Origin of the sequence: Bacteroides sp. OM08-11, assembly GCF_003438665.1 — a bacterium.
Classification (GTDB): domain Bacteria; phylum Bacteroidota; class Bacteroidia; order Bacteroidales; family Bacteroidaceae; genus Bacteroides; species Bacteroides cutis.
The window spans coordinates 1-57,671 of record NZ_QSTJ01000002.1 but is presented as its reverse complement, the minus strand read 5'-3'; the positions used below and the strand labels follow the sequence as shown (position 1 = coordinate 57,671).

46 protein-coding genes, 1 tRNA gene and 1 riboswitch (1 of these 48 running past the window's edge) are annotated in these 57,671 nt (G+C 39.2%); of the genes, 23 read left to right on the top strand and 24 right to left on the bottom strand.

Annotated features, from left to right (window positions below):
* The 5 genes from DXC10_RS04095 to DXC10_RS04075 form a co-directional block, all read left to right on the top strand.
* Positions 1-713, top strand: the 3' portion of a protein-coding gene (locus tag DXC10_RS04095; protein WP_101546159.1) for a SusD/RagB family nutrient-binding outer membrane lipoprotein. It extends 964 nt beyond the left edge of the window; 713 of the gene's 1,677 nt are visible here — the last part of the coding sequence; the start codon falls outside the window, past its left edge; the stop codon is at positions 711-713.
* A gap of 11 nt (positions 714-724) precedes the next feature.
* Positions 725-1,615, top strand: coding sequence for a hypothetical protein (locus tag DXC10_RS04090; protein WP_101546161.1), 891 nt, complete (start codon positions 725-727; stop codon positions 1,613-1,615).
* A gap of 717 nt (positions 1,616-2,332) precedes the next feature.
* Positions 2,333-5,347, top strand: a complete 3,015-nt coding sequence (locus DXC10_RS04085; protein WP_255419780.1) for a SusC/RagA family TonB-linked outer membrane protein — start codon at positions 2,333-2,335, stop codon at positions 5,345-5,347.
* A gap of 20 nt (positions 5,348-5,367) precedes the next feature.
* Positions 5,368-7,032: a RagB/SusD family nutrient uptake outer membrane protein gene (locus DXC10_RS04080; RefSeq protein WP_101546153.1), complete on the top strand. Its 1,665-nt coding sequence runs from the start codon at positions 5,368-5,370 to the stop codon at positions 7,030-7,032.
* A gap of 27 nt (positions 7,033-7,059) precedes the next feature.
* Positions 7,060-7,926 (top strand): hypothetical protein, encoded by an 867-nt coding sequence (locus DXC10_RS04075; protein WP_101546155.1) that lies wholly within the window; start codon positions 7,060-7,062, stop codon positions 7,924-7,926.
* 176 nt (positions 7,927-8,102) lie between these two features.
* Here the strand turns inward: DXC10_RS04075 and DXC10_RS04070 are convergent, their stop codons facing one another.
* Positions 8,103-9,344, bottom strand: coding sequence for an ATP-binding protein (locus tag DXC10_RS04070; RefSeq protein WP_101546157.1), 1,242 nt, complete (start codon positions 9,342-9,344; stop codon positions 8,103-8,105).
* Between the two features lie 475 nt (positions 9,345-9,819).
* Between DXC10_RS04070 and DXC10_RS04065 the strand changes: the two genes are divergently transcribed.
* From DXC10_RS04065 to DXC10_RS04050, 4 genes are read left to right on the top strand one after another with little or no spacing between them, the layout of a single operon-like run.
* A complete protein-coding gene (locus DXC10_RS04065) occupies positions 9,820-12,921 on the top strand; it encodes a SusC/RagA family TonB-linked outer membrane protein (RefSeq protein WP_255419779.1) in 3,102 nt (1,033 codons plus the stop codon).
* A gap of 19 nt (positions 12,922-12,940) precedes the next feature.
* Positions 12,941-14,524 (top strand): RagB/SusD family nutrient uptake outer membrane protein, encoded by a 1,584-nt coding sequence (locus DXC10_RS04060; protein ID WP_117737386.1) that lies wholly within the window; start codon positions 12,941-12,943, stop codon positions 14,522-14,524.
* Positions 14,525-14,536: 12 nt separating this feature from the next.
* Entirely contained in the window at positions 14,537-15,412 is an 876-nt protein-coding gene (locus DXC10_RS04055) for a putative zinc-binding metallopeptidase (protein ID WP_117737385.1), read from the top strand.
* A gap of 12 nt (positions 15,413-15,424) precedes the next feature.
* Positions 15,425-16,705 (top strand): DUF4302 domain-containing protein, encoded by a 1,281-nt coding sequence (locus DXC10_RS04050; protein WP_117737384.1) that lies wholly within the window; start codon positions 15,425-15,427, stop codon positions 16,703-16,705.
* Between the two features lie 76 nt (positions 16,706-16,781).
* On the opposite strand, the gene DXC10_RS04045 is transcribed toward DXC10_RS04050, so the two are convergent.
* The 5 genes from DXC10_RS04045 to DXC10_RS04025 all read right to left on the bottom strand — a co-directional run bounded on the left by DXC10_RS04045 (position 16,782) and on the right by DXC10_RS04025 (position 20,442).
* Entirely contained in the window at positions 16,782-17,429 is a 648-nt protein-coding gene (locus DXC10_RS04045) for a MarC family protein (RefSeq protein ID WP_101545936.1), read from the bottom strand.
* 57 nt (positions 17,430-17,486) lie between these two features.
* The gene (locus DXC10_RS04040) at positions 17,487-18,179 is read right to left on the bottom strand and encodes a YjjG family noncanonical pyrimidine nucleotidase (RefSeq protein ID WP_101545938.1); all 693 of its coding nucleotides are present in this window, start codon (positions 18,177-18,179) and stop codon (positions 17,487-17,489) included.
* A 91-nt stretch (positions 18,180-18,270) separates the two neighbouring features.
* Entirely contained in the window at positions 18,271-19,149 is an 879-nt protein-coding gene (locus tag DXC10_RS04035; RefSeq protein WP_101545940.1) for a hypothetical protein, read from the bottom strand.
* Between the two features lie 34 nt (positions 19,150-19,183).
* Positions 19,184-19,858, bottom strand: coding sequence for a 16S rRNA (cytidine(1402)-2'-O)-methyltransferase (gene rsmI, locus DXC10_RS04030; RefSeq protein ID WP_117737383.1), 675 nt, complete (start codon positions 19,856-19,858; stop codon positions 19,184-19,186).
* A gap of 14 nt (positions 19,859-19,872) precedes the next feature.
* On the bottom strand, positions 19,873-20,442 hold the full coding sequence (locus DXC10_RS04025) for a hypothetical protein (protein WP_117737382.1): 570 nt from the start codon (positions 20,440-20,442) through the stop codon (positions 19,873-19,875).
* Between the two features lie 206 nt (positions 20,443-20,648).
* Here DXC10_RS04025 and DXC10_RS04020 point away from each other — a divergent pair, with 206 nt between their 5' ends.
* From DXC10_RS04020 to DXC10_RS04000, 5 genes are all read left to right on the top strand, one after another.
* On the top strand, positions 20,649-21,239 hold the full coding sequence (locus tag DXC10_RS04020) for a hypothetical protein (RefSeq protein ID WP_101545946.1): 591 nt from the start codon (positions 20,649-20,651) through the stop codon (positions 21,237-21,239).
* Positions 21,240-21,321: 82 nt separating this feature from the next.
* Complete coding sequence (locus tag DXC10_RS04015; RefSeq protein ID WP_101545948.1) at positions 21,322-21,927, top strand: thymidine kinase; 606 nt, start codon at positions 21,322-21,324, stop codon at positions 21,925-21,927.
* Positions 21,928-21,946: 19 nt separating this feature from the next.
* Positions 21,947-23,077 (top strand): AI-2E family transporter, encoded by a 1,131-nt coding sequence (locus DXC10_RS04010; RefSeq protein WP_117737381.1) that lies wholly within the window; start codon positions 21,947-21,949, stop codon positions 23,075-23,077.
* A gap of 79 nt (positions 23,078-23,156) precedes the next feature.
* Positions 23,157-23,229 (top strand) — tRNA-Lys (locus DXC10_RS04005).
* 271 nt (positions 23,230-23,500) lie between these two features.
* Positions 23,501-24,709, top strand: coding sequence for a site-specific integrase (locus DXC10_RS04000; RefSeq protein WP_117737380.1), 1,209 nt, complete (start codon positions 23,501-23,503; stop codon positions 24,707-24,709).
* A 52-nt stretch (positions 24,710-24,761) separates the two neighbouring features.
* On the opposite strand, the gene DXC10_RS03995 is transcribed toward DXC10_RS04000, so the two are convergent.
* From DXC10_RS03995 to DXC10_RS03975, 5 genes are all read right to left on the bottom strand, one after another.
* On the bottom strand, positions 24,762-25,793 hold the full coding sequence (locus DXC10_RS03995) for a TIR domain-containing protein (RefSeq protein WP_117737379.1): 1,032 nt from the start codon (positions 25,791-25,793) through the stop codon (positions 24,762-24,764).
* A 463-nt stretch (positions 25,794-26,256) separates the two neighbouring features.
* Positions 26,257-27,099 (bottom strand): RteC domain-containing protein, encoded by an 843-nt coding sequence (locus tag DXC10_RS03990; RefSeq protein ID WP_032531712.1) that lies wholly within the window; start codon positions 27,097-27,099, stop codon positions 26,257-26,259.
* A 25-nt stretch (positions 27,100-27,124) separates the two neighbouring features.
* Complete coding sequence (locus DXC10_RS16690; protein WP_117737530.1) at positions 27,125-27,202, bottom strand: zinc ribbon domain-containing protein; 78 nt, start codon at positions 27,200-27,202, stop codon at positions 27,125-27,127.
* Between the two features lie 44 nt (positions 27,203-27,246).
* Positions 27,247-27,894, bottom strand: a complete 648-nt coding sequence (locus DXC10_RS03980) for an HAD family hydrolase (RefSeq protein ID WP_032531713.1) — start codon at positions 27,892-27,894, stop codon at positions 27,247-27,249.
* Positions 27,887-28,495: a sugar O-acetyltransferase gene (locus DXC10_RS03975; protein ID WP_117737378.1), complete on the bottom strand. Its 609-nt coding sequence runs from the start codon at positions 28,493-28,495 to the stop codon at positions 27,887-27,889. The genes DXC10_RS03980 and DXC10_RS03975 overlap by 8 nt, the downstream gene beginning before the upstream one ends.
* Before the next feature lie 127 nt (positions 28,496-28,622).
* On the opposite strand from DXC10_RS03975, the gene DXC10_RS03970 reads away from it, so the two are divergent.
* On the top strand, positions 28,623-29,462 hold the full coding sequence (locus DXC10_RS03970) for an AraC family transcriptional regulator (protein WP_025076653.1): 840 nt from the start codon (positions 28,623-28,625) through the stop codon (positions 29,460-29,462).
* Between the two features lie 471 nt (positions 29,463-29,933).
* Positions 29,934-30,872: a DMT family transporter gene (locus DXC10_RS03965; protein WP_117737529.1), complete on the top strand. Its 939-nt coding sequence runs from the start codon at positions 29,934-29,936 to the stop codon at positions 30,870-30,872.
* A 6-nt stretch (positions 30,873-30,878) separates the two neighbouring features.
* On the opposite strand, the gene DXC10_RS03960 is transcribed toward DXC10_RS03965, so the two are convergent.
* The 3 genes from DXC10_RS03960 to DXC10_RS03950 all read right to left on the bottom strand — a co-directional run bounded on the left by DXC10_RS03960 (position 30,879) and on the right by DXC10_RS03950 (position 33,396).
* On the bottom strand, positions 30,879-32,237 hold the full coding sequence (locus tag DXC10_RS03960; protein ID WP_117737377.1) for an MATE family efflux transporter: 1,359 nt from the start codon (positions 32,235-32,237) through the stop codon (positions 30,879-30,881).
* Positions 32,238-32,252: 15 nt separating this feature from the next.
* Positions 32,253-32,804 (bottom strand): NAD(P)H-dependent oxidoreductase, encoded by a 552-nt coding sequence (locus DXC10_RS03955; protein ID WP_117737376.1) that lies wholly within the window; start codon positions 32,802-32,804, stop codon positions 32,253-32,255.
* A gap of 223 nt (positions 32,805-33,027) precedes the next feature.
* Positions 33,028-33,396 carry a hypothetical protein gene (locus tag DXC10_RS03950; protein WP_117737375.1) on the bottom strand — a complete coding sequence of 123 codons (369 nt, stop codon included), beginning with the start codon at positions 33,394-33,396 and terminating at the stop codon, positions 33,028-33,030.
* A gap of 139 nt (positions 33,397-33,535) precedes the next feature.
* Here DXC10_RS03950 and DXC10_RS03945 point away from each other — a divergent pair, with 139 nt between their 5' ends.
* Positions 33,536-33,784: a hypothetical protein gene (locus tag DXC10_RS03945; protein ID WP_117737374.1), complete on the top strand. Its 249-nt coding sequence runs from the start codon at positions 33,536-33,538 to the stop codon at positions 33,782-33,784.
* 97 nt (positions 33,785-33,881) lie between these two features.
* On the opposite strand, the gene DXC10_RS03940 is transcribed toward DXC10_RS03945, so the two are convergent.
* A complete protein-coding gene (locus DXC10_RS03940) occupies positions 33,882-34,733 on the bottom strand; it encodes a mechanosensitive ion channel family protein (RefSeq protein ID WP_101545961.1) in 852 nt (283 codons plus the stop codon).
* Between the two features lie 122 nt (positions 34,734-34,855).
* Positions 34,856-34,951: riboswitch (TPP riboswitch) on the top strand.
* Between the two features lie 177 nt (positions 34,952-35,128).
* On the opposite strand from DXC10_RS03940, the gene DXC10_RS03935 reads away from it, so the two are divergent.
* From DXC10_RS03935 to DXC10_RS03925, 3 genes are all read left to right on the top strand, one after another.
* Positions 35,129-37,423 carry a TonB-dependent receptor gene (locus tag DXC10_RS03935; RefSeq protein ID WP_117737373.1) on the top strand — a complete coding sequence of 765 codons (2,295 nt, stop codon included), beginning with the start codon at positions 35,129-35,131 and terminating at the stop codon, positions 37,421-37,423.
* Between the two features lie 3 nt (positions 37,424-37,426).
* Positions 37,427-38,029, top strand: coding sequence for a nicotinamide riboside transporter PnuC (pnuC, locus tag DXC10_RS03930; RefSeq protein WP_101545966.1), 603 nt, complete (start codon positions 37,427-37,429; stop codon positions 38,027-38,029).
* A gap of 99 nt (positions 38,030-38,128) precedes the next feature.
* Positions 38,129-38,743 carry a thiamine diphosphokinase gene (locus DXC10_RS03925; RefSeq protein ID WP_101546081.1) on the top strand — a complete coding sequence of 205 codons (615 nt, stop codon included), beginning with the start codon at positions 38,129-38,131 and terminating at the stop codon, positions 38,741-38,743.
* Here DXC10_RS03925 and DXC10_RS03920 read toward each other — a convergent pair whose 3' ends face one another.
* Positions 38,744-39,655, bottom strand: a complete 912-nt coding sequence (locus DXC10_RS03920) for a DMT family transporter (RefSeq protein ID WP_117737372.1) — start codon at positions 39,653-39,655, stop codon at positions 38,744-38,746.
* 71 nt (positions 39,656-39,726) lie between these two features.
* Between DXC10_RS03920 and DXC10_RS03915 the strand changes: the two genes are divergently transcribed.
* Both DXC10_RS03915 and DXC10_RS03910 read left to right on the top strand, forming a co-directional pair.
* The gene (locus DXC10_RS03915; RefSeq protein WP_101545970.1) at positions 39,727-39,906 is read left to right on the top strand and encodes a hypothetical protein; all 180 of its coding nucleotides are present in this window, start codon (positions 39,727-39,729) and stop codon (positions 39,904-39,906) included.
* Entirely contained in the window at positions 39,891-40,199 is a 309-nt protein-coding gene (locus DXC10_RS03910) for a type II toxin-antitoxin system RelE/ParE family toxin (RefSeq protein ID WP_101545972.1), read from the top strand. Before DXC10_RS03915 ends, DXC10_RS03910 begins: the two co-directional genes overlap by 16 nt.
* Before the next feature lie 426 nt (positions 40,200-40,625).
* On the opposite strand, the gene thrC is transcribed toward DXC10_RS03910, so the two are convergent.
* Genes thrC through thrA form a run of 3 tightly spaced genes read right to left on the bottom strand, consistent with a single transcriptional unit; the run spans position 40,626 to position 45,625 of the window.
* On the bottom strand, positions 40,626-41,927 hold the full coding sequence (gene thrC, locus DXC10_RS03905; RefSeq protein ID WP_117737371.1) for a threonine synthase: 1,302 nt from the start codon (positions 41,925-41,927) through the stop codon (positions 40,626-40,628).
* On the bottom strand, positions 41,924-43,180 hold the full coding sequence (locus DXC10_RS03900) for a cofactor-independent phosphoglycerate mutase (RefSeq protein ID WP_117737370.1): 1,257 nt from the start codon (positions 43,178-43,180) through the stop codon (positions 41,924-41,926). Before DXC10_RS03900 ends, thrC begins: the two co-directional genes overlap by 4 nt.
* 12 nt (positions 43,181-43,192) lie before the next feature.
* Entirely contained in the window at positions 43,193-45,625 is a 2,433-nt protein-coding gene (gene thrA / locus DXC10_RS03895; protein WP_117737369.1) for a bifunctional aspartate kinase/homoserine dehydrogenase I, read from the bottom strand.
* A 561-nt stretch (positions 45,626-46,186) separates the two neighbouring features.
* On the opposite strand from thrA, the gene DXC10_RS03890 reads away from it, so the two are divergent.
* Entirely contained in the window at positions 46,187-47,227 is a 1,041-nt protein-coding gene (locus tag DXC10_RS03890; protein WP_117737368.1) for an asparaginase, read from the top strand.
* Positions 47,228-47,249: 22 nt separating this feature from the next.
* On the opposite strand, the gene DXC10_RS03885 is transcribed toward DXC10_RS03890, so the two are convergent.
* The 5 genes from DXC10_RS03885 to DXC10_RS03865 form a co-directional block, all read right to left on the bottom strand.
* The gene (locus DXC10_RS03885; RefSeq protein WP_101545982.1) at positions 47,250-47,792 is read right to left on the bottom strand and encodes a carbonic anhydrase; all 543 of its coding nucleotides are present in this window, start codon (positions 47,790-47,792) and stop codon (positions 47,250-47,252) included.
* Between the two features lie 134 nt (positions 47,793-47,926).
* Entirely contained in the window at positions 47,927-50,782 is a 2,856-nt protein-coding gene (locus DXC10_RS03880; protein ID WP_117737367.1) for a M60 family metallopeptidase, read from the bottom strand.
* Positions 50,783-50,985: 203 nt separating this feature from the next.
* Positions 50,986-52,359 carry a BT_3987 domain-containing protein gene (locus DXC10_RS03875; RefSeq protein ID WP_117737366.1) on the bottom strand — a complete coding sequence of 458 codons (1,374 nt, stop codon included), beginning with the start codon at positions 52,357-52,359 and terminating at the stop codon, positions 50,986-50,988.
* A 50-nt stretch (positions 52,360-52,409) separates the two neighbouring features.
* Positions 52,410-54,317 carry a RagB/SusD family nutrient uptake outer membrane protein gene (locus tag DXC10_RS03870; protein ID WP_117737365.1) on the bottom strand — a complete coding sequence of 636 codons (1,908 nt, stop codon included), beginning with the start codon at positions 54,315-54,317 and terminating at the stop codon, positions 52,410-52,412.
* A 22-nt stretch (positions 54,318-54,339) separates the two neighbouring features.
* Positions 54,340-57,483: a TonB-dependent receptor gene (locus DXC10_RS03865; RefSeq protein ID WP_233519882.1), complete on the bottom strand. Its 3,144-nt coding sequence runs from the start codon at positions 57,481-57,483 to the stop codon at positions 54,340-54,342.
* Positions 57,484-57,671 lie beyond the last annotated feature (188 nt).

Below are 57,671 nucleotides of genomic sequence, written 5' to 3'. Positions count from 1 at the left end.
ATTATCGTAGTGGAGCATTTGTTTCAATATTCTTTGCATCAAACTCTTCTTCTTCCGGAAACGACCAACGTTCTACTTCCTCTTTTATTGGTATCTATCCTTGTGGTGGTAAATATGATAATGGGCAAGGAGGTAAATGCGACAAAAATGTCGGTACAGGTGTTGCTCCAGAAAAGATGTTACAAGCCTATTCGGTTCCTTTCTTATTAGCAGAACTTTATTTGACAGGTGAAACAAATGGAGATGCAAAAGTAGCGTTGGAGAATGGTATTAAATACTCTATCAAACATGTCAACTCTGTATCTCAAAATGCAGCAGCAGAAGGGAGTAATGTACCTTCTATTTCAGATGATGCTGTAACGGCATTTGTGGGTAAAATATTAGCAAAATATGATGCCGCTATTAATAATGAAGAGAAACTTCGCATTGTAATGACACAGAAGTGGATTGCCAATTTCTTTAATCCTGTAGAAGCATATAATGATATTCGTCGTACGGGATATCCTACTTTATTGAGTTCGGGTACTGATTATGCCCAGTCCCCTTATAAAAATAGTAAAACACCTGAATTAGGTCCCATAGATATTCCATTGAAAGGAATTAATGCATATCCCAGAGCAATGTGGTATCCAACAAGTGAAGTTACCCGTAACCCCAATATTACAAATAATGGTAGAAATTTAAGTAGCCCGATCGTATTTTGGGATAAATAATTTGTTAAACTATGAAATTAAATAGAAATATGAAATATGTACAATTATTCATAGCAACTGTCCTTATGGCATTGCTGACTGTTAGCTGTGATCAAGATCTTCCTTATCCGTTAGATGACGTGAAGAACGGTGTTGTTATTGATATTGCTCGGATCGAAGGAACAGACGGTATCCTTTCTGCCGGAAAGGTTGATGGAAATTATAAAGTTAAATTAACAATCCCAGCACAGCAAGGGGACTACTCCATGTTAGACTATGCACAATTATTATGTGTATTCACTGATGCGTCAGGCAAAACAACTTCAAAAGTTGTAATGGATAATATCAAAGAGTTTCCTAAAGAAATTACAATTGATTTTGCCGATGTTTATAAAAAATTGGGACTATCTGCGCCATCCTTAAATGAAACAGTATATTTTACAACTAATGCTGTGATGAAAGATGGTTATGTAGTATATGGTTGGAATGAATATTCCGGTTTTAACAACAAGGCTTTTACAGGATGGGAAGTAGATGGAAGACCCTATTCATATAATGTAAGATATGCAGTTGCCTGCCCATTAGTGTTAGATGATTTCACGGGAAATTTGGTAGTAACTGATAATACTGTATTCTATGAGGGTGCCAGTTATCCGGTTCAAGGAGTAAAGATATCTGATACAGAATTGGAAATTGTTAATTTCTTTGAGGATTCTAAGATACGAATAACTATTGATCCGACAGTTCATACGGTTACTGTCGCCAAACAAATATTGTATCCGACCTTTGGATCTTATACAAATTTCTATGTAGTAGGTTCGGGTACTATTGATGCATGTAATGGTATTATAAATTTTTCTGGAACGGTAGGTGTAGACCAAGGTACTTATGATAGTAATGCAAACTGGATTATTAAAAACTAAAAGTTAAAAATAATAGTTTGTCGATACGAAGAGGCTATCTCAAGGTTATTTTGAGTTTAGCCTCTTCTCTGTTTACACAGTTCCTTCATTATTTAATCATATTTTTACTACTTCTCAAAGGGCTTATCATATACACTATATTCACCTAATTACTCGTTTCTTATTTGTCTTTGATGAAGACAATGTTCGCTAAAACTTGTTTATTCAAACGACGTGATGAAATGAGAAGTACATTATCTCCGTTTGTGATAAATAGATTTATTTTTGTCATAACTTAATTTTTATACAAAAAATTATAATCTTGTCATAATACAGTATTAATAAAACTTTTATCCCATTCATATATTCTCAACCTTGAAATAGTCGCAATTGAGCTATCACACAATATTTACAATTTCCCTCTTACGTAATTTTGCACACTTAACTATCCATTTTCACTAATCATCTTTTTTCAATTAGTAATTTTCATTGATAAAAATATACCTGATTAAGTATCAAGTATATTTGTGATATGATAAAATAAATGGGAATATTATATAACTGTCTAATATTCTACATTATAACACAACAAATAGTATCTCAAGGGTAGAGCGGAATAATTTACACCTACCGTATAATGGTTTGTAGTGGATATGTAAATATAAATAACAAGTTCTTTCCATATTCATAATAAGTTAATAGCCAGCAATATACACACCTTACAGTTCTGCGAAGACTTTGCAGATTTCTTATATTGGTATGCAGACACAAGAGGTAGCGATAAAGCCTCATTTAAAAATTGTGATGAAATCTGATACAGAGGTACTTGATGAAGTAATGGTTGTAGCTTTTGGTACAGCTAAAAAATCCGCATTTACAGGTTCAGCGTCTGTAGTAAATACGGAGGAACTATCCAAACGTATCACAACAAATGTATCTGACGCTTTAGTTGGTTCGGTTGCAGGTTTACAGATCCGGGGTGGTTCAGGAGCACCAGGTTCGAATGATGGAAAAATTAATATCCGTGGCATTGCATCTATGTATGCTAGTACAGATCCTTTGATTATCGTTGACGGTGCCCCTTATACAGCTAATTTGTCTAATATTCCACAAAGTGATATAGAATCTATCTCTGTTTTGAAAGATGCTGCATCCGCTGCTCTTTATGGTGCTCGTGGTGCCGCTGGTGTAATTATTATCACTACTAAAAAGGGAAAGACACAAGATGCTGTGATCAATGTAGATATGAAATGGGGTGTAAACACACGTGCAGTACAGGAATACGATGTAATCAAAGATCCCGGAGAATATTATGAGGCATATTATTCACAATTATATAATTATTCATTCTATGGTCAAGGAATGAGTGCGTCGGCAGCAAATACATACGCTAACCAAAAAATGCTTGCTGATTTAAAATATAATGTATATACCATACCTGAAGGAGAGATGTTGATTGGGACAAATGGAAAACTAAACCCAAATGCAATTTTGGGACGTAAATATACCCACAATGGTATTGAATATTATATGCAGCCTGATGATTGGCAAGATTTGGCTTATAAAAGCGCTTTACGTCAAGAATATAATATAAGTGCAAATGGTGGAACTGACCGTGCATCTTATTATGCCAGTGTTGGTTATCTAAATGAAGATGGTATTATTGAAAATTCTAGTTATGATCGTGTCAGTGCACGTATCAAGGCAGATTATCAAGCAAAGAAGTGGTTAAAGTTAAGTGCTAACGTGGGATATATACATTCTAACCAGGAATCTAACCCAAACATGAGTGATCAAGCAAATAACTCAAACCCGATGTATTATACTGATTATATTGCTCCCATTTATCCTGCATTTGTCCGTGTAGTAGATGAAGCAGGTAATATAGTAATCAAAAAAGACCAATATGGACATGAAACTTACGACTTTGGTAATGGAGATTATGGAGGAGTAACCCGTCCTTTTTTAGCTCCAGGTAATCCGCTAGGGGCAAATCGATATAATCAAATTAAAACTATCGGTGATCAATTAAATGGAACTTTTATGGCCGATATTAATATTACCGATTTTTTGAAGGCCAATGTGACAAGTACAGTTATTTTAGGACAAAGTAATTATTCTAACTACCAAAATCCATTTACTGTTCCCAAAGCAGGTGTAAACGGTGAGATTAGAAAAGAATCTACTAACGGATTTAGAACTAATAATGTACAGTCTTTGACGTATTTTCAAGATTTTGGTGAACATAGTGTAAACGTAATGTTGGGACATGAGTATTATAAGGCTACTACCAAATTCCTCTCTGCTACAGCGCAAGGTGGTTTTTCTCCGGAAGTTCCGGAAATCAACGCTTTTTCCAAAAAAGCGGATGCTCAATCCTACACCACAGTATATAATGTAGAAGGCTATTTCGGTAATGCTCAATACAATTATGCAGAAAAATATTTTGCATCAGCCTCTTATCGTCGTGACGCTTCTTCCTATTTTGCAAAAGAACATCGTTGGGGTAATTTCTGGTCAGTTGGTGCTGCTTGGATTATTTCCAAAGAAAGCTTCATGTCAAATTATTCATCATGGATGGATATGTTGAAAATAAAAGTCTCTATTGGACAACAAGGTAATGACAATATTGGTAACTGGGCATATACGGATTTATATAGTTTATCTCCTGTGGATGATGCGACTATGTCTCCAACTTTCTATCGTATTGGTAATCCTGACATTACTTGGGAAACAACAACAAATATCAACCTCGGTGTTGAATTCAGTTTTTGGAAAGGACGTTTGACTGGTAATGTGGATTTCTACACCAAAAAGACTACCGATTTACTATTTTGGTTATCCGTTCCAGAATCAGCCGGATCTCGTGGTTATTATGGCAACTTGGGAGACATCCGTAATATGGGTGTGGAACTGTTGTTGACAGGTTCAATTATTCGTACCAGAGATATTGACTGGAGTATATCGGCAAACTTGTCACATAATCAAGCCAAAATACTCAGCTTACCGGAATCAAAAATCGCCGGTAATGGTGGTTTTGCAGAAACGAACAGTACAGACGTTGCACAGAACTGGTATGAGGTAGGAGGACCACTCTACAATGCTTTCTGCGTGGAATATGCAGGTGTAAATGAAAAAGGTGAAGCTACTTACTGGGTAGATGAAAATTTGAAAGGTGTTACCAGTAGACCTGGTAAAGAACATTCTTATACTACCACCGATCCTAACGAAGCCACTAAATATGCACAAGGTTCTATTCTGCCCAAGTTGTTTGGCGGATTCAGTACTTCATTACGTTTGTATGACTTTGACTTATCCGCATCGTTTGATTACCAATTGGGCGGTAAGATTGCCGATAATCATTATGCATCATTAATGGGTCCTAATGAAAGTGGTGCCAGTGCCGGTTCCAATATCCATAAAGACTACCTGAAAGCTTGGAGTCCTAACAATACATCCAGTGATATCCCACGTTGGCAATATGGAGATAGATATAGTGTATTTGGCAATTCAGATCGTTTCTTGACTAATGCCAGTTACTTGAATTTCCAATCCTTCACAGTAGGTTATACAGTTCCGAAAAAGCTTCTTAAGAATATAGCCAAAATACGTCTTTATGCTGCGGGCGAAAATCTTTGTTTCTGGTCGGCACGTAAGGGTTTCGATCCTCGTTTTTCATATGAAGGAAATAAAGATATATCCGCTTATTCTCCCGTACGTAATATTTCGGGAGGTATTCAATTAACATTCTAAACTAAAAGAGAGACTTATATATGAAAAAAATATTGATTTCATTTTTAACCGTTGCTTTCGGGCTTTCCGTAGTGACAAGTTGTATTGAAGAGGTTAATCCGCAATCGTCAACTGTTACAAAGGATCAGGCTGCCAACGCCCCTGGTTCCTATAATAATTTTGTGAGTGGTCTTACTTCCTCATTGGTAGGTAAATTTAAATTTGGCAGCGATAAACCTTTCGACTTCGGTTATCCTACGTTCTATCAGATGCGTGATGTTATGGGACAGGATGTTGTTCCGAGTTGGGATGGTCACTGGTATCAAACTTGGTATACCAGTGGTACAGCACTTGGTCCTCAATACTTATATTGCCAAGTTCCTTGGACTTATTATTATGGCTGGATAAAGAATTGTAATACAGTTCTTTCTCTTGCTGGTACCGAGCCCGATGCGGATAAAGCTACAGGTGCAGGAATTGCCTATGCTATGCGTGCAATGTTCTATATGGATTTAGCACGTATGTTTGCCCAAAATACTTATGCACTTGATAAGAATGCCGAAACTGTGCCTATCGTAACTGAGAGTACCGCTCTTTCAGATTTGGCTAATAATCCTCGTGCCACTAATGAGAAAATGTGGGGATTTATCCTGTCTGATCTTGATAATGCAGAAAAATATTTGGCAGATTATGAACGACCAGATAAATATACACCAGATCTTTCAGTAGTATATGGCTTAAAAGCTCGTGCTTATCAAGTGATGGAAGATTGGGTGAATGCGGAGAAATATGCAAAACTTGCACAAAAAGGATATACCCTTATGAATGAAGAAGATTATACCAGTCGTGAAACAGGTTTCAATACTCCTAATTCCTCATGGATGTTTGGATTAACATACAAAGCAAATGACGATAATATATTGTTGAATGACGGAGACAGTTCTTGGGGATCTTTCATGTGTCTTGAAGTAAATGGCTCAGAGTGTGGTTATGCCTCCAGTTATGGAAGTAAGCTCCTTATTGACCGTCATCTATATGAGACTATTCCTGCCGGTGATTTTCGTAAAAAGTGTTTTGTAGACTTTAAGATAGATGAATTGGGATCAAAAGCAGAACAGGTAGAGGCTTTGAAAGCTTATTCCGACTATCCGGAATGGGTTTATAATTCCGGTCATAAGGAAGGAACAGTGGTAGGTGGTCTTTCATTGAAATTCCGAGCCGCAGGAGGTTCAGAAGGACATTATAATCAGTATAAAGGTTTTCTTGTCGCTGTTCCTATAATGCGTGTTGAAGAGATGTATCTGATTGAGGCTGAGGCTGCCGGTATGCAGAATGAAGCTAACGGTATTGCTCTTTTGACTCAATTTGCCAAGACACGTGATGCATCCTATGAATATGGTAAACACAATGAAGCATACGGTAATCAATCTACTTCTGCTTTCCAAAACGAAATATGGTGGCAACGTCGTATAGAATTTTGGGGAGAAGGATTGGCTACTTTTGACATTAAACGTCTCAATAAAGGAATTATTCGCAGTTATCCTAATACTAACCATTTGGAAACACGCCGTTGGAATACCACGGAGCCTCCCGTATGGATGGACTTTTGTATCGTTCAGAGTGAGACTAACTATAACTTGGCATGTACAAACAATCCTACACCTATACCTCCTACATCGGATTCAGAGGAGATTACTTCCTGGTAATTGGATTAATAATTTAAAAATAAGAATATGAAAAAATATATTTACAGTTTGTTTATGGTACTTTTCACTACCACAACCATGATCTCATGTATAGAAGATGAAGGAACGGAGGTGGGGAACGACCCCAATCCAGTGATTACCCTCTATCAATATAATGCCGGTAAACCTAACAATCCTGACAATGATGTAATGCTTCGTTTTGCCACTAACAATAAAGTGTCTGAGGTCTATTATTTAGCAGAAAAAACGGAAGATAAAGATGCTTATATAAAAAACAACGGTGAAGACGCTTATCTAAACTACGTAGTAGAAAAAGGTACAAAACTTACAGATGTCTCAGGTACATCTAATGTTGATATCGTGATAACAGGTCTTTATGGAGAGTATACCATTACCGCTGTAGCAATTGGTGGAAATATGAAAGCGTCAGCAAAAACGGTTTTTACAGGACTTGATTGGACAGATGTTGTTAGCGGTACATACTATTATGCCGATTCATGGGTAGATGGTACTACTTCCGATAAAATAAGCGGTATGTCATCTAATCCAACTGTTTTACAAGTTTGTACTACTAATCCTACATTGTATCGCTTTAAAGACGTATTTGGTACAGGGGCTCACATGAAAATAAACTTGATAGATTATCAGGGTAAAGATGGAGGTGGAGAATACCAGTTCTTTAGAGTACCTCCAACGGAAACATCTTTTACTTTTGGACAGTATGGAACAGTTAGTGTTCGTGATATTGGTTATTGGCAAGGTAAGGATGATTTTGTAACAGCTGGAGGTTATGAAAGTGGTATGTATGAAAATTATAATTGTTTTATTTTTATTCAATATTATGTATCAGCGGGTAGCATTGGATATGGTTATGATGCATTTATTGCAGATTAATTAAAATATTCAGAGTGAAACTCATATAAGAAAAGGAGGTTGTGCCAAAAATGTTTTAACACAACCTCCTTTTTGATGTTCATCCCATATAACTGCATACTTTTATTTACAAACATCAAGACCACTCGAAATCTTTGAAACGAAATTCAATAAAGATGTAGAAATTGTAAAATTACTTATAGTAATAACCATTTCCAGATGGGATAAATATTGATTTTATGCCCTTCCACTTCTAGCTCACCATTCTCATCTTCTGTAAGAATTGTACCTTCCTTCAAATGGTAGGTTTGTAAAGCGGATAACAATCCGTTAATTTCCCGTTGTTTTGTTTGCGGGTCAGTCAGTGAACGTGTAACTTGAAATGCATGTGTAATATTGATACCTTGACGTACTATGAAATCACACTCTATACCATTGTCATGATAGTATATTTCCTGATTTTTACGTTTTAATTGTATATAAACAATATTTTCTAACAATTGACCGATATTATCGGTAGCGTTAAACCCTACTTTACCAATTATGGCATTATCAACAAAATATATTTTTTTAGGAGCGAGCATCTGTTTTTTTACAGACCAGTCGAACTTCATTGTCTGAAAAATTAAATATGTACTTTCAATATACTCAAGATAGTTCTTAACCGTTTCCGGATGCTTGATTCCAATCGTTTTAGCCAATGAATTGTAAGAAAATCGTTTAGCTGCATTACTCGCTAGAAAATAAACCAATTCAAGTAATTCTCTTTCACCATTCAGTTTATTACGGGTCACAACGTCTTTATAGATAATATTCTCATAAAGTGTAGAAAGATAAGATGTATTGGGATCCTGTATATAACGTGGAAATCCTCCAAGCCGTAAATATTCATCAAAACTCTTTTTTAACAGGCTTTTTCCTGCTGTTGTATAGAAATCTTTCTGTTCCGGATAGTTCCCTTTCATTTTCAGGAACTCTCCAAAAGAAAAGGGATAGAGTTCTATGGAACAATGGCGTCCGGTTAAATGTGTGCCAAGTTCTCTACTTAACATATTGGCATTGGAACCGGTAACAAATACTTTACAGCCATTATCGTATAAACGACGAACAAACCTTTCCCATCCCGGGATGTTTTGTATCTCGTCAAAATAAAAAGTTTTTTGTTCGCCGAACAATTCAATAAAAACTTCGTATAAAGATTGGAAGTCTTCAACTTTAAAATTGACAAGCCGATCGTCATCAAAGTTAAAATAATAATCCTGTTCCTTATGGCTATGGCGAATTTGTTGCAACAATACAGATTTTCCACATCTTCTTATCCCTGAGATAACCAATATTTCCGGTAATTTCAACAGATTATTATCAATATCTCTTTCTACCATATGAGAATATGAACGTTGTTGCTGATCAAAGATGATATGTTTCAGTAGGTCTTTCATATTTTTTATTATTTTCTATACTACAAAGATAACTCCTTTTCATTATTAACGAATACTTTTAACGGAAAGTTTTCATTGGCAATGAATAGAAAGTTCCAATCCTATCTGTTGTTAGTGAAAAAGGATATCGTTATCAGGATTAATTTTATACATTATATAAATCGTATTTATCTTTTATCATTCCTTTTTTTGAATAGAGTAATCTTATAATATCCGGTAAATTTTAGATATAAAAAATAGTAACCAATAATATATGGTATATTTTAGATATATACAATTACTTTAATTTACAAAATAAATATTTGCAAATCAAAGATATACTTGCTTTAATAGTACTTTTATAGTAGCTCAAGATTTAAAAGTATATTGGATATAGGTATTTCTGAATGTGGTTTTGATATAAAGAATAAGTTCTGTAAGAAGCATAATTTACTGTTTATTAGCAAATTATGCTTCTTACAGTTCTGCGAAGACTTTGCAGATTTCTTATATTGGTATGCAGACACAAGAGGTAGCGATAAAGCCTCATTTAAAGATCACAATGAAGGCTGACAACGAGGTTTTAGAAGAAGTTGTTGTTACAGGTATGCAACGTATGGACAAACGCCTATTTACAGGAGCAGCGACAAAACTGTCAGCTGATAATGTAAAGTTGGACGGTATTGCAGAAATCAGTCGTGCATTGGAAGGACGTGCTGCCGGTGTATCAGTTCAGAATGTGTCCGGAACATTTGGTACAGCTCCCAAAATCCGTGTACGTGGTGCTACTTCAATTTATGGTAGTTCAAAACCACTATGGGTAGTTGATGGTGTTATCATGGAGGATGTCACAGAAGTTGGTGCAGACGATTTATCCTCGGGTGATGCAGTAACATTGATCAGTTCTGCCATCGCAGGACTAAATGCCGATGATATTGAAAGTTTTCAAATTCTGAAAGATGGTTCTGCGACCTCTATCTATGGTGCGCGTGCAATGGCTGGTGTAATTGTAGTAACAACCAAAAAAGGTAAGGCAGGTAGTAACAAGATTAACTATACGGGTGAATTTTCAATGCGTTTAAAACCTAGTTATAGAAATTTTAACATTATGAATTCTCAAGAACAAATGGATGTATACAAAACCATGGCTAGTAATGGATACCTGAATTTTTCGGATGTCTATCGCGCTTCCAATAGTGGAGTCTACGGTAAACTGTATCATTTGACCAACGACTACTCTAATGGTGGATTTGCCTTAGCTAATACCATTGAAGCAAGAAATGCATACTTGCAACAAGCCGAATATAGAAACACTGATTGGTTTGATATTTTGTTCAATAATAGTATTTCACAGAATCATGCCATCAGTATGTCCAGTGGTACAGATAAAGCCTCTTATTATACATCCCTCAGTGCAATGTCCGATCCGGGATGGACCAAACAAAGTTCCGTACAACGCTATACAGCTAATATTAATGCACTATATAACATCTCCCGACAACTTTCTTTGAACTTAATAGGCAATACCTCCTATCGTAAGCAAAAAGCTCCCGGAACATTAAGTTCCAGTATAGATGTAGTTAGTGGTGAAGTCAGACGTGACTTTGATATCAATCCATACTCATACGCCTTAAACACATCACGTGCCCTTGATCCCAATGAATATTATGTTCGCAATTATGCTCCGTTCAATATTCTCCATGAATTAGAAAATAACAATATGGAATTAAGCGTCATTGACCTGAAGTTCCAAGGTGAATTGAAATGGAAACCATTTAAGAAAGTAGAATTATCAGCATTAGGGGCTTATAAGCACTCTTCTACCACTCAATCTCATAGTATCACTGATTATTCCAATCAAGCATGGGCTTATCGTGCAATGGATGATGCAACTATGAGAGATGCTAACCCATGGTTATATACAGACCCGGATGTTGTGAACTCGCTACCTCTATCAGTATTACCGGTAGGAGGTTTTTATAGAGAAACCAAGTATGGCATGAATAGTTACGATTTCCGTGGTACAATCAGTTACAACGATGTTTTCGCTGATGACCACGTTATCAACCTCTTTGGTGGCATGCAAGTGACCGCTACGGACAGAACAAAAACTTGGTTTAACGGCGTAGGTATGCAGTATGACATGGGTATGTTACCTTCTTATGAATATTTGTATTTTAAACAAGGAAAAGAAGAAAACACTCAATATTATACGGTTGAAGAGACCCATTCTCGCGAAGCCGCCTTCTTTGCAACAGGTACTTATTCATATAAAGGAAGATACACGGTAAATGGAACGGTACGTTATGAAGGATCCAATAAATTAGGTAAAAGCCGTTCTTCTCGTTGGTTACCGACATGGAATGTTTCAGGTGCATGGAATATGCACGAAGAGAACTTCTTTGAAGAACTAAAACCCGCTTTATCTAATTTGACACTTAGAGCATCTTACTCTCTTACAGCTGACCGTGGACCGGCCAACGTTACAAATTCACATGTAGTAATAGAGTCTTATAATCCTTATAGACCATTTGCCAGTGTTGGTGAATCCGGGTTAAGAATATCAGATTTAGAGAATAGCGAATTGACTTATGAAAAGAAACATGAATTAAATCTTGGTATCGACCTTGGTTTTCTGGATAATCGAATAAACCTAGTAGTTGACTGGTATAAACGAAACAATTACGATTTGATAGGCAAAATCAACACAATGGGTGTAGGAGGGCAAATATCCAAATATGCAAATGTTGCAAGTATGCGTTCACATGGTATTGAATTCACCCTTTCTACTCGTAATATTGTCACCAAAGATTTCAAATGGAATACTGATTTCATTTTCTCTCATGCGAAAAATACAGTTACAGAACTGGATTCACAGTCACGTGTAATTGATATGATTTCCGGTGCAGGATTTGCTCTGCAAGGATATCCGGTACGTTCTTTGTTCTCTATGGACTTCAAAGGCCTTAACGAAAATGGTGTACCTACTTTTATCAATGAAAAAGGCGAACTGACTACAAGTGATATTAATTTTCAGGATCGTATTAATAAAGATCATCTGATTTATGAAGGTCCCACTGATCCTACTATCACTGGAAGTTTTGGTAATATGTTTACTTACAAAGGTTTTAAGCTGAATGCTTTTATCACTTACTCGTTTGGTAATGTCGTTCGCCTGGACCCGGTATTCAGCAGTAAATATTCCGACTTGGATGCTATGCCTAAAGAATTCAAGAATCGTTGGACTGTTACCGGTGATGAGAACAGAACCAATGTTCCCGTTATTGCAGACCGACGTATGAATCAACAGGATACCAATCTAAAACGCGCCTATAACGCTTACAATTATTCTACTGTACGTACAGCAAAAGGAGATTTCATCAGAATGAAAGAGATTTCATTATCTTATGATTTCCCGAAAACATGGATTAGCCATTTAAAGTTGAATACACTCTCCTTAAAACTGCAAGCTACTAATTTATTCCTGATCTATTCTGATGACAAGCTAAACGGACAAGACCCCGAGTTTTTTAACACAGGTGGTGTCGCAGCTCCGGTACCTAAACAATTCACTTTAACAGTAAGAATTGGAATTTAATATTAAAAATCTTAGAAATATGAAAAAGATAAATATACTATATTCAGCAGCAGTAGCTGTCTTATTATTTTCATCATGCAGCGATTTTCTGGATACGATGCCGGATAATAGAGCAGAAATAAATACAGAATCTAAAATTACCTCCTTATTGGTTTCAGCCTATCCTAAAGCTTTTCCTGTCATGATGAACGAAATGGCATCGGACAATGCTATGGATAATGGTTCGCTGTACTCTGTAGAGTCTCAGTCTCAAGAAGATGCATACTTGTGGCAAGATATACTTACCGATACCGATGAAGATACTCCGCAAGGTCTTTGGGATGAATGCTATCTTGCCATAGCCTCGGCTAATCATGCTTTACAGGCAATTGAAGATATGGGAAATCCGACGAGCCTGGCCCCTCAAAGAGGAGAGGCTTTAATGTGCCGCGCTTATGCCCATTTTATTTTGGCAAATACATTTTGTGAAGCCTACAATTATGAAACAGCCGGGAAAAAACTAGGTATTCCGTATGCAACTACCCCTGAGAAAGAAGTCGCTCCTCATTATATCAGAGGTACGTTGGAAGAAACATACTCCAAAATAGCAGCTGACATTGAAGAAGGACTTCCATTAATTAACGACAACCTATATTCCGTACCTAAATATCATTTCAATAAGAAAGCTGCTAATGCCTTTGCTGCCCGGTTTTATCTGTTCTATTTGCAAGCTGACAAATCCAATTATGAAAAGGTGATTAGTTATGCAAATGCTGCACTGGGAACGACTCCTAGCAAAGTATTGCGAACTTATGAAGCAGACTTTGGAACTTTGTCCTCTCCTACTAATGTTGCTGACGCTTTTATCTCTGCCAAATCAACGGCCAATTTACTTATTACTACGATTAATAGTTCATGGCCTTATATTTATGGTCCTTATTTAATGTCACAGCGTTACGGGCAAGCCAAGGAAATTTGTGAGAATGAAAATCTCCGTGCTAAAGGTATTTGGGGGACAGAAAAAAACTTGGTGGCTGCCAATACCATTTGGAACCCGCAAGAGAAAATGCCTTTCCCGAAGTTGGGTATGTATTTTGAATACACCGATAAGGTTAATGGTATAGGATATCGACATGCAGTGATAGTACCTTTCACTACCAATGAGACTTTACTCTGCCGGGCAGAAGCATACATAATGAAAACGCAGCCTGACTATGCAAAGGCTGTAACTGATATAAATGATTGGTTGGTTTCCGTTTGCTATGCAGATGGTGTACCTACCGTTACGGAAGAGTTTATTAATGATTTCTATAAAGATATAGAATATATGCCTACTATCGTAGAAAGTGCAACACAGCGTACAGTCAAGAAACACTTGAACCCGATTATTCCTTTTGTTGACGGTAAACAAGAGAATTTCATTCATTGCATACTCCAACTGCGTAGAGTGGAAACAATTCACGAAGGCCTGCGCTGGCTGGATATTAAGCGCTATGGCATTGAAATCTCTCATAACATAGAAGGGCAAAGTCCTGATATATTAACCAAAGACGATCCTAGACGTGCATTCCAATTACCACAAGACGTAATTGATGCAGGTATGGATGCTAATCCCAGAAACTAAAAAACAAAGAATATGAAGAAGTTGAAATTATTTATATTACTCGTATTAGCTTTAGCTGCTGTTTCATGCAGTGAAGATAAACTGGACTCCAAAAGCATTTTTAATCCTACCACTCCGGAACGTAATGCTTTTGAAACGTGGATATTGGAAAACTACACCAAGTCGTACAATATTGACCTGAAATATAAGTTTGAAGACGTAGAGTCAGACTTAAAGTATAATGTTATACCGGCAGATTACGATAAATCCGTAGCGCTGGCTAAGTTAGTAAAGTTTTTATGGATTGACGTATATGAAGAGCTGGTTGGCAGGGAGTTTATAGCTACCTACTGTCCTAAGATAATGCACCTTATCGGTTCTCCTGAATATGAAAAGTCAGGTGGTTCCATGGTATTAGGAACCGCTGAAGGCGGATTGAAAATTACTCTTTTCAATGTTAACGGCTTAGACCCAAAAAATCCAGATGTTGAATCTTTAAATTATTGGTACTTCAAAACCATGCACCATGAGTTTGCGCATATCCTGCACCAGACTAAAAATTATTCAACTGATTTCAATACAATATCCGCAGGTAAATATACTGGTCCCGGCTGGATGAATATCACCAACCTGGAAGCCCAAAAGATGGGATTTGTATCCAACTATGCCAGTACTGAAACGCAAGAAGATTTCGTTGAGACGTTAGCTATATATGTTACATATACCGATAAACAATGGCAGGATATTTTAAAAGCAGCCGGCACCAGCGGTGCTGCCATTATTCTTCAGAAACTAGAAATGGTAAAAGAGTATTTGGCAGAATCATGGGGTATAGACATTGATAAATTACATGAAATTGTTCAGGAACGGGAACAGAATATTGATAAGTTAGATTTAGGAACTCTTTAAACAGAAGACAATATGAAAAAATATATTTATCTTTTCTTTTTTACATTCTCTCTTCTTTTTGTAGCATGTTCACCAGAAGCAGAAGATATTTTTGGTGAAAATGCAGCAAATAGAATAGAAGAAAGGTTGGCAGCGGACAAAGCCGTATTGGTTGGAGCCCAGAATGGTTGGCTAATGGAATACTATCCGGCCAGTGGACAGATTTACGGAGGTTATAATGTATTAGCCCTTTTCAATGAAGATGGCAAGGTAACCGTATCTGCCGATATTACAGGAGATGCTACTGCCCAAGCTACCAGTACTTATAGAATGAAGGAACAGGCAGGTCCCGTATTGACCTTCGATACATATAATAGTATTTTTCATATATTCTCCGATCCGAAAAATGATCTAGGAATAGGTACAGACGGAAAAGGTATGGAAGGCGACTATGAATTTACAATTATGGAAGCAACAGCCGAAAAGGTTGTATTGAAAGGGAAAAAAACCGGGAATAAAATTATTATGACTCCGTTTACCGGTGATTGGGATGAATATTTAACGAATATCGTTGATATGGAACAAAAGATATCCGTATTTCCCAAATTTGATTATACAGATGGAGATTTTAATGCTTCAGTTACGCAGTCATATCATACTTTTGCCATTACCTATCAGGAAGATGGAAATACAAAAGATATTACGGTTCCGTATATATTGACTGCCACGGGATTGAAATTTATGGAGCCATTGGAAATAAATGGTAAAAATGTAGAAACCTTAGAATTTCAAGATGTAGGTGACAACGGACAACTAGCATCAGGAAGTATAGTTTTAACTCCTAAGTTCCCATTAAATTATTATTTATTGAATGGTGATTGGTATTTTTCATTTAAAAATTTAGGAGCATTTGGACAGCCTTATTGGAATTACGTTAAAAAGAATGATTTAGAGCCTAATAACATGCACTTAGAGACAGCTCTGTTTACACCTTTCTCCGACACTGAAATAGCTTTTTATTGGATATGTGATGGTGCTCCTGGATATCTATTCTTTAAAACAGCAGCTATAGGTGACAATCAAGTTAAAATAACTTTTGCTGTAGGTGGAGGTGGAACAGGTGTAACATTCTACAATAATTATGATTGGAATTATATGATTTACCCATTTTCTAAAGGAACAACCGGACTGACATTTACTTTGACTGCCGATGATGAAAAGAATCCTTCTATCATAACAATGACAGACAATTCTAACAACAATAATGTAATCAAAATATTCAGAGATGAGATTTTAAATCCATTCGATAATTAAGATACTTTTTCTGTTTTAATTCTAACATTTACTTAAAAGGATATGCTCACTCACGGGCATATCCTTTTTTGTACAACTATCCCAAAGCCCCCTCCTTTATAATATCTATCAATATCGGCTTCATCCCACTTACAAAACATTCCACAGCAATCACCATCAGGATAAGTCCCATCAGACGCATCATTACATTATTGCCGGTTTCACCCAATAAGTTAACTAAGCGGGTGGATGCCCTTAATATCAGGAACGTAAGAAAATAGATAAGTGCTATCGTCCCTATCAATACCCCCTTCATTTCATAAGAATGTGCATCTTGCATCAGTACGATAGCATTGGCGATGGCTCCCGGACCACATAGCATGGGAATTCCTAATGGAGTAATTGATATATCATCTGCATAAGTCTTTATTTCTTCATCCTTCAACTTCATCGGAGTATAACGGGCTTGCAACATATCGAAGCCAATCTTAAAGATAATAACTCCACCAGCTATACGAAAGCCATTCGTTGATATACCAAAAAACTTAAACAAAAACTGACCTGCAAAGGTAAAAACCATAATTGTGATAAAAGATACCAACGTAGCGCGACTAACGATAGAACGACGTTCTTTTTCTGTCATCCCTTGTGTCATTGTCAAAAATACAGGCATTGTACCTAATGGATTAGTCAACGTGAAAAAAGAAGTGAAACATAGCAATGCAAAAGGGAAGATAGTTTCCATAGTAGTAATTTTATATGTTCATCATTGGAGACAAAAATACTACTAATCTACCAAATGTCACAATAAATTCATTAATTCTTTCAGATCGGCAATTTGATAAGTAGGAGTAAATGGGAGTTTCGTTATACCTGCTATATTATAAAAGACTTGATGCATACCTACTCTTGCCGCCCCAGTTATATCATTTTCCCAACTATCACCAATCATCAAAGAATCTCGCAATTCAGACTGAGTAGCTGAAAGGGCGAAATGGAATATCTCCGGCCAGGGTTTTAAAATACCAATATCATCAGAAAGAACTATTTTTTTGAAATACCGATCAATATTTGATGAACGCATTTTATGAAACTGCATTTCCTGAAAGCCATTAGAAAGGATATATAAGTTGTATTTGGGAGCAAGATATTCCAGCACTTCACGAGCGTGTGGCATCAGTTTACTTTTAGTTGGAATTGTAGAAAGCGCGTCTTTTTCATACGCTTTCGCTAAAATAGCATTTCCCGCTCCCACTCTTTCCAAAGGATAAAGATAGCGCTGACGATTTAATTCCTGTTTAGTAACTTGTCCATTGGCATACTCCTTCCAGAGTTCCAGGTTACGACGATTATATAATTCGTAATAGTGTTCAAACGAGTCGAAAAAACGGTCATACCCATACTTCTGATACATTTCCTCGTATGTATCACGAGCATTCAGAGAAAAGGCCCAAAGAGTGTCATCTAAATCAAAAAAAAGATTTTTATAAGGCATAAGGATAAAACTAAAAAACTGTTTCAAAAGCAGCTTGACCGACAAGTCCACTTTTGAAACAGTCTCCACATATTATATTACCATTTTCAAATTACTTCACCTGAATAACCAAATACTTGGATACGCTCCAGAATTCTTTAGGATTGGTAATCTTTAAAATAAGCTGGCTTTTATCATCTTTTTCCAAAGCATAGGAGCCTGCCGGATGGGTTGTCAGGATATCAGCATCTTTGGAATACAATTTGATTTCTTTTGTCGTACGAATATCTACCTGCGTAAAATAGTCCTTATTGACATCACCATCCTTCAGTACCTCACCCTTCTTGAAGAGACCTGAACCACTCAAAATCTTCTGATCTTTCAATTCCTTTTTTGTCCCAAATACAAACCAGGCTGTATTAAGCGCTTTATCCTGCTCTGCAACAGTCTTAGACTTTGCTTCATTCTCGGCAGTCAACTCATCCTTAGTAGCTGTCAAACCGGTAACAGCAGCATCCAATTCCTGGATGCGGATGTTCTTGGAAGCCAATTCTGCCTGTAGTTCCTCAATGCGTTGAGTCTTTGCCGTCAATTCTTGAGTCAAAGCTTCTACCGCCTTTTTCAATTGCGCAGAATTTGTTTTACTATTCTTCAACATAGATTGTAATTTAGCAATCTGCTCCTTATTTTCTTCCATCTGTTTACGGATAAATTCAATATCAGAAGCAATCTGTTGTTTTGCATTCAAAGAACCTTCTGCCACAGCACCACGTTGCAAATCCACACGGCTTTCTGCAGCATTGATTTGACGGAAACCTTCAGAAATATCATTGAATGTACCCATCATTTCATCCAATTCAGCATTACGCTGAGTCAATTCCATCAAAAGAGAATCATTTTCAGCTTTCAACTGGTCTTTACTTCCACCAGAGAAACTGTCACACGATGCCATTACGGCTGCGCATACAATTAAAACAGCTAACTTTTTCATACGTTTTTGTTTTACGTTTTGTTAATGAAGTTATTTAATCGTCTATTCCTTCTATTACAATCACTATTTCGCCACGCGGTTCATTGACAGTGAAATGCTCAATCAGTTCCGTAAGAGTACCTCGTACCGTTTCTTCATGTACCTTAGATATTTCACGAGAAACTGTTGCCTGACGTTCCGCACCAAAATACTCGGCAAACTGTGTTAATGTCTTAACCAGCCGATGAGGAGATTCATAAAATACCATAGTCCGGTGTTCTTCCGCTAATATTTTTAGCCGTGTCATACGACCTTTCTTCTGCGGTAGAAAACCCTCAAAACAAAATTTCTCATTCGGCAAACCTGATGCGACCAAAGCCGGAACAAAAGCCGTAGCACCTGGTAAACATTGCACTTCAATACCGTTACGAACACATTCGCGAACCACTAAAAAACCCGGATCTGAAATTCCCGGTGTGCCGGCATCGGAAATCAGTGCAACAGTTGCACCACCCTTTATTTTATTAACAACACTTTCCACCATTTTATGTTCATTAAATTTATGGTGAGATTGCATTGCATTCTTTATTTCAAAATGTTTCAATAGTATTCCTGAAGTACGTGTGTCTTCAGCCAAAATCAAATCTACTTCTTTCAAAATACGGATAGCACGAAATGTCATATCCTCCAGATTTCCTACCGGAGTAGGCACTACATAAAGTTTTCCCATACCTACTATCTATTTTAATTGAAATATTTCTTGAGAAGTTCTATAAAATCAGTCGTAGCTTCGTTCTCTTCATCCGGATGAACGGTTGAAATAAATATATCCAAAGCTTTCTCCAAAGAAGCAGCTTCACCTAATTGTTGCATCACTTCATTCATTCGTACGACATCTCCATTAAAAAGTTCACGGGCAAAACGAAAAGAATCGTTCAAACTAATGGCATGACGTAAATCTGTAGCAGGTTTGATACGTTCTGCCAAAATCGGTGCAGCAGCAGTTACGACATTAGGGACAGGATCAGGAGAAACTTCAACTTTTGCCTGTTCTTCAGCAACAACTTTTTGCTCGGAAGCTGATACCGTTTCGGTGACAGAAACATCTGGCATTGCAAGAGTATCCGGAACTGCAGGAGTAATAACAAAAGTCTCATCAAGTTGCTTAACCAAAGCTTCCAACTTCTCCTGCATCTGATGGATATTTCGCTTGGCCACTATCCGCAATACAGGATTGGTATCAGTAGAAATAGCTTGCATCAAGCATTTCAACTCCTGAATGTCCAACTCAATATCATTCAATAACGTTTGCATATCCTTTACTCCGTCTGTGTTAACGGTACAAATGTAGAAATAAATATCGGGAAGTAAACAAAAGTATCAGATTTCTTTAACCGTTATACTACAAGAAAGAACAATTATAGATTACACAGGAGACAAACTGTTAAATATCATCAAAAGCCCAATTAAACACATCTGACATAGAATTAATTATTTATATTTATAAAGATTACATTTCAATGCCTACACCGAATTCTCCAAGTTCGCTTTGGAATTTTACTGGTAATCCCAATCCTTTTCTCATAAGCAAGAATACCCCTCGAGAAACGGTATATTTCACTAATAATTTAAATGAATATTTACTATATCAAGACAGTGTGCAAATAACGACAGCTATAAAAGACAGCCTCAGTCCTATTTTGATTCTTCAATTCCTGAAAGAAGAATTGGCGATGCACGGTATCATAGCACAGTATCCTGTAAAGAACAAACAACCGGCTACTTATATCATAGAAATCAGCTCTTGCGAATGTCGTTATAAAATAAATTCACGTCTGATTCCCAAGGGCAAAAAAAAGCCCAGATATACCGGTAATTATCAAGTAGAATATGCCATAACGTGGAAAGAACGTAAAAATAACAAGGTAATACCTGTGGAAGACGAAACGAAAGATCGCATTGCATACGAGTGGGAGTATAAACCTAAAACCGACATGAAAGAACTACCCAATCTTTCTACTTCCATGACAAAACTCTGCTGGAGAATAGCCAAAACTAAAGCCGTACAAATAGTCAATGCCTTAAAGGAGAACAATGACAGTCTACAATGATAGTCTATAATGATAGTCTATAAAAAAACATTGTTTTCAAACAAAATGATTACTTTTGCGGTTAAATATAACATTTAAAAACATGGTATTATTTTCGGAAGATCACATACAAGAAACCAAACGTAGAGGAAGAATTGAAGTTATTTGTGGTTCTATGTTTTCAGGAAAAACTGAGGAACTGATACGTCGCCTGAAACGTGCAAAATTTGCCAAACAACGTGTAGAGATATATAAACCTGCCATAGATACTCGCTACTCAGATGCTGATGTAGTGTCTCATGACAGTCATTCCATAGCTTCTACTCCTATAGATTCATCAGCAAGTATTTTGTTATTTACTTCAGAGATAGATGTAGTAGGTATTGATGAAGCACAATTTTTTGACAATGGATTGATTGATGTATGTAACCAACTAGCCAATAACGGTATACGTGTTATCATAGCAGGCTTAGACATGGACTTCCGTGGTATGCCTTTCGGTCCAATGCCAGGATTGTGTGCTATTGCCGACGAAGTATCCAAAGTACATGCTATCTGTGTGAAATGTGGACAATTGGCCTCTTTCTCTCACCGTACTGTAAAAAATGACAAACAGGTATTACTGGGAGAGACTGCAGAATACGAACCACTGTGCAGGACATGTTATCAACAAGCAATTAAAGAAGACCGGAAAATGGTCAACAATTAGTAACAAATATCAAAGAAGGATGGAGCGAAAAAAGATTACATTCGACAGTTTTATCCGTGGTATCATCCTCGGTGTTATCATTATTGCTATATTGATGCTCCTGAAACGATTGAGCAGCGTCTTGTTACCTTTCTTCATAGCTTGGTTGATCGCTTATCTGATATATCCATTGGTCACTTTCTTCCAACATAAATTGCGATTAAAAAATAGAGCTATCTCTATATTTTGTGCTCTAGTCAGTCTTTTATCAGTAGGTACGGCTGTTTTTTATCTTTTAGTTCCTCCGATGATACAAGAGTTTGGTAAAGTAAAAGATTTATTAATACAATATTTTTCAAGTGGAACATATAACAGTAATGTGCCTCAAACCCTATCAGAGTTCTTACGGGAAAACATTGACGTACAATTCATTACTAATCTATTTAATAAAGAGAATTTATTAGATGCAATGAAAGAAGCCGTTCCTCGGTTATGGTCATTAATCTCTGATTCTATTGATTTAATGTTTAGTTTCTTCACCATATTCCTTATTTTATTATATATCATATTCATTTTGTTGGACTACGAAAGTATCTCCGAAGGTTGGACGCATCTTGTTCCATTAAAATACCGTTCTTTTGTTACAAGTATTCTCAATGATATAAAAGTCGGTATGAACCGATATTTCCGTGGACAAGCTTTCGTGGCTCTATGCGTCGGCATTTTATTCAGTATCGGATTTTTAATTATAGATTTTCCCTTAGCAATAGGTTTAGGTTTGTTCATTGGCGCTTTAAACATGGTACCTTACCTACAAGTCATCGGACTTATTCCTACCGTTATGCTTGCTATCCTAAAAGCCGCTGATACAGGAGAAAACTTTTGGATAATCTTAACCTCCGCTGCCGCCGTGTTTATCATCGTACAAATTATTCAGGATGGTTTCATTGTACCACGTGTCATGGGTAAGATTACAGGGTTAAATCCGGCCATTATTTTATTATCTCTGTCTATTTGGGGATCCCTTATGGGAATGTTAGGAATGATTATTGCATTACCACTGACTACCCTAATGCTCTCCTACTATCAACGCTTCATCATCAACCGAGAAAATATTCATAAAGTAGAATATACTGATAATCAATTAAAAACAAAAAACAAGGAAGAATAATATAAACTTTTTTACCCTTATCCCTTGCATTTTCAATAAAAGTATCTATCTTTGCACCCGCTTAACAGCAATAAGGTTTGATTCGCTAGCTCAGCAGGTAGAGCACAACACTTTTAATGTTGGGGTCTTGGGTTCGAGCCCCAAGCGGATCACAGAAACGCTGGACAGAAATGGACTGTAAATGTACAACTCCTACAATATCAAGGTATTGTAGGAGTTTTTCTTTATATAATGTCTGTGACCTAAGACACGAAAAGGTCACAAAAAGACACACTTTCGTGACCAATTCGTGACCTGTCCACCCTCTAAGATTTTAGGTCACGGAATGTCCCAAATTGGCGGTTTGTTGTCTTGATTTGTCCGTACTGCAAATATCTCATTTTCAGTTTATCAATTTAAGTTTGTAACTAAAAAAAAGAGATTATGAGAAGTACTTTTAAGCTACTCTATTTCGTCAAACGAAATGCAGTAAAGAAGAACGGTAATGCACCGATTATCGCACGTATCACTATCGACCAAGTTGTAGCCCAGTTTAACACCAAACTGGAAATAAATCCGGCTCACTGGAGCGTGGAATTAGGCAAGGCTTCCGGCAGAACCGCAGAAGCCGTACACATCAATTCCATGCTGGAAAGTATTCGTAGCACAGTTCATCAACATTACCATGCGTTAATGGCGCAAGACGGATATGTAACCGCAGAACTGGTAAAGAACGCTTTTTTAGGCAAGATAGCAAGGGAACGGACTTTGATAGAGTTCTTCAAACAGCACAACGAACAGTATTTGCAAAAGGTCAAAATGAATACCGCAGACAAGACCTATTCACGTTATGAACTGACAAAGAAACGGCTTATGGAGTTTATGAAGTTTAAATACTCCGTTTCCGATATGCTCATTAAAGATATAAATGTGGTATTCATTGAAGATTTCCTGTTGTATATCAAGAATAACTATGGGTGCAGCCATAATACGGCTATGAAGTTCGTACAACGTTTTCGCACGGTAGTAAACTTTGCCAAGAATACGGGTTTAGTGACTGCCGACCCTTTCGGGAGTTATCGGGTAAGGTTTGAGCGTACCGATAGGGATTATCTGACTATGGAAGAAATTACCGCTATTTACAATCACGAGTTCAGCACCAAGCGACTGGAACAAGTGCGTGACTTGTTTGTTTTTAGCTGCTATACGGCACTTTCTTACATTGATGTATGCGAACTAAGACAAGAGGACATTCGCACCGGATTTGACGGTAATTTGTGGATTATACGGAAAAGACACAAAACAAATGTTACATCTACCGTCCGATTGCTGGATATACCAAAAGCCATATTGGAAAAATACAAAGACAAATTGCCAAACGGTAAGATTTTACCAGTTATCAGCAATCAAAAAATGAATGATTACTTAAAAGAAATCGCAGCCATTTGCGGAATTGAAAAGACCTTGACCTACCACATGAGGCGCCATTCGTGTGCCACTTCGGTACTGCTCGCAAACGGTGTTCCCATTGAAACTGTATCTAAGATTTTAGGTCATACCAACATAAGAACTACTCAAATTTATGCGAGGATTACCGATTTGAAGGTTAGCAGTGACATGGAAATGTTGGCTCAAAGATTAAATAAGAACTAAAAAAATGGGGTGCAATAAGAATGCACCTCATTTTTTGCAACAGAGCTTAATGTTAAAGAAAAACAAGTCCTAATTCATCAACATATTTACGAAGCACATAAGGGAAATCTTTCATATAACCCCAATAATCTTTTTTCCCAAGCATATCTCTCATTAAAGGATGTTGAAATGTAAAATCAATCATTTCTTGAAAATTTTCAATCGCTTCCACTTTCGTATCTTTATTACTTCTCGACTTCAATATTGCCAAAAGTTCTTTTCCGCTGTCGTATATCCATGGAAAATCCCTTTTTAATTGACTTAAAATTATTAAAAATCCAAATGGATTTTTTCTTCCCCTATTGCTTACGTGAATTAATTCTTCTAAAAACATGGGCTGAAATCTTCTTGCTGTTCGTTTCAACTCCAGTTCAGAATTTCTTTCTGTTCTTTCTATCTGTTCTTGTGCCAAAAGTTTTAATTGTTCCAAACTTTCATACAATTTAGGGTCTGTAGTCCTCAATAGTTTTTGGTTATTACGAGATAAATCCAAAATTTCTTCTAATATTTCAGAATAAGCAGGTGACAAATCTTTTGGGGAATCTGTTACCTCTGTTTCATCTTGAATACCTTTTATCTTATTTAATTCTTCTTCCAATGTCGGATACCAAACTTCAAAAGCCTTATTAAGCATGGCTTCAGGAATACTAGCTTCCCCGCATGCTTTATTAAGGCTTTTCAATAATTTATGAATATCTTCTTTTTGAAATATAGTTGATTGAAATTGTAAAATAGGTCCGTCAACTTCTGACCTCTTAATATCAAACAAGAAAGGACTAACAAATGACTTATCCATTGTTTTGGATAAAGCACCAGCCTCAAAAGATAACCACGGAGCATTTATATTATCTTTAGTTACACATAAAATTCCAAATGTGGAGTTTTCTAACTCTGTTGCAATATCTGTACTCCATCTTGCACCTTTATCTATGTCTTCTGATGAAACATATGGCTTTATTGATTGAATAACAGAAGGCAACCAATCACGAAAGACTAATGCTACATGATGACTCTTATTTCCAGACCAACTTATAAAAACTTTCATAAAACAATATTTTCTTTAAGGTGATAATAGCAAATATACACACTTATTTGCTATTACACAAAATACTTCAGAAATATCGTTGAAATCATGTTATCGTCAGATAACAGCAAGGTGTGATTTGTGGCACACAAATCTGTTTTCCGTGCCGCAAAACACCTTGGGCAAATTCACTCCGAAGTCGTGTTGCCAATGAAAGAAAGACATTCCCTAACTAAAGATTTTTTCGCTCGTCGGGACGGGTGGTCCCGCCCCTTGCCGCTGGGCGTTCCCCGACCGATGAGTTTATTTTTGTAATTCTGCAATCTTGTTTTATTGAAATATTGATAGCTTGATTGATTGAAAGCAAGATTTCAAGAAAACTGGATTGATTGAAAACAATAAACCATTCAATATTGATTGAAATACTGAATGGTTTATTTATTGCAAGAAAATAATTACTTGTGAAAAGAAAATAAAACTCGCATCATGTATCGTTTTCATCCATTCTTCGGAGCAGACTTTTTTGCAATGTTTCCAAATACCGAGTTCTATTTATTTTACGGCTTCGCATTTCCAAATAAGAATGATATAAATCACCAATATCTATACTGAACACATTTTCAAAATATCCTGCAATCTCTTTTAAAGTAGCCGTTCCTTTATTAAAATCCCCATTCGCTTCTAAAGCATAAATCAGTTCAACCAACGCCCTTTTAGAACCAGTCCAACGCAAAATAGTTTCTACAACCTGTCCGTTATCCGCTTTGCGCTGTACAATACGCTCCAATTCCTGCAATCTGTTAGTCAAGTAGATTTTCAACAGCTCATTAGTAATAATTTTAGCCACTTTAAAATCATACCCGGTTGAATATAGAGGGTCTTTATCAATATGGGAACTGTCCGTACATATTCGTAAATCATTTTGATTTCGGGTAAAATAGTACCTATCCAAATAAGTAGATTTAGAACGGTAATACTGATAAAAGTCCAAGTTCCTACCGAAATAAAACGTCAAACTATCCAATTCTTTATATAAATACTCTTTCTGTGCAATATCACTACCAGTAGGAAATTTGCTTTCAATGACATATATTTTATTGTAATACATATATTTACTCAACACTTCCGGTTTGTGTTCCTTAAAGAAGTTGATTTCTTCCGCTTCGTCAGCAAACTGATAAGCTAATATGTATTTTCTCAATTCATCACATAAAGGCTGAATAAAACGCATCATATGCAAAGCACTGTCAATGCCCATACAATCATCTATGCCGAGCTTTTCTATCTCTGTATTGATTTGGAACAATATCTTATCTACAAATTGCATAGAATATCTTTCAAGTTTCCGTTCTCTAATTTATATAATGAGTTCCCAGTAAATCATCAGTGGGCATAGGCATACCACAACTTTGGCAAATTCTCTGTTTCATATTTTAATTGAGTCGATAAATAAAATTAACTACAAATCTAAAAATCACGTTCTCGCATTAAGGTATTCAGATAAAGACAATATCGAATAAAACACATTTTTAGGATTACAGCTTTCTAAGGCTGTAGCTTCACTTTGTGGAATACTCCAAGCAGCAGACAGACACATCACATTGGCTTTCCTGCACTCCGTTATATCCGAAAGTGCATCCCCGATATATACGATTTCATTTGCAGCCAAATGATAATCGCATAAGAGTTCTTTCAATGCTTCCGACTTGATGTTCCTTTCAGCGTTTCCCGTAATGATTTTTGCAAAAGAAGTCTTCATATTGAATTGCTTGAGAGTTATATCACAACTGTTCATCCCCTTTCCAGTGATAAGCACCACAATGATACTCTTTTGTTTTAATAAGGCTATCAACTCACGTATTCCCTCAAAAGGTGTCGGACACATTTCTTGATGCAGTTCCTTATAAATCACATAAAATTTATGCAACGCCTGTTGCCGATAGGGTTCATCAACGACACACCCAATCATGCCTTCTTCATTCAAACCAAAAGTATGCCCCACTTCTTCGTCCGACAATTCATGTCCGATATATGGTTGTGTGGCTTTCTTGAAAGCCTGTATGCACATCGGTAAGGTATTGCCTATCGTACCGTCCAAATCAAAAGCGACTAATTTAATCATGGCTATGCGAAGTATTGATTTTCCGAATTACCCTACATGGATTTCCTATGGCAAGACTATTTGACGGAACAGATTTAGTGACAACACTTCCCGCCCCGATAACGCTTCCCTGACCAATAGTAACACCCGGCAGGATAATAACACCGCCGCCAATCCAACAGCCGTCCTCAATGGTAACAGGCAGGGCATACGTGTGACGGATATATGCTGTCCCTTTTTCTGTTTCTATCGGTGTCAGCCGCTCATTCAATTCAACAGGGTGGGTAGCCGTATAGATTTGCACATTGGGGGCTATCAATACATTGTTGCCGATAATGATTTTGTTGCAGTCCACAAAGGTACATCCGGTGTTTATGCTGACATTATTACCTATGCTGATGTTACAACCATAATCGCATATAAAAGAATGTCCTACTGAAACTTTCTTGCCAATGCTTTCAAACATTTCTTTCAGTATTGCATATTTCTCTTCTTTACACTCATACGACAAGGAATTGTATTTCAGCAACAATTCATGCGTTTTTCTTTTAAACTCCATAAATACGGGAGCATGGCAATTGTACCATTCGCCCGACAAGCATTTTTCCAATTCATTTTTCATACCTAATCATGATAAAAGTTACTGCTTTATTTTATTCATGGCAAAGTTATACATATTTAAGCGTAAATATATGTATTATTTTTCCTTTTATCTGTACCTTTACACCTAAAATAGCAAAATAGATAAAATGAAAAGGGAAAATCTACACCAGCCGTTTGAAATTTGTTTCAGTGAACTGGACGAATCACAATTAAAGGAACACGACCATACTTTTTTTGAACTGGTGTATATTCTATCGGGAACAGGTATTCAATGGATAAACAACAATAAATTTCCGTATCATGACGGACATCTTTTCATGATTACCCCCGGTGATATACATTCTTTCGACATTCATACTACCACAAAATTCGTATATATAAAGTTCAATGACATTTATATTCATTCGGCTGTTTTCGGAGCAGAAAACATTCAACGGTTAGAATTTATACTGCAACACGCTAATCATCGCCCCGGTTGCATATTGCGCAATCAAACCGACAAATTGCTGGTAAAACCTATGATAGAAGCGATTATCCGTGAATATGTGAACAGGAACATATACAGCAGTGAAATTATTACGCAGTTAATCAACACAATTGTTATTGTTGTTGCCCGTAACATTACTATGTTCCTACCTGAACAGATAGATGAAAATTCGGAAGAAAAGTCACTGAACATCTTGCAATATATTCAGTCTAACATTTGTTATCCCGAAAAGATAAAGGTTAAAGCGATAAGCCAACATTTTGGTATTTCCCCTAATTATCTTGGGAGATACTTCAAAAAGCAGACTAACGAGACCATGCAGCAGTATATCTTAAACTATAAAATGAAAATGGTGGAAAGTCGGCTTTTGCACAGTGAAATGAGAATTAGCGAAATAGTAGAGGAACTGGGATTTACAGATGAAAGTCATTTGAACAAGCTATTCAAGAAATACAAAGATTGCAATCCAACTGATTTTCGGAAGAAATATCGTATTTAATAAGGCTATTTTTTAGTGCAAGGTGCAAGTATATATTTATATATATAGCTTGCACCTTGCACTAACCTTAGAATGTTTATTTTCAAAGGTTTGCATAATCCCAAAATAATGCGTACATTTGAACCCAAGATGTTGGCAGACAGACACCGGACAACAGCAGACAGTTTTTAAGGACTAAAGCGTGACGGGTACAAAGCCGAAATTTCTGAAAGTACTGATATTGAGGAAGAAATAACGTTTGGTTCATAACCCAGGCGGATCACAGAAAAATCAGAGAGTTACATAAAAGTAACTCTTTTTTTTATACCTAAATTACGCTGGTATACACAGTTCAATTAAACCGAGAGTTAAACCAAGAAGCCATACATATAGTTTCCCTCCAAAAAGAAGACTAAACACCTTTTGCAAATACAAATGTAAAATCTACCTTTGCAATTCGAAAAATCAACTACGAAAATAAAGTGTAAGTTTATGAATGTAAAAGTAAAAGGATATATATTGGGAGCCGTTGCAGCAGCTACTTACGGCATGAATCCGCTCTTCACATTACCGTTATATAAAGAAGGGATGGATCCGGACTCTGTTCTTTTTTTCAGATACCTGTTTGCCATACCTATTTTAGGCATCATGTTGAAAGTAAGAGGTAGAAATTTCAAATTAAAACAGAAGGAAGTATTACCGCTAATCATTCTGGGATGGTTGGTTGCTATATCATCTCTTACTTTATTTCAAAGTTATAATTATATGGAAGCAGGTATCGCGTCAACCATACTTTTTGTTTATCCTATTTTGGTAGCGTTAATTATGGCTGTGATTTTCAAAGAAAAGATCACACTACAAACGATATTATGCATCCTGCTGGCGCTAAGTGGCATCGGTCTGCTTTATAAAGGTGGGGATGGCGCAACGCTTAGTTTGATCGGTGTTGGATTGGTCATGGGCTCCGCACTCTCCTATGCCATTTATATTGTAGGGGTAAATCGACCGATATTAAAAGATGTAGCAACCTTAAAAGTTACTTTCTATGTACTACTTTTCGGTCTGTCACTCTTTCTAGTCCGAGTAGATTTCGGACAAAGTCTGCATATTGTTGATAAGTGGTATCTGTGGGGTAACCTGCTTGCACTAGCGCTTTTTCCCACTGCAATATCTTTTCTCTGTACCACCCAAGCCATTCAAGACATAGGTTCTACTCCAACAGCTATTCTTGGAGCTCTAGAACCTGTAACAGCTGTTTTCTTCGGAGTAACCATCTTCGGTGAAAGTTTGACATTACGGCTGACTTGTGGAATAATATTAATTATTCTAGCAGTAACACTCATCATAGCTGGAGGTAATATTACGACCCATTTAGTGCGTTTCAGAAAGTTATTTCCACGATTACCATTAAAACATACTAGAAATAAATAACCCCATTTATAAGCCTTTCATCTTCCCCAGTATTTTAGGAAACTGCCAGAAGAACAGCAGTGTACAACAGATTGCCGCTGTAGCGTCTGATATCGTTTCTGCCGCATAGACTCCGGTTACTCCCATAAAATGGGGAAGTATCAAAGCCAACGGTATCAACAAGATAACCTTGCGAAGTAAAGCTATGAAAATGGATATCTTCGCCTGCCCCAATGCGACAAACATATTTTGACAGGCACGTTGCAAACCAAAAATAGTCATACCTCCCAAGAAAACCGGCATCGCCCAATGAACAGTCCCTATCAGATACTCATCACTCGTAAAGGCTGATGCAACCGTCGACGGAAATAGGATCATAAATAACATCAGGAACAGATTGAAAGAAAACATAGTAATCAATGCTATCCGGAAACACTCCTTTACGCGCCGCTTATCACCATGTCCGTAATTATAACTCACAATTGGTACAAACCCCTGCGCAAATCCCGTTAATGGTACACTCACAAACTGCATCGAAGTCTGTAAAACCGTTAATGCACTAACGTAAATATCTCCAAATTCTTTCAAACTGCTATTCAGAACAAAACCGACCAAACTCTCAGTACTAGCCATAATAAATGGGGATATTCCCAATGCCAACATCGAAAGTAGAATTCCCTTGTCCAACCTCATATAACACCTTTCCAACGGTAAAGAAGCATGCTTTGAAAAGAGAAAGCGTAATACCCACACAGCACTGCAAGCCTGAGATATCACCGTAGCTAAAGCAGCACCTTTTACTCCCATATCAAACCAGAAAATAAAAATAGGATCGAGAATAATATTCAAAAACGCCCCTATTAAAACCGAGCACATAGCAATAGTAGGTCGTCCCTGTGCATTGATGAAGGAATTTAGTCCTGTAGAAATTTCTACAAAAATAGTCCCCAATAAATAAATAGAAAGATAGTCAACCGCATATCCCAGTGTATTCTCCGAAGCACCTACAAGCAGTAGGATAGGTTCCATAAAGATATATGCAATACAAGAGGTCAATAAAGTGAAAATAATCAACAGACTGAAACCATTTCCTAATATTTTTCCAGCTCGCTGACGATCATCTTGCCCAAGTGCAATGGCTGCCAATGGAGCACCACCTCCTCCCACAATTGCAGAAAAAGAAGAAATCAACACCACGAGAGAGATAGTTACACCCACACCCGCCAACGCATCCGTCCCGATTCCCGGTATATGTCCGATATAAATGCGGTCCACAATGCCATACAACAAATTAACAAATTGTGCCGCTACCGCCGGAAGTGCCATCTTGAAAACCAATGGCAACATACGTTCGGTTCCTAGACGTTCTTCATATTTATTTATCATTTCTTTTGAGTTTACTCACCAACTATCTCCAGTGTGCCCGCTATTAAGCAAACTCTCTATTTTCTGTCTATATAGATTAGAAGCTTCAGCCGCATTTTTAGCAATATCTCCCGTACCCGTTCCATACACCACAATAGGAGTCTGCCATACCATGCCCGAATGAATGGCACTACTTTGATATGGACGTAACAACTCATCCACTGTGAAACAGTTCTTGCCACCACTGCGATAGGCTTCCGCGTTTGAACCCGTAGTTGTAACTACCAATAAAGGTTTACCAGCAACGGCAGGTGTCTGAGACAAATAGGTAAAAACCTCATCTTGCCATTTTTTCAATAGAGAAGGTGCCGATAACCAATAAAAAGGGAACTGATAAACAACCGCAGACGCATCCGAAATAGTCCGAGTCCATTCATCCACATTAAAAGGTAATTCCTCTTCATATAAATTGAACACAGACACTCCGTCTATATCCTTCACCGTATCTATCAACATTCTGTTGGCTCGCGAATCCTTCATTTTAGGATGCGCTAAAATAATTACTACTTTTCTCAAATCTTTATTCATGAGTACTAATCTATTGATGACAAAACAATATCTTCGTAAAGATATGAAATTTCAAGATTTGCGCCATATCCTATTTGTTAATTTTAAGTCATCAGGAAGTATACTTTAAATGATTATTAAAAACATCATTGACCTGTTAAAACGATTTTTTTTAGAAGAAGGACTCAAGAAACATTTTGCTATTTCCCAGAGAAAGTAGAAAAAGGCTATTACCGATATAAGGCTACAATCCCTTCGTGATTATAGGTAAGCCAAAAAATCCTTTTTGCAAAACCAAGTTTTTGGGCTTATCTTTACGCGCTTTATTATAAGTAGCAAGAGAAACTCTGCATGTTTCTCTTGCTCCATTCTCAAATGTTACCTCCAAATAATACTCCTTATGTATACTATCCGATACATAACGGTGTTTTCCTATTTTACGTCTCTTTTCGTGTTGTTCCGTATACTTTCTAAGTACAGTCACTGTAATTTCCTTGGTCGAATTAGTATCCGCCATATAAAAATTACCTATAAGAAAAAGCCCATAGACAATAGAACCTACGCAAGCAAAATGACAAAACATATTAATCATCTTACTATCCATTTCTGTCATCCATATCCATTTTTTATAGAAAGGAGAAGTAATTGCAACAAATACAACACATTACGTTCCACTATACCCCTTCATCTCCCTATGAACTAACTTACCCGACAGAATGTTATACCTAATAATAACTAAAAACGAAAGTATCATGGATAAAAGCTTAATTCATAGCAATGAATTACATTTCATCAATAAGAAACGTATTCACGAAGCAGTAGAGAAAATGGTAGATTCACTGGATATGGCGGCAGGTTCCACCATGGGATTTAACCTGTATGCAGTAGTAGAAACTTATTTTACAGATTTGAAAAAGCGAAAAGAAATTAACCGCTTATTGAGTTTGGAGAAAAATACTTGTGAGAAGATAGAAGAAGAACTCCATGTCTTCGAGATATAATATAAATAAAAACCATCACTGATTACACAGATAGAAACTTAATTAAATTTTTATCTGTGTAATCAGTGATGAAAAAATCTTTTCACATATCGATTTATTAATCTTTTGCCTGATGTACTGTCAACTGCGGGAACGGGAAACCAATACCTTCTTCATTGAATACAGCATAAATAGTCTTATTCATGTCGAAATAAACGCCCCAGTAATCAGCGCTGTTCACCCACACGCGGATAACAACATTCACACTGCTGGCATCCAAAGCATGAAGTGCTATAAAAGGCTCAGGAGTATTCAGTATACGCTTATCAGCAGCTAGAATACGGCGTACCGTACTTTCTACTTTATCATAATTCTCTCCATACTCCACACCGATTATCCAATCCACACGGCGGGTATTTTCGCGGCTGTAATTAGTCACCGTCCCACTACTCAAAGCACCGTTAGGGATATAAATCACTTTATTATCGGCTGTAGTCAGAATAGTATGAAAAATCTGGATCTCGCGTACCGTACCAGATACCCCCTGGCTCTCAATCCAATCACCTACTTTAAAAGGGCGGAACAGTAAAACGATGAGTCCACCGGCAAAATTCTGCAAGTTTCCTGACAATGCCATACCAATAGCCACACCGGCAGAAGCCAGTAAAGCGGCAAATGAAGTAGTTTCTACCCCCAACTTACCGATAACGGCAATAATCAATAAGATCGTCAGCAGAATATTGACCAAACTTTTCACGAAACTCTGAATACTCGGCTCAATTTGTCTTTTTGACAATATTTTGGCTAAAAGCTTCTTGATAAAAGAAATCAAGAACCTACCTACTACGAAAATAATGATAGCGCCAATGATGCGACCACCAGCACCAACGCCCCAGTCTATCAACTGTTGAATAAGAATTTGTACCTTGCTGAAACCTTCTTCAGCAGCTTGAACGGCAACCGCCGCCATTAACAAAGGTGATAACATAATGATTTTGTTTTAATAAATTAATGTGGCAAAATTAACAAATTAATTCAGTTTTCGTTCACAGAACTTGTAGATTTCGTCAGAAAGTAATACTTTTGCAACCGATTTCAACTAAGGGGTGCCCTAATATGACGGGCTGAGAACATACCCATTGACCTGATCCGGGTAGTGCCGGCGGAGGGAAAAGAAGAAAAATTCCCCTTTTCTGGTTTCATCACTGATTATACAGATTAACACAGCTTGTTCACCACAGAGAACAACAGAAGTCATAAAAGGATAAAAGCTTGTGTTAGTCCGCATGATTTGCGGTTAAAAAATCTTTGTGAACCCAGTATTCTCTGTGATGAAAGTAAAAACATCAAATAAAAGTATTGCAAATGAAAAGACGTGTAATGGCGACATGCCTTCTAATGGTAGCGTTGAGTGTCTGTGCGCAGCCCAAAGAAAAGGATAGCTTGCAAGTAGTGGATCTACAGGAAGTAGAAATTATTTCCACACGTGCCACAGGAACCACTCCGGTGGCATTTACCAATGTAAATAAAGAACAACTGAAAAAACAGAATTTCGGAGTGGATATTCCATATTTACTGACATTTACCCCTTCTGTACTGACAACAAGCGATGCAGGAACCGGCATCGGCTATACCAGTATTCGTGTGCGCGGAACGGATGCTACGCGCATCAACGTCACTACCAACGGTATACCGATGAACGATGCCGAGAGCCATTCCATCTTCTGGGTAAACACGCCCGATTTTGCTTCATCCCTGCAAGATATGCAAATCCAACGTGGCGCGGGAACTTCAACAAACGGTGCAGGTGCTTTCGGCGCCAGTATCAACATGCAGACACAAGGTATTTCACCGAAACCATACGCTGAAATCTCCGGTTCTTACGGCTCGTTCAACACGCATAAAGAAACCGTAAAAGTGGGAACAGGTATCATCAATGAGCATTGGGGGTTTGACGCTCGTCTGTCTAATATCCAAAGTGACGGTTACAGAGACCGTGCCGACGCCGACCTGAAATCTTATTTTGTCCAGGGTGGTTATTACAATGAAAATACCACTATCAAGTTCATCACCTTTGGTGGAAAAGAAGAGACTTACCATGCTTGGGACGGGCTGGACAAAGAGATGCTACAAGCACATCGTAAATACAATCCAAACGGAGAAATAAAGGATGATGAAGGAAACGTGACAGGTTTCTATGACAACCAGATAGACTATTATCGCCAAACACATTACCAACTGTTACTGAACCAGATCCTATCGCCGTTTTGGGATCTAAACGTAGCCCTGCACTATACCGACGGAGATGGCTATTACGAAGAATATAAAAACGCACGTACCTTGATGGAATATGGTCTGCAGCCTTTCGAGGTGAATGGTCAGACTATCAAAAAGTCCAATCTCGTACGACGTAAATTAGTGAACAGCGGTTTTGGTGGTGGAGTGTTCTCCGTAAACTATAACAGTGATAAAATCGATGCATCCATAGGCGGAGGATTGAACTATTATAAGAATACGCACAACGGTAAGGTGATATGGGTAAAGGACTATATCGGTAACCTAAGCCCCGACCATGAATACTACCGTAACATCGGTCGCAAAACAGATGGTAATATCTATGCGAAAGCCAACTGGAAAGTAGGTGGTGGCGTTAATCTCTATGCCGACCTGCAATATCGTTACACCCGTTACAAGATAAATGGCAACAACGATAAATGGGACTGGACTGCTGATCCCGGTCATCTGCAACCGCTCAACATCGACGAAGAATTTAATTTCTTCAACCCGAAAACCGGTGTTTTCTGGAGTATCAACCCATATAATAAAGTATACGGTTCCTTCAGCGTTGCCCATAAAGAACCTACCCGTAATAATTATACCGATAATTTCTTCGCTACTCGTCCCAAGGCAGAACGTCTTTTCGACTATGAACTGGGATACACTTTCCATAAAAACTGGTTCAACGCAGGAGTCAATCTTTACTATATGGACTATAAAGACCAATTGGTGCTGAATGGGCAGTTGAACGAAATCGGTGAAGCCGTAGCAGAAAACGTAAAAGACAGTTATCGCATGGGGATCGAACTAATGGCAGGTGTACAAATTGCCCAATGGCTGCGTTGGGACATCAACGCCACCTTGAGCCGTAACCGTATCAAAAATTATACGGAATACCTGAGTGACGTCAATGAAGACTGGAACGACATGTATAGTGAAAGTTGGGGTATCTCACAAACCACCCGTTATATAGGAACAACCCCTATATCATTTTCCCCGGATTTTATGGCAAACAGTTTGATTTCGTTCGACTATAAAGGTATCAATGCTTCTTTACAGACGCAATACGTCAGCAAACAGTACCTCAACAATGCCCATCAGGAAGATTGTACACTGAATGCATACTGGGTAAGTAACCTCAATGTAGGTTATACTTTCAAACTACACGGTATAAAGTCTGTCAATGTAGGAGTTACAGTGTATAACCTCTTTAATGAGCTCTACGAAAGCAATGGATATGCATCAGGAAGTGCCGTCTATGAAGGCCACGGCAAAGACCAGATAAAGACATCGGACAGTAAACTGCTTTATACCTCAAATTATGCAGCCTATTATCCGAATGCCGGTATCAATGCTTTGGCGCACATCACACTAAGTTTCTAACGTATGGAACAAATTCTTGAAATCATAGGTACACTTGTCGGACTTCTCTACCTTTGGTTAGAATACCGTGCCAGTATCTATCTTTGGATAGCGGGTATCGTTATGCCCGCCATCTACATTTTTGTTTACTACGATGCCGGTTTGTATGCCGATTTCGGTATCAATATCTATTATCTGGGGGCTGCCATTTATGGCTGGACGATGTGGAAATACGGAAGTTTCCTACGTCGTAAGTTTCTGCGTAAACAAATTTCAGGCAAGGAAAAACGACAAGTAGAGTTACCCATCACCCGCATGCCGTTACAGTATCTATTACCGCTTACCGCCGTATTCGTCCTTACCCTCGTGCCCATCGCCTGGATATTGATAAACTTCACAGATAGTAACGTACCTTGGTTGGATTCTTTCACTACTGCACTAAGTATCATCGGTATGTGGATGTTGGCTCGTAAATATGTGGAACAGTGGTGGGCATGGATTGCGGTGGATGCCGTTAGTTGCGGTTTGTATATCTACAAAGGGCTCGATTATACAGCCGCCTTATACGGTCTTTACACAATAATCGCTATTTTTGGTTACTTTAAATGGAAGAAAATGATGATTTAAATGAAAGAACTAAGAATGAAGAATTACCTTGCGGTATGTTTGCATAACACAGCCAAGTTCTACATTCTTCATTTTCCCAACGTAAAATCAGACAGAAAGATGGTAGAAGCAGTAATTTTAGCAAACGGGGAATACCCGACGCATCCCCAGCCTTTGAATATCCTAAAAAAAGCACCTTACGTAGTTTGCTGCGATGGTGGAGCCGATGAATATATCCGGCAGGGACATGTACCAGATATGATTATCGGTGACGGAGATTCTCTCAGTGAAAAGAACCGTACAAAATACGGACATGTTCTCCATCGTATCAACGATCAGGAAACAAACGACCAAACCAAAGCCGTTGACTATCTCCTTTCACAGGGCAAACACCGGATTGCCATCGTTGGAGCTACCGGGAAACGAGAAGACCATACTTTAGGAAATATCAGCTTACTTATGGATTATATGCATGCAGGTGCCGATGTACGTATGTTCACGAACTACGGTGTATTTATTCCCTGCCGGAATACACAGAGCTTCCCTTGTTCTCCCGGTCAACAGATATCCATCATCAACTTCACAGCCTGCGGACTATGCGGAAAAGGGTTGGTTTATCCACTCAGAAACTTCACCAATTGGTGGCAAGGTACACTCAATGAATGTACGGGAGAGGAATTCACAATTGAAGCAGAAGGGGAATATCTGATATTTATCAATTATACCAATCAATAATCACGTTTTCTTTCTCTCCGCCACTTCTACAAAGTATACACTGATACAAATCATGACAATCGCAACGGCTTGTGTCCAGCTAAAGCGATCTTGCCCCAATAAAAGGGAAGTAACGGTAGTGACCACCAAAATCAGATAGCTGTAAATGGAAACGACTGTTGTCTTTAGATATTTCAGTCCGATAGGAACAAGAAAATAACTTATGTAGGTAGGGAAAATGAGAACAAACGCCAAAACAGCCCATACCATCCAATGCCACCTTCCGTGCCAGGCGTCTACAAATAAAGGAGCATCCCAACCCACAATCGACGAAACAACCAGCCCCATTACCGCCGCACCGCCAAAGATATATTTCATCATCGTCACCACTCCCACTTTTTCCAATAATTTCTTGCTCACAATCAGATAGACGGCAAACACCAGCGAACTAATCATACAAAGTATATTTCCCGTAAAAGCATCATGGGCCAAATCATCACTACCTTGCGTAATGATACATAATAACGCACCTCCAAACCCCAAAGCAATGCCGATAATCTTCATCAATGTAGCCTTCTCTTGAAGAAAAAAGACAGAAATAAGAAATACCCAAATGGGTTGCATAGAGTTAAATATAGCACTGGAAACCGGAGTAGTCTTACTGATACCCAACAGATAGCAAAACATAAACCCATACAATCCAAAAGCTCCAAGGCAAAACAGTTTCATCTGCTGCCGCTTTGTAACAGGTGCTTCTTTTACAAACCAGCCTGTTATCCAAAACATCACTGCCGCAAATATACATCGCATAGTGACACCCGTCAACGCACCCAGCCACAAGGGGAGCAGAAATTTCAACGCATTCATATTCAATCCGGCCATGACGCGCGACGCAATCATGCTGAGATTGGCTTCCAGCTTCTTATCCTTCATAAGATTATATTTTGAGGGTACAACAATTTATTACTTTATTATGTTTTAAAGAAAAGATAGGAGATTATATTATGACAGAAAAAGAAGAAAATAACAAGACAAAGCCATCATCCAAACAACCTAAGTCCGTCCTTGCTTTCTATATCCGACTGCGGCTGGACATTAAAACCGCCTGCCAACAAATTGAAAACGGATTGGGACAAGAAGATATAACCATCAATGAGGAGGTAGAAAAATGGCTAAACAAGTAATCTGGTCTCCCCTTGCCAAAGAGGAACTAAAAAAAATCCTGTTATCCACTATAGACAAACAAGGAGATAAGCGAAGTTGTAAAACGCTATATGGTCTGTTTCAAAATGTTCTTCACCGTATCACCCTGAACCCCTTCATCGGAAAAGTCACCGAAATGGAGAATATACGTTACGTCACCCCACATCCCAACTATACTGTTTTCTATCGACATAGCTTGTTGAAAATAGAGATCCTTGTTATTTGGGATAATCATCACAAAGCAGGAAGAATGAAAATGATAACGGAGAAGTAAAATCCGTCAAGAGCAGATTTATATATCATTAACTGTAAGACAGAAGTTCTGTCTGCTTCAAATATATCATCTGTTCGAATGAGACGCATAGTCTGTTTGCTCACAACAGACTATACACTTTGCAAAGACACATCATGGGAATGACGCGATTCAATAACCAGGTTACCACACTTCAGCTCTTCAAATGCCACATGTTAACCCCGTAAATACCCGTCATTTCACCTGCTGAGGTGTGGCATTTAGGTTAACTAAGGTTGACATCCTCAAAACTGAAGTGTAGCATTTGCAATGAAGTTATGTAAGGACAAAATAAAAACGGAAGAGCAATGCCCTTCCATTTCCCCAACTTAATATTAATAAATATCTATCATTGAACTTTACAAAGTTACAACATAAAAAAGACAATATCAAGTATTTCCAGACTTTTTATAGCTTCATCAGATAATTCTTGAAGTCCACAAAATCTTTCGACATCAGCAAACTTTTCTTCTCTCCACGCATAAAGGTTTGAAGTTTCTCCGGTATCTGCACGGACTCACCGATAATACGTTCTACCGTATCCTTGAATTTTGCCGGATGGGCAGTTTCCAGGAACACACCTGTTTCACCAGACTGTAAACCCTCGACCAAGGCGCGATATCCGCAAGCACCGTGCGGGTCAAGAAGATAACGATCTTTCTTCCACACGTTTTTCATGGTCTCGGCAATCTGCTCGTCGGTATAAGTCGCCCCACTTATCTCGGCAGAGATAGCGGCATGGCTACCGCCGTAAAGGTCTAGTACGCGGGCAAAGTTACTAGGATCACCCACATCCATGGCATTGGCGATGGTGGCTATACTTGGACGCGGTGTATAAACACCTGTATTCAGGTATTGGAAGAAAATGTCGTTACGGTTGTTGGATGCGATGAAGCGTTTCACGGGAAGTCCCATACGTTTACCGAAGAGTCCGGCGGTGATATTACCGAAGTTGCCGCTGGGCACGCAAATAACGACATTATCACTCTTGCCGATACGCTTCAGTTGAGCGTAGGCATAGAAATAGTAGAATGCCTGTGGCAGGAAACGCGCCACGTTAATGGAATTGGCACTGGTGAGTTGCAAGCGCTCGTTGAGTTCCCGATCCATAAAAGCAGATTTAACCAAAGCCTGGCAGTCGTCGAACGTACCATCCACCTCGATAGCCGTGATATTCTGTCCCAAAGTAGTAAACTGTTTTTCCTGGATCTCACTGACTTTCCCTTTCGGATAGAGCACATACACATGAATACCCTCCACACCGAGAAAGCCATTGGCAACAGCACTACCCGTGTCACCGGAAGTGGCTACAAGAACATTAACCTGTTTTTTACCCTCTTTTTTGATAAAATAACCCAGTAAACGTGCCATGAAACGACCGCCTACATCCTTAAAGGCAAGCGTCGGTCCATGAAAAAGTTCGAGCGAATAAATATTCTCCGTAACCCCAACCAAAGGGACATCGAAACTGAGCGTATCATAAACAATCTGTTTCAAGATATCAGCAGGAACATCTTCGCCAAAGAATGCATCTGCCACACGATAAGCTATTTCCTGGAAACTCAGTGTATCAATGCTGTCATAAAACTCTTGCGGTAAGGATTTGATTACAAAGGGCATGAAAAGTCCTTTGTCTGCGGCAAGCCCCTTTACTACGGTTTCTTCAAGCGTAGCTTCGGGAGCTTGTTTGTTAGTGCTGTAATATTTCATAATATTTCTTTCATAAATTCATTAATAAACTCATCTTCTCTCATCAAACCGTAACTGCCGTTACAGGCCGCCACTTCGTCGAATGTCTGTACCTCGTCCGGCTCGATACCCGGATACCAGATAAAGAAAGGAACAGGCTCATTAGTATGGGTACGAAGCTCGCAAGGTGTAGGATGATCGGGCAATACGGCTATAGAGACCGGTTCGTCCCAGTTCTTCACAGCTTCGTAAACAGGACCTACTGCACGACTGTCCAGGTTCTCGATCGTCAAAGTCTTCAAAGAAATGTCACCTTCATGACCCGCCTCATCACTGGCTTCGATATGCAAGTAAACAAAATCATCCGTTTTCAGCGCATCAAGGGCGGCAGCTACCTTGTTTTCGTAATTCGTATCATACAGCCCCGTTGCTCCTTCAACAATCAGGCGACGCAATCCGGCATAATAACCGATGCCGTTAATCAAATCAACAGCCGAAATCACAGCACCACACTTCACTTGCGGAAACTTGTCAGAAAGGCGTTCCATCTGCGGACGATACCCCGGGCTCCACGGCCAGATACTGTTTGCAGGGTCTTTCCCCCCGGCCATACGTTTTTGGTTGATAGGATGATTTTGCAAAAGTTCCCAAGAACGCATGATCAGGTCGTTTATCAGGTCGGCAGTTTGCTGAGGTGTCAAGTCTGCCTGCCCTTCAGGAGTAGTAATATTCTCCGTACCCGGCATCGGCTTCACCAGTAGAGGACGAAAAGGTTTTAAAGGAACATCATGCGGTGGGGTACAGTCAATACGCTTGTCGCCCCCTTTGATTACCAGCAGATGGCGATATTGAACACCTGTATAAAAGCGTACCCGTTCGTCACCCAGTTGTTCTTGCAAATATTTCACCAACACATCGGCTTCTTCAGTCGTGATGTGTCCGGCTGAATGGTTCTTTATATTATCACCTTCGATACAGATGATATTGCAGCGCATCGCCATCTCACCGGGTTTCAACTCCACACCGATACTTGCAGCTTCCAAAGGTCCGCGACCTTCGTACACTTTCGGAAGATTATAACCCAAAACGGACATATTCGCCACTTCGCTGCCTGGATGAAAACCGTCGGCAACAGTCTTTAACCGCCCCACACGTCCCATTTGCGCCAGCTTATCCATATAAGGAGTCTTGGCGCTTTGCAACAGCGTCTTGCCACCTAATGACTTCACAGGCCAGTCAGCCATTCCGTCACCTAATATGATAATATGTTTCATTTCCTTTATTGATTATACGTTTGCAATACTCATAATATCCGCAAATACTCCCGCAGCCGTCACACCTGCGCCAGCTCCATAACCTTGTATCATCATCGGATATTCTTTATAGCGTTCCGTAGTCAGCAAAATGATATTGTTACTGCCTTCCAAGCCATAGAACGGATGGTTGGCACCTACTTCCTGTAAGCCTACAGATGCTTTTCCGTTTTCCAACTTGGCAACGAAACGCCAATGTTTGTTTTCGGCCTCTAAAACCTTGCGACGTGCTTCAAAGTCAGCATCAAGACTCGGCACTTTCTTCCAGAAATCATCCAGAGAACCTTCAAAGAAGTCATCGGGTACAAAAAGATTTTTTTCAACATCACTTTGTTCCAAGCGATAACCGGCTTCACGCGCCAAAATCACCAGTTTACGAATAACGTCCTTACCACTCAGATCAATACGCGGATCAGGTTCGGAATAGCGTTCTTCCTGTGCCATCTTGATGGTCTTACTGAAAGGAATATCCGCACTGATCTTATTGAAGATATAATTCAGCGTACCACTCAGCACGGCTTCAATCTTTAATATCTTGTCGCCGCTATGGATGAGGTCGTTAATCGTATTGATAATTGGCAACCCCGCACCGACGTTAGTTTCAAACAAGTACTTCACACCGCGTTGACGAGCTATCTGCTTCAACTCACGGTAGTTCTCATATTCCGAAGAAGCGGCAATCTTATTGGCAGCCACCACGGAAACGTTGTGTTGCAGCAAATCTTTATAGAGTGACGCCACACCTGCACTGGCGGTACAGTCAACAAACACGGAATTGAAAATATTCATGCCGATAATCTCGTTACGCAACGTTTCGAGCGAACTTTCTTTACCTTTCACTTGCAATTCTTCACGAAAACGTCCCAGATCGAAGCCTTCGCGACTGAACATCGCTTTGTTGGCATCGGCAATACCCACTACATTCAGTTGTAAACCATTCTCCTGCATCAGCTTCTGACGTTGACTGTGGATTTGTTCTATCAGGCTGCCTCCCACCGTACCAATACCACAAATAAAGAGGTTGAGCACTTGATACTCCGAAAGGAAGAAAGAATCATGGATTACGTTCAAAGATTTACGCAACGACCTGTTGTCGACAACAAATGAAATATTCGTCTCCGAAGCCCCCTGCGCGCAAGCTATCACATTAATGCCATTACGTCCCAACGTACCAAATAATTTACCGGCTATACCCGGCGTATGCTTCATGTTTTCTCCGACAATGGCCACTGTAGCCAAGTTCTTTTCTGCCAAGATGGGTGAAATCTCTCCCATTTCAATCTCTTTGGCAAATTCTTCGGTCAGTACTTCGCAAGCGAGGTCGGCATCGGCATTGCGCACTCCGATAGATGTGGAATTCTCTGATGAAGCCTGTGAAACCAAGAACACGCTGATACCGTTTTTTGCCAACGCTTTAAAAATACGGTAGTTTACACCAATTACACCTACCATACCCAAACCTTGCACGGTAATCAGGCTGGTGTCATTGATAGAAGAAATACCTTTAATGGCTTTACTCTGTGGATTGGAAACCTCTTGCTTGATAACCGTACCTACCCCTTCGGGGTTGAAGGTATTCTTCACCAAGATGGGTATATTCTTGTGGCAAACCGGATAAATCGTCGGTGGATATATCACTTTCGCACCAAAGTTACAAAGTTCCGTAGCCTCCACATAGCTGAGTTCGCTGATAGTATAAGCAGTAGAAATTACACGCGGGTCGGCTGTCATAAATCCGTCTACATCCGTCCATATCTCAAGGCTGTCCGCATTCAGTGCAGCAGCAATGATGGCAGCTGTATAATCAGAACCACCACGACCGAGGTTGGTTACATCTTCGGTAATTTTGTCGGTAGAGATAAATCCCGGAACCAATACACGCCGTGGAGCATCTTTGAATGTTTCACGCACCAGCGAATTGGTCAGTTCCGTATCAAGCACATGCTTGGAGTGTTTCTTTTCTGTTTTGATAAATTTACGGGAATCAAACCATTCCGCCCCTGTCAGTTGTGCGGTAATGATAGAAGAAAGACGTTCACCATAGCTGACAATCGTATCGGAAGTCTTTTGTGAAAGGTCTTTGATTAAATAAATACCCTGAAAAATATCTTTCAGTTCATTGAGCAGTTCACCTACCTGACGTTGCAAGGCAACTTGTGCTTCACCGGCAGGAATTACCTCCTTAATCATTTCTACATGGCGATAAACAATCTCACGAAATTCATTCTCATAAGAAGCATCACCCACAGAGGCCATCTTTGATGTATTTATCAGTTGGTCCGTAATGCCACCCAATGCAGAAACTACCACAATCACCGGTTCATTCACTGCTTCTACAATTCTCTTGACACTTAAAATACTATTTGCGGTTCCTACGGATGAACCGCCGAATTTCAATACTTTCATTATGTTGTTGTTTTCTGATTATCGATTTTTATACTTACATTACAATCGGTATCTATCGTACCAAAAACAATGAAAGTATATCTTTTTTCTGTTTTCATCATACTATTACTTCTAAGGGAAGAAATCCTTCGACAAGCTCAAGATTACAGATACCTCCGCCTGCAAAGCATGAATGAAAAATGATATTAAATAAAATAACTGCTGAAAAATGGTGTAACACGTAGAAACACAAATACTATCCCTTAACCCCTAAGGGTCATGGTGCACATGGATGTGACTGTATACTGATAGTACTTATTCATAGTCTCTTGTTTCTATCTTTTCTGATAAGTGTTGCAAAAGTAACAATAAAAACATTCAATCTATCACTTTTTACGACTTTTTTACGATAAAAATACAGGAAGCATATAAAAAGGCAAGAAATCTGCACATTTACTGACTAACATTTTCACACACCGTAGGTTATACCCTCATTATACAACCGGTTATTTTCTATCATTTTGTCATAATTCTAAAGATATATCATTATCTTTGCATACAAACCTTGTTAGAATAGCGTATATGACCCCTGAAAATACTTCCGTTTTGTTAATATACACCGGCGGAACCATCGGAATGATAGAAAATACCGAGACCGGTGCTTTGGAGAACTTCAACTTTGAACAGTTACAGAAACATGTGCCCGAACTACAGAAATTTACATTCAGCATCGATACTTATCAATTCGATCCTCCAATGGATTCTTCAGATATGGATCCTGATGCCTGGCGTAAACTTGTACATATCATAAGTGACAACTATGAGCAATATACCGGTTTTGTCATTCTTCACGGGACAGATACAATGGCCTATACGGCTTCCGCACTCAGCTTTATGCTCGAAGGTTTGGGTAAACCGGTTATCCTTACCGGATCACAACTACCCATCAGTGTACTCCGTACAGACGGCAAGGAAAATCTGCTGACGAGTATAGAAATAGCCACCGCCTGCCATCCCAATGGACGTCCCGTCGTACCGGAAGTATGTATTTTCTTTGAGAACCACCTGATGCGCGGCAATCGTACAACCAAAATGAATGCCGAGAACTTCAATGCGTTCCGTTCGTTCAATTATCCGGTACTTGCTTCAGCGGGGATACATATAAAATATAATAATGTGCAAATTCATACAGATAATATCCAGCAAAAGTTAGTACCACATTATCTGCTTGACACGAATATTGCCGTTCTGAAACTCTTTCCGGGAATTCAGGAAAATATCGTAGCGGCTGTTCTTGCTGCCAAAGGCTTAAGGGCATTGGTACTTGAAACGTATGGTTCTGGAAACGCTCCCCGCAAGGAATGGTTCCTCCGCCAATTGAAAGATGCATGCGAACGGGGGATTATCATTGTAAATGTCACCCAATGCAGTGCGGGCACAGTAGAAATGGAACGTTACGAAACCGGTTACCGCCTGATGCAGGCCGGTGTGGTTTGCGGACACGACAGTACAACAGAATCTGCCGTCACCAAACTAATGTTCCTTTTAGGGCATAATTATTCGCTTGCCGAAGTGCGTAATCGAATGAGCCACCCCATTGCAGGCGAGATTACGGTGAGTTGATATAGGAAAGCCCTATATCAGTTTACTTGACAGCTGTCAAAGCTCCTGTAACGGAATCGATGATAAAACCGTGTACAGCAATATCCGAAGGTATCAACGGATGGTTAAGGATTGACTCTACCGTACTCCTCACCGACTTCTCCGTATCTTCAAATCCATATAACCAAGACTCAAAATCAACTCCGCAAAAACGAATCATATCGATGGTTTCCTGCTTGATTCCTCTGGCCTTCATATTCTCTATCATCTTGGCGCTGCTCATGTGGCAAGCCCCGCAATCGGAATGTGCTATCACCATGACTTCCGTTACTCCCAATTCATAGATAGCGACCATCAAACTGCGGATAACGCTACCAAAAGGATGTGAAATAATGCCACCTGCATTTTTTATCATCTTTACATCACCATTCTTGATACCCAAAGCCGCCGGTAACAGTTCCGTCAAGCGGGTATCCATACAAGAAAGAATAGCTATTTTCTTATCGGGATATTTATTGGTTATGTACTTTTCATATCCCTTGTTTGTAACGAATTGCTTATTGTATTCAAGAATATCTTCTATCATAACTTCCTGAGGAATTAAAGTTCTATACTTACAAAAGTAGAAAATCTCTGCGAGACTCTATCATCTTTACAATGAAAAGTCGGAAAAAAACAATGCGCTTCCTATGAAGTGAGCGCATTGTTCTTTTAAACCTTTTATTTAATTTCTATCCGGGTTCCATCCGCTTGTACAGCATAAAAACCTGCACCTTCCAAATCAATGCCATCAGGAACGGCAAAATTGAAGAAGTTAGAGAAATAAAGTATCTTGCCATTCTTGCGTAATTCAAAAGCTACTGCCTCATCTCCATTAGCCACCGTGAAAGCACGACCGGAACGGCTACAGGTAATAGTTTTCGTTATCTTCACATTATTCTGGAACTGTGTATAATAGCCAACATCCCCCACCCGATAATTATCAATTCCCATATCTCCATTCTTTCGGTCTTCCAAGTAATAGAAAGCATGTTTAGGAGCAGGGAACTTCGCCATGTAATTCTTGGCAGTTTCTATCATAGGCTCTGATACACGGTAAGTCCACGTACCATATTGTTCTATCGTTTCATCCACCGGCTCGAAGAAACCCCACATTTCAAAAAATTCCGTCAGGTTTTCGTTGGCAGCCTTACTTGCCATCATGGCAAACTTCAATTGCCCTTCACCCGGATCACTCTCTGAAATACGGTTTTCTCGCAACAGTTTGAATAAGGTCTGCCAGAAGTTTTTCTTATAACCACAACGATGATAGTAGTTCCACAACTGCCAGTTCATACGCATATGTACTTCCGTATCCTCATTTTGGTGAGTAGCCGAACCCATGTTCCACCACGCCTGCTTATTGACGAAACGTGCGGTTGCCAGTGCACTCAATTCACTACCACGAGAACAATACTTACCTAACTTATAAAGAATATAGTTGGAGAACAGGTTGTTTGATGATTCGGTAGAACCCGGCCAGTTGATGGCACGCTGATGAATATGCCCTATTTCGTGTGCAGGTCCCCATGCATTGTCTTTTGCTGCCATCACATTATCCTTCTGTAAAATATTATTCAAATAGGTATATACGAAAGCAATACGATAGCTCGATGCCCACATATAACTTCCCTCTGGAGAAATGGCAAACAAATGGTTATTCACCTGCGAAGGACGTACATCTTCAATTCCCATCAGTTCCTGTTGCCACCCCACAATATCATCCCACAGGTTGATGGCAGACAGCATATCATAAGGTACGGCTTGCTTCATCTGTTCGCGGTGGAAAAAGAATATAATCCGTTCACCCCTCACGCAAAAATATTTATAAGTAGCTTTATCTATTAATTCCTTATATTTATCATTAGTCTTGTGACGTGCCAGATCAAAATATCCGCTCACCTGTCCGCTACCAAGCGGAATATGTATCTTAATGGGTTCCGCAACCGGATTTGCCGTATACATCATAAACAACATGCCTTTCTGAGAAAAGCCCACCTTGTTCACACCTTCTGTGAGGAAGCGCGTTTCTCCGCTGGCAGCAGTCTGCACATAGTTCTTCTGGCCGTCACTGGTATTTTCTTCACCGATACATTGGATAGAAATAGTCTGTCCATGCGTGTCGCCCACCAGTACTATTACCGAGTCTCCCGCATTCACATAAATGCCTGTAGGGTTATCCAGATTACTATATTGCTTAGTCATAAGTGTTTCCGCCCATTCTTCGACATTACTATAAGATTTATAGCTTTGTAAACGGAATTCTTTCTCCCATTCGTCATAAGTATTGTTCTTCAACTGTACGGCAATGTTGGCGAAATATCCCGGCAAGGCATTAATGGCATTGTCGGTAACATCGGTTCTCAGTTCACTGCAGGTAAGGTCAGTGAAGACCGTCAATAACTGTTTATCCAGCTTCTTATCGTTATTCTTTTGGTAAAATTCCATTTCACTGCAACTCACATAGTCGCCCAAACCGGATTTCACAGTAAACTTAATCTTGGTCACCTTCTGTAAAGTCTGCCCGAAATCCACACGGCTGGGCGCGTTCTGCATCTTGAAGTCAAATGAACCGAGAAGTTTGTAATCCGGTGCATCAGCTGTAGCAGTATAAATATCCAACTCTCCGAAATTACCGTTTCCGCTACGCGAATAATAAACAATATAATCTAAATCGGGGTTCTGATCGAAGAAATATTCCAATGTAACCGGGAAATTAGCACTAGTTCCCCAAGGAGAGTGATACATTATATGGTCCTCATTACCAATCTTTCCGTCAAAAGTATTCTCAATACCCTGTCCGTTCTGATGCTCACTGTCTTTGCCACCGGTAGGTACTATCTTCAAATCCCCCTCCAGTACCACATCATCCAAGCTCGAAGCCTTGGCATCCTGAGTCACCACACAAGTAGCCTTTATATTTTCGTCCTCGGAATAAGTATAGGTGAAAGTAGCTGTACGGGTAGTATAATCCGGATTGGCTTCTACCTGGTAAGTGTAATTTTTATCCGTCAAAGCACGTGTTATAGGCACTTCCTTTATCCATTCACTATTATCAGACTTATGTACAGTGTATTCTATGTTAGAAGTAATCGTGATAGAGAATGTACCACCTATAGCCGGTAGCTCGGCAGTCGGTGCGGTTTTGACCAATATAGCTGGTCCATAACCCAATTGACGTACCTTGATGGCATAGTTTCCCTCTACCGATGTCACGGTAACAGTAGCATTCCTTATATCCGGTTCCTCGCTTGCCTTCACAGCCAGCAAAATTTCCATATCACCCATATCAGAGGTACTTTTGGTCACAGGGCACCAGTCGGCATCGGACTTCACATCCCATAAACCACTTCCCAAATTGGTCTTTATGGGAATAACTACAGAAGAAGATTTCGCATCAAAATCCTGTTGGAGATACTCCTCGGCAATGGTAAAAAAAGGCTCTTCCCATTCTTCAGACTCACTGTTACTACACGCTGTAAGGGCAAATAGTACCCCGCAAAAGCAGAATATTGTTGAATAAAACAGCTTTATCATTATCAGGTATTAATTTAAAGTTAAAAAAAGAAAGAGAGAGGAATTATTTTCAAAATACTCCACTCTCCTCCACATGATTAATTTACTCCGGAATGCCTGTTTGAGGGGGACGGTACGTTACCTCCGTCCCCCGAAATAAAGGTTAGAAGATTTGTTTCAGTTATTAAGAGAGAGATAACATTCCGGTAAAGTTAGAGAACTCATCATTTTCCATAGATTTTCATTTCACCGCAGTTCCAGTAAGAACCAGTAAGGCAATTACCGGCTTTACTCTTCGTAACCGCAACACGAACATAAGTGAAAGATGTTCCTGAAGAGAATACTCCGGAAGCATACTCTTCGTCACCTTTCGTCAACGTTGAGGTCGCAGTACCTAATTTGGTCCATGTACTACCATCATTTCCTACATAAATATCGGTAGATACAGGTGCACCATTCGCATTTTCAAAGCGTGTCCAAAGGTTATAAGCAAAGTGATTGATGGCACTGTTCAGATGGAAGTCGATGTATTGTCCATAAACAGGATCAAAAACAGAACCAGAATAATTACCATGCCAATGTTTATTGGAAGCCCTACCATCAAACAAACCGGTCAAACCTGTACCGTCACCCTCGACTGTTGCATTAGAAGACAACATATCCAACGACAAGTTTATTTCATTCAATGAACTTCTCAGTACCGTATAATTTACACCTACAATGCATGTGGCACTTGCGGCATCTATCTCAAAGTTTTCATTGGAAATACTCTTGATACGTAATGGTAACGCCTGACGTCCCCAGGACAATTTAGATTTATCAATAGAGATATTGACTGTTGCCGAATTTGTACCGGCGGTAAATGCAGCCGCTTCTATTTTATAAGCTCCTTGTGTCAACATATTCAGACTCTCGGCATTATCTGTATTATATTGCGTCAATACATCTTCGTCTACTTCAACTACAAAATCAAAGTTCCACTGATTATTTATTGGCATTACAACTTTCTGTTGAATTGTAACAGTACCACTATTATCGGTGATATCCTCAGTCGCAATATACCCAGTATTTTCAAAACCGATAGTCGGTGTCAAAACCTTCACAACATGGAGAAAAGCATATTTCTTTTCCGCATTTATCGAATCGGGACTATTCACCAGTTCAAAAGGGATTACAAAGGTACTATTTTCATCCAGATAGTTTTCTACACTTTCCGGTGAAATAGACACATCTACCGTCTTATACAAATCGGATGTACCAAAGTTCAAATCGGATGTATCAATTGTATAACAATCTGCCGGAATCATCTTATAGTTAGTGCCTTCCGCAGCATTATAAGCTACCAATTCTGCATCGTCCATTACTTTGGCACTCACACTGGTAGTAGTTCCCAATTCGGAACCCGCTTTAACGACTGCCAACCGGTAATTTGTTTTTTCCCCTGTCTTATATAGAGTCATACTTATGGCACCACTATCCCTAAAGTAAAGAATTGTACTGAAATCACTCAGAAATTCATCTTTTCCATCCTCGCAGGCACTCTGTGTAAACAATAAAGACACAGCCAAGAGGAGATAATAACATATATATTTTTTCATATAAACTATTCGTTTATCGTTTGATTTAAATTCTTAAAATACCACTCCTATTACCATCCATAGTTTTGCGTAAGCAACTTATTACGGTCCAACTCTCTTTGTGAGAACGGATAGAGGTAATGATTCTTCTTGAACACACGGGTTTCAAAAACAGTACGTTCCCAGTAACCGTCCGGAGTTACAGAAGTATCACCTGCCGGCTGAGGAAAACTTGTATTCATGCCATACATAGGACCACCATCTGTTTCCTCGGCAATCATCCACGTACGAGTATCAAAGTAGCGATGGCTTTCAAAAGCAAGTTCCACACGGCGTTCCTTACGGCAAAGCTCTATCAATTCGTCAGCAGTGGCGTTGGGATAAATATCGGTAATAGGATCCAATCCGACACGGTCACGTAAGTCGGCCCATACTTCCAGTGCTTTGGCGCGATATCCATCGGGTAAGGCAACTCCTCTCTTCTCGCATTCAAACACGGCTTCTATGAAATTCAGATACATTTCCGCCAAACGGAATACAGGGAAAGTAACATTACCCCAAGTTCCGGAAGTAGAATTCAGTTTATGATCATAGAAACGGTTAATCAAATATCCACTCTTTGTAAAGTCGTGGCTCTTGTTTCCATTTCCACCTTTAGCAAAAGAAGTAACTGCCCAACCATCGGGATATGCCCATCCGGTACCACCAAAAAATACTGATACATAAAAGCGCGGCTCACGATCTTTATACATATTAGGCGCATTGATAGCAAAATCACCGTAAGCACTCCATCCATGCAAAGGATATGTCCAATCGCTTTTTTGTAATTCCGTTTCCGCATTGTACCCCGATTGCGGATCAACGATAGGAGTACCATCCGCCTCATACCCTGTGATGGGATAACGTCCGTTACTCATGGCGTAAGCATCCACTTGTTGTTGCGTAGGTCCAACTGCACCATAAGCGGTTCCCGGTACACTGGTCGGTGTTACATTTACCGCCAGATAGAAACGATTTTTATATCCATCCGTCCAAATCAGTTCATCATTCCAAAGCTCACCCAGTATACCGTTATAATTTTCATAAGGATCATTGTTTTTAGACCGGTACAGTTTATAGTTAGGCATATCTATCACCTTTTTAGCAGCTTTAGCCGCTTCGAGCCACTTGTTGGCATCGTAAGTTTGCGGGAAAAGGTTGACACCTGACAATTCCGGAAAATCGGCAGTCACCGGATTTTTCACACCGCTGTAAAGTGTGTTACCATTGAACAAATCACGGGCAGAATAAAGTAACAGACGGGAAATCACCGCATAACAAGTTCCTTTCGTAGCCAATCCATATTCAGCAGCTTCAAACTGTGTTTTCACAGCATCGCTCTCGGCACAAGCCGTCATTTCGCTTACTACATAATCCACACATTCATCCCAAGTGTTACGCGGGCGATATAAATCTTCCGTACTAGCCGTAAAGTCAAGCAATTCATCACCCAGCAAGAATACAGGTCCATAATCACGCATCATACAGAAATAATAGAAAGCGCGGGCAAATTTCGCCTGATAATAATACATGTCCAAATCCGCCTTGCTTGCCAAAGGATCGGAACAAGAATATACATTCTGCATGAAGATATTACATTCACGAATACCTTTATAATAACTGGCCATTTTATAATAAGGAACATTAGAAGCATTCCATGATCCAAAATTAATGTAACGATACTGGCGGTCATAAGCGATGGTACACTCATCCGAAGCTCCTAAATAAGGATCGTAGTCACCACAATACGTACTACGGGGTTGAGGTAAGAACGACATAGCGTTCAACCAATATTGCTTAACCGTATTTCTTGACTGCCATATCTTCTCAAAAGTCATTTTCTCATCTTCCTGCCTATCCAGAAAATCATCGCAAGAAGAAAGTATGAAGCTTCCGGCAGCGAAACATAAAAGCAAAAGGGATTTTATTTGAGTTTTCATAAAATTCTTATTTAATTAAAGTTTAGAAATTAGCATTGAACCCTACGGAGAATACACGATTGAGCGGATATCCCGAACCATCGGCATAATTTTTATTCTTTTCAGGATCCCACAGTTTGAACGGGCTGAATTCCAACAGATTGTTACCTGCCACATAAAAACGGAGTGCCTTAATGAAAGACTTTCCAAGTATACTCTTGGGCAAAGAATAACCTATTTCCAGACTCTTCAGACGCATGAACGAGCCGTCGCGTAACCACCAAGAAGAATCCTGGGAGTTATTGGAAGCACCCGGACCGCCACTACCGCCGCTAAGCCGTGGATAAATGGCATTGGCATTCTGTTCCGCCGTATTGGTAGACATCCATACTTTACCATATATATCTGAGTTCAAAGCCCCACGTTCAGCATTACCTGACGAGAACGGACTACGGATAGACGAACCGTTCAAATAGAAGCTGGTACGAGCCACTCCCTGGAAGAACACATTAAAGTCCCAGCCTTTCCACTGGGCTGTTGCACCAAAGCCATAAGTAATTTCCGGTAAATTAGTATACCCCAAAGCTACTTTATCCAAATCATCGATTTTACCGTCACCATTTGTATCCTGATACTTAATATCACCCACGCGATATTCACCGTAATTCTGAACAGGGCTGTTGGCAATTTCTTCTTCACTTTCAAATAATCCAAGAGCTACCAAACCGAAAGGTTGAAGATAACCGTCTGAACCGAAAGGCTTACCTATTTTATTTTGGTATTTATATTCCCAATCGGGCTCGTCGTTATTCTTTAATTTGTTACGATTAAAGGTAAAGTTTCCACGGGCAGTAACCAATACGTCTTTAATCTGATGGGTATACTCAATGCTGGCATCAAATCCTTGATTTAATGTCTCTCCCACATTAACGTAAGGAACAGTAGATATACCTACAATGGCAGGTAATCCGGCACGTTGCAAGAAGATACCGACACGTTCTTCACGGAAATAATCGGCCTGTACTTTCACCTTGTTAAATAAGGAAAATTCAACACCGGCATTCAGTTTCTTGGCTTCTTCCCAAGAGACTGTCAGATTTTCCACCTCACCGGTAATAAGGCTGCTACCACCATTACCACCGGTATTACCATAGTTCCAACTACCTCCGGCCACAATACTCGACTCATAAGCCCATCTTCTGTTACCCCCGATATTATCGTTACCTACCTTTCCGTAAGAACCTTTCAGCTTCAACATATCCACTACCTTAGTGACGGGTTCAAACCATTTTTCATTGGAAACCATCCACCCCAAAGCAAATGCCGGGAAAAAGCCGAAACGATGACCACGGGCAAAGTTTTCAGAACCATTGTAACCCATATTCACTTCTGCAAAATAAGTATCGCGGAAGGCATAAGTAAGACGACCTGCTATACCTTGGTTCTTATAAGGTAATGCGGCATCGCTACTACCGGCCTGAGTTTTTGTATGGATTTTATGATTGTAAAGAAACAAAGCTCCCACACGGTGCACGTCATTGAACAGACGGTTATAGTTCAACGAACCCTCTACGTAACGTGTCATGGTTCCATCACGTCCTATACCGAAAGCCAGATCTTCGCTACCGGTGTGTACAGGCACAGGTACTCCGTCCAACTCGTCATATTTCAGACTACCGTCTTCATTACGCCCACGGGCATGATAGTAAGAGGAAGTCTTTGAGCGGCGTTGTATCGTTGTATTCCAAGCATCCCAAGAGAATTTAATATTGGCGGTCAATCCCTCCAGCGGTTTCCACAATGCACCCAAATCCTGAGTGACTCCGATAAGAGACTGTGCAGAGTTCCAGAACTGTTCGCGATATCCGGAATGCACCAGCATATTCCAAGGATTGTAACCGGAATCGGTAGAAGGACCGGAAAGTCTACCATCGGAATATTCCACCGGATAGGCATTCGGTGAAGTCAGGAATGTGTATGACCAAATATCATTATCATTATCGCCAAAGCCGGGGCCGAATGACTTCTCATAGATATTCGCCAGATTAAAATTCACCACTGTGCTTTTTGTCAAATTCAAATCTACATTTGCACGGAAGTTGAATTTATTATAACGGATAGAAGAATCGTAACCATAAATATTTCCGGCATTCTTGAAAATAGAACTTTCGTTGTAGAACGAACCGGAGATATAATACTTCACAATGTCGCTACCACCTGTAATATTCAATTTTACATTCTGATTGGCAGCCGTATTCTTGAACAAAGCATCAAACCAGTCTACATTAGGATAGAGATCCGGATCACTTCCATCACGATATTTCTGTATTTCAGCCTGGGTATAATACTCTTTTCCGTAAGCCTCGTTATAAAGTTCAGCCCATTCTGCGGAACCCATCATTTGAGGTTTCTTGGTAGGCTGGGTAAAGCCGAATTCAGTACGCACATTAATCTGCGGTTTACCTACGGTACCTTTTTTGGTAGTAATCAATATAACGCCATTAGCACCGCGTACACCATATACAGCCGAAGCCGAAGCATCTTTCAGAATGGAGAAAGCAGCGATATCATCGGTATCCACCAAGTCAAGGTCACGTTCAATACCGTCTACCAGAACCAGAGGAGTGGTGGTTCCCGTGAAGGAAGATACACCTCGGATATAGAAATCGGCAGCACTGTTCTTGCCCGGTTCTCCCGAACGGCTCATAGAAACAATACCCGAAAGCTGTCCCGCCAGCGCATTTGAAATAGACGACCCCGGCACAGTCAACTTACTAACATCCAAAGTAGAGATAGCACCTACCACACTCTCTTTCTTTTGGCTACCATAACCAACGACCACAACTTCATCCAGCACTTCCGTATCAGGCATCAGCGTAATGTTTATTTGCTTTTGATTATTAACAGCCACTTCTTGCTTCTTATATCCGATATAAGAAAACTCCAATACGCCTCCTATACCTTCTATAGTAATACTATACTTACCGTTTATATCCGTAATAGCACCTGTAGTACTATTTTTCAGATAAACAGTTGCTCCAATAGCCGGTTCATTAGTATCACCAGTAATTACCGTACCGGTAATGGTCTGTTTCTTTTGCTGTTGCACTACCTCCACAGCATCCTTATCTGTCACATTAGCAAGGACAGTGACAGGCGTAAAGAAAGAAAGGAGTAAAAATGTCATCAAAGCCTTTGGCCTTGAGCATCGTTGTCCACAAACAATTCGTAAATTCATTTTAGGTCTGTTACATTAAATTAAACACATGTTTTAAGAAAAGATTTATTTTTCACAGTAAGAAAGCTCTTCATTCCATAAAATAATCATCTCAAGGAAAGAAAAGAATTTAAGTTCTCTTGGAACTTATGAACTTA

What these genes read in the sequence shown, in the direction of transcription:
- DXC10_RS04025 (WP_117737382.1), bottom strand. Translation starts at nt 20,442, where the DNA reads ATGCAAACGTTATTGAATGATATTGAGTTGGACATTCAGGAGTTGAAA.
- DXC10_RS03950 (WP_117737375.1), bottom strand. Translation starts at nt 33,396, where the DNA reads ATGACAGAAATGGATAGTAAGATGATTAATATGTTTTGTCATTTTGCT.
- DXC10_RS03880 (WP_117737367.1), bottom strand. Translation starts at nt 50,782, where the DNA reads ATGATAAAGCTGTTTTATTCAACAATATTCTGCTTTTGCGGGGTACTA.
- DXC10_RS04055 (WP_117737385.1), top strand. Translation starts at nt 14,537, where the DNA reads ATGAAGAAGTTGAAATTATTTATATTACTCGTATTAGCTTTAGCTGCT.
- DXC10_RS03960 (WP_117737377.1), bottom strand. Translation starts at nt 32,237, where the DNA reads ATGATAAATAAATATGAAGAACGTCTAGGAACCGAACGTATGTTGCCA.
- DXC10_RS03940 (WP_101545961.1), bottom strand. Translation starts at nt 34,733, where the DNA reads ATGGCGGCGGTTGCCGTTCAAGCTGCTGAAGAAGGTTTCAGCAAGGTA.
- DXC10_RS04075 (WP_101546155.1), top strand. Translation starts at nt 7,060, where the DNA reads ATGAAAAAATATATTTACAGTTTGTTTATGGTACTTTTCACTACCACA.
- DXC10_RS03915 (WP_101545970.1), top strand. Translation starts at nt 39,727, where the DNA reads ATGACAGAAAAAGAAGAAAATAACAAGACAAAGCCATCATCCAAACAA.
- DXC10_RS04060 (WP_117737386.1), top strand. Translation starts at nt 12,941, where the DNA reads ATGAAAAAGATAAATATACTATATTCAGCAGCAGTAGCTGTCTTATTA.
- DXC10_RS04010 (WP_117737381.1), top strand. Translation starts at nt 21,947, where the DNA reads ATGGAGCGAAAAAAGATTACATTCGACAGTTTTATCCGTGGTATCATC.
- DXC10_RS03995 (WP_117737379.1), bottom strand. Translation starts at nt 25,793, where the DNA reads ATGAAAGTTTTTATAAGTTGGTCTGGAAATAAGAGTCATCATGTAGCA.
- DXC10_RS04035 (WP_101545940.1), bottom strand. Translation starts at nt 19,149, where the DNA reads ATGAAAAAGTTAGCTGTTTTAATTGTATGCGCAGCCGTAATGGCATCG.
- DXC10_RS04050 (WP_117737384.1), top strand. Translation starts at nt 15,425, where the DNA reads ATGAAAAAATATATTTATCTTTTCTTTTTTACATTCTCTCTTCTTTTT.
- DXC10_RS04080 (WP_101546153.1), top strand. Translation starts at nt 5,368, where the DNA reads ATGAAAAAAATATTGATTTCATTTTTAACCGTTGCTTTCGGGCTTTCC.
- DXC10_RS03885 (WP_101545982.1), bottom strand. Translation starts at nt 47,792, where the DNA reads ATGATAGAAGATATTCTTGAATACAATAAGCAATTCGTTACAAACAAG.
- pnuC (WP_101545966.1), top strand. Translation starts at nt 37,427, where the DNA reads ATGGAACAAATTCTTGAAATCATAGGTACACTTGTCGGACTTCTCTAC.
- DXC10_RS03965 (WP_117737529.1), top strand. Translation starts at nt 29,934, where the DNA reads ATGAATGTAAAAGTAAAAGGATATATATTGGGAGCCGTTGCAGCAGCT.
- DXC10_RS04045 (WP_101545936.1), bottom strand. Translation starts at nt 17,429, where the DNA reads ATGGAAACTATCTTCCCTTTTGCATTGCTATGTTTCACTTCTTTTTTC.
- DXC10_RS04070 (WP_101546157.1), bottom strand. Translation starts at nt 9,344, where the DNA reads ATGAAAGACCTACTGAAACATATCATCTTTGATCAGCAACAACGTTCA.
- thrA (WP_117737369.1), bottom strand. Translation starts at nt 45,625, where the DNA reads ATGAAAGTATTGAAATTCGGCGGTTCATCCGTAGGAACCGCAAATAGT.
- DXC10_RS03925 (WP_101546081.1), top strand. Translation starts at nt 38,129, where the DNA reads ATGGTAGAAGCAGTAATTTTAGCAAACGGGGAATACCCGACGCATCCC.
- DXC10_RS03870 (WP_117737365.1), bottom strand. Translation starts at nt 54,317, where the DNA reads ATGAAAACTCAAATAAAATCCCTTTTGCTTTTATGTTTCGCTGCCGGA.
- DXC10_RS03955 (WP_117737376.1), bottom strand. Translation starts at nt 32,804, where the DNA reads ATGAATAAAGATTTGAGAAAAGTAGTAATTATTTTAGCGCATCCTAAA.
- DXC10_RS03980 (WP_032531713.1), bottom strand. Translation starts at nt 27,894, where the DNA reads ATGATTAAATTAGTCGCTTTTGATTTGGACGGTACGATAGGCAATACC.
- thrC (WP_117737371.1), bottom strand. Translation starts at nt 41,927, where the DNA reads ATGAAATATTACAGCACTAACAAACAAGCTCCCGAAGCTACGCTTGAA.
- rsmI (WP_117737383.1), bottom strand. Translation starts at nt 19,858, where the DNA reads ATGGGAAAACTTTATGTAGTGCCTACTCCGGTAGGAAATCTGGAGGAT.
- DXC10_RS03970 (WP_025076653.1), top strand. Translation starts at nt 28,623, where the DNA reads ATGAAAAGGGAAAATCTACACCAGCCGTTTGAAATTTGTTTCAGTGAA.
- DXC10_RS03900 (WP_117737370.1), bottom strand. Translation starts at nt 43,180, where the DNA reads ATGAAACATATTATCATATTAGGTGACGGAATGGCTGACTGGCCTGTG.
- DXC10_RS03865 (WP_233519882.1), bottom strand. Translation starts at nt 57,483, where the DNA reads ATGACATTTTTACTCCTTTCTTTCTTTACGCCTGTCACTGTCCTTGCT.
- DXC10_RS04090 (WP_101546161.1), top strand. Translation starts at nt 725, where the DNA reads ATGAAATTAAATAGAAATATGAAATATGTACAATTATTCATAGCAACT.
- DXC10_RS04015 (WP_101545948.1), top strand. Translation starts at nt 21,322, where the DNA reads ATGGTATTATTTTCGGAAGATCACATACAAGAAACCAAACGTAGAGGA.
- DXC10_RS03890 (WP_117737368.1), top strand. Translation starts at nt 46,187, where the DNA reads ATGACCCCTGAAAATACTTCCGTTTTGTTAATATACACCGGCGGAACC.
- DXC10_RS03910 (WP_101545972.1), top strand. Translation starts at nt 39,891, where the DNA reads ATGGCTAAACAAGTAATCTGGTCTCCCCTTGCCAAAGAGGAACTAAAA.
- DXC10_RS04020 (WP_101545946.1), top strand. Translation starts at nt 20,649, where the DNA reads ATGCCTACACCGAATTCTCCAAGTTCGCTTTGGAATTTTACTGGTAAT.
- DXC10_RS03920 (WP_117737372.1), bottom strand. Translation starts at nt 39,655, where the DNA reads ATGAAGGATAAGAAGCTGGAAGCCAATCTCAGCATGATTGCGTCGCGC.
- DXC10_RS04040 (WP_101545938.1), bottom strand. Translation starts at nt 18,179, where the DNA reads ATGCCTTATAAAAATCTTTTTTTTGATTTAGATGACACTCTTTGGGCC.
- DXC10_RS03875 (WP_117737366.1), bottom strand. Translation starts at nt 52,359, where the DNA reads ATGAAAAAATATATATGTTATTATCTCCTCTTGGCTGTGTCTTTATTG.
- DXC10_RS16690 (WP_117737530.1), bottom strand. Translation starts at nt 27,202, where the DNA reads ATGAAACAGAGAATTTGCCAAAGTTGTGGTATGCCTATGCCCACTGAT.
- DXC10_RS04000 (WP_117737380.1), top strand. Translation starts at nt 23,501, where the DNA reads ATGAGAAGTACTTTTAAGCTACTCTATTTCGTCAAACGAAATGCAGTA.
- DXC10_RS03975 (WP_117737378.1), bottom strand. Translation starts at nt 28,495, where the DNA reads ATGAAAAATGAATTGGAAAAATGCTTGTCGGGCGAATGGTACAATTGC.
- DXC10_RS03935 (WP_117737373.1), top strand. Translation starts at nt 35,129, where the DNA reads ATGAAAAGACGTGTAATGGCGACATGCCTTCTAATGGTAGCGTTGAGT.
- DXC10_RS03945 (WP_117737374.1), top strand. Translation starts at nt 33,536, where the DNA reads ATGGATAAAAGCTTAATTCATAGCAATGAATTACATTTCATCAATAAG.
- DXC10_RS03990 (WP_032531712.1), bottom strand. Translation starts at nt 27,099, where the DNA reads ATGCAATTTGTAGATAAGATATTGTTCCAAATCAATACAGAGATAGAA.